At 65.9% G+C, this 54,041-nt stretch carries 58 protein-coding genes, 1 tRNA gene and 1 other RNA gene; 21 read left to right on the top strand and 39 right to left on the bottom strand.

The features are described 5' to 3' along the window. Window positions 1-518 precede the first annotated feature (518 nt). From ACMZPQ_RS20965 to ACMZPQ_RS20950, 4 genes are all read right to left on the bottom strand, one after another. Window positions 519-989: a lysozyme gene (locus ACMZPQ_RS20965; RefSeq protein WP_312646069.1), complete on the bottom strand. Its 471-nt coding sequence runs from the start codon at window positions 987-989 to the stop codon at window positions 519-521. After that, a complete protein-coding gene (locus tag ACMZPQ_RS20960) occupies window positions 982-1,236 on the bottom strand; it encodes a hypothetical protein (protein WP_312646071.1) in 255 nt (84 codons plus the stop codon). The genes ACMZPQ_RS20965 and ACMZPQ_RS20960 overlap by 8 nt, the downstream gene beginning before the upstream one ends. A gap of 132 nt (window positions 1,237-1,368) precedes the next feature. After that, a tRNA-Met gene (locus ACMZPQ_RS20955) sits at window positions 1,369-1,445 on the bottom strand. 216 nt (window positions 1,446-1,661) lie between these two features. Next, entirely contained in the window at window positions 1,662-2,174 is a 513-nt protein-coding gene (locus ACMZPQ_RS20950) for a hypothetical protein (RefSeq protein ID WP_197582537.1), read from the bottom strand. A 94-nt stretch (window positions 2,175-2,268) separates the two neighbouring features. On the opposite strand from ACMZPQ_RS20950, the gene ACMZPQ_RS20945 reads away from it, so the two are divergent. After that, window positions 2,269-2,757: a hypothetical protein gene (locus ACMZPQ_RS20945; RefSeq protein WP_197582536.1), complete on the top strand. Its 489-nt coding sequence runs from the start codon at window positions 2,269-2,271 to the stop codon at window positions 2,755-2,757. On the opposite strand, the gene ACMZPQ_RS20940 is transcribed toward ACMZPQ_RS20945, so the two are convergent. Beyond that, window positions 2,754-3,683 carry a hypothetical protein gene (locus ACMZPQ_RS20940; RefSeq protein WP_414486141.1) on the bottom strand — a complete coding sequence of 310 codons (930 nt, stop codon included), beginning with the start codon at window positions 3,681-3,683 and terminating at the stop codon, window positions 2,754-2,756. The genes ACMZPQ_RS20945 and ACMZPQ_RS20940 overlap by 4 nt on opposite strands. Continuing rightward, on the bottom strand, window positions 3,680-4,198 hold the full coding sequence (locus ACMZPQ_RS20935) for a hypothetical protein (RefSeq protein WP_312646073.1): 519 nt from the start codon (window positions 4,196-4,198) through the stop codon (window positions 3,680-3,682). The genes ACMZPQ_RS20940 and ACMZPQ_RS20935 overlap by 4 nt, the downstream gene beginning before the upstream one ends. Here ACMZPQ_RS20935 and ACMZPQ_RS20930 point away from each other — a divergent pair. Further along, complete coding sequence (locus ACMZPQ_RS20930; RefSeq protein WP_312646075.1) at window positions 4,197-4,433, top strand: site-specific integrase; 237 nt, start codon at window positions 4,197-4,199, stop codon at window positions 4,431-4,433. The genes ACMZPQ_RS20935 and ACMZPQ_RS20930 overlap by 2 nt on opposite strands. 126 nt (window positions 4,434-4,559) lie before the next feature. Here the strand turns inward: ACMZPQ_RS20930 and ACMZPQ_RS20925 are convergent, their stop codons facing one another. Together ACMZPQ_RS20925 and ACMZPQ_RS20920 are read right to left on the bottom strand one after the other, a co-directional pair. Beyond that, window positions 4,560-5,696, bottom strand: a complete 1,137-nt coding sequence (locus ACMZPQ_RS20925) for an ImmA/IrrE family metallo-endopeptidase (protein WP_197582534.1) — start codon at window positions 5,694-5,696, stop codon at window positions 4,560-4,562. Window positions 5,697-5,716: 20 nt separating this feature from the next. Next, entirely contained in the window at window positions 5,717-6,088 is a 372-nt protein-coding gene (locus ACMZPQ_RS20920) for a hypothetical protein (protein WP_197582532.1), read from the bottom strand. 27 nt (window positions 6,089-6,115) lie between these two features. Here ACMZPQ_RS20920 and ACMZPQ_RS20915 point away from each other — a divergent pair, with 27 nt between their 5' ends. The 9 genes from ACMZPQ_RS20915 (at window position 6,116) to ACMZPQ_RS20875 (ending at window position 14,124) form a co-directional block, all read left to right on the top strand. Next, window positions 6,116-6,397, top strand: coding sequence for a hypothetical protein (locus ACMZPQ_RS20915; RefSeq protein ID WP_197582531.1), 282 nt, complete (start codon window positions 6,116-6,118; stop codon window positions 6,395-6,397). A 212-nt stretch (window positions 6,398-6,609) separates the two neighbouring features. Next, window positions 6,610-7,002, top strand: a transfer-messenger RNA (tmRNA) gene (ssrA, locus tag ACMZPQ_RS20910). Between the two features lie 206 nt (window positions 7,003-7,208). Continuing rightward, complete coding sequence (locus ACMZPQ_RS20905; protein ID WP_197582530.1) at window positions 7,209-8,555, top strand: hypothetical protein; 1,347 nt, start codon at window positions 7,209-7,211, stop codon at window positions 8,553-8,555. A 311-nt stretch (window positions 8,556-8,866) separates the two neighbouring features. Further along, on the top strand, window positions 8,867-10,876 hold the full coding sequence (locus ACMZPQ_RS20900; protein WP_197582529.1) for a PGAP1-like alpha/beta domain-containing protein: 2,010 nt from the start codon (window positions 8,867-8,869) through the stop codon (window positions 10,874-10,876). Between the two features lie 83 nt (window positions 10,877-10,959). Then, window positions 10,960-11,832 (top strand): glyoxalase III HchA, encoded by an 873-nt coding sequence (gene hchA, locus ACMZPQ_RS20895; RefSeq protein ID WP_197582528.1) that lies wholly within the window; start codon window positions 10,960-10,962, stop codon window positions 11,830-11,832. A gap of 5 nt (window positions 11,833-11,837) precedes the next feature. Further along, complete coding sequence (locus tag ACMZPQ_RS20890; RefSeq protein ID WP_414486142.1) at window positions 11,838-12,542, top strand: PA1136 family autoinducer-binding transcriptional regulator; 705 nt, start codon at window positions 11,838-11,840, stop codon at window positions 12,540-12,542. A gap of 87 nt (window positions 12,543-12,629) precedes the next feature. Next, window positions 12,630-12,860 carry a hypothetical protein gene (locus ACMZPQ_RS20885; RefSeq protein WP_197582526.1) on the top strand — a complete coding sequence of 77 codons (231 nt, stop codon included), beginning with the start codon at window positions 12,630-12,632 and terminating at the stop codon, window positions 12,858-12,860. 25 nt (window positions 12,861-12,885) lie between these two features. Further along, entirely contained in the window at window positions 12,886-13,131 is a 246-nt protein-coding gene (locus ACMZPQ_RS20880; RefSeq protein ID WP_197582525.1) for a hypothetical protein, read from the top strand. Window positions 13,132-13,269: 138 nt separating this feature from the next. Then, complete coding sequence (locus tag ACMZPQ_RS20875) at window positions 13,270-14,124, top strand: endonuclease/exonuclease/phosphatase family protein (RefSeq protein ID WP_197582524.1); 855 nt, start codon at window positions 13,270-13,272, stop codon at window positions 14,122-14,124. An 18-nt stretch (window positions 14,125-14,142) separates the two neighbouring features. Here ACMZPQ_RS20875 and ACMZPQ_RS20870 read toward each other — a convergent pair whose 3' ends face one another. Next, window positions 14,143-14,406, bottom strand: coding sequence for a hypothetical protein (locus tag ACMZPQ_RS20870; RefSeq protein ID WP_197582523.1), 264 nt, complete (start codon window positions 14,404-14,406; stop codon window positions 14,143-14,145). A 140-nt stretch (window positions 14,407-14,546) separates the two neighbouring features. Here ACMZPQ_RS20870 and ACMZPQ_RS20865 point away from each other — a divergent pair, with 140 nt between their 5' ends. Further along, window positions 14,547-14,924, top strand: a complete 378-nt coding sequence (locus tag ACMZPQ_RS20865) for a VOC family protein (protein WP_197582522.1) — start codon at window positions 14,547-14,549, stop codon at window positions 14,922-14,924. A gap of 42 nt (window positions 14,925-14,966) precedes the next feature. On the opposite strand, the gene ACMZPQ_RS20860 is transcribed toward ACMZPQ_RS20865, so the two are convergent. The 6 genes from ACMZPQ_RS20860 to ACMZPQ_RS20835 form a co-directional block, all read right to left on the bottom strand. After that, entirely contained in the window at window positions 14,967-16,388 is a 1,422-nt protein-coding gene (locus tag ACMZPQ_RS20860; protein WP_197582520.1) for an efflux transporter outer membrane subunit, read from the bottom strand. After that, a complete protein-coding gene (locus ACMZPQ_RS20855) occupies window positions 16,382-17,119 on the bottom strand; it encodes an SDR family oxidoreductase (RefSeq protein ID WP_197582519.1) in 738 nt (245 codons plus the stop codon). The genes ACMZPQ_RS20860 and ACMZPQ_RS20855 overlap by 7 nt, the downstream gene beginning before the upstream one ends. A gap of 64 nt (window positions 17,120-17,183) precedes the next feature. Next, window positions 17,184-20,354, bottom strand: a complete 3,171-nt coding sequence (locus ACMZPQ_RS20850; RefSeq protein WP_197582518.1) for an efflux RND transporter permease subunit — start codon at window positions 20,352-20,354, stop codon at window positions 17,184-17,186. A gap of 127 nt (window positions 20,355-20,481) precedes the next feature. Beyond that, window positions 20,482-21,705: an efflux RND transporter periplasmic adaptor subunit gene (locus tag ACMZPQ_RS20845; protein WP_197582517.1), complete on the bottom strand. Its 1,224-nt coding sequence runs from the start codon at window positions 21,703-21,705 to the stop codon at window positions 20,482-20,484. Between the two features lie 91 nt (window positions 21,706-21,796). Further along, the gene (locus ACMZPQ_RS20840; protein WP_197582516.1) at window positions 21,797-22,567 is read right to left on the bottom strand and encodes an SDR family NAD(P)-dependent oxidoreductase; all 771 of its coding nucleotides are present in this window, start codon (window positions 22,565-22,567) and stop codon (window positions 21,797-21,799) included. Continuing rightward, window positions 22,564-22,791, bottom strand: a complete 228-nt coding sequence (locus tag ACMZPQ_RS20835; RefSeq protein ID WP_197582515.1) for a hypothetical protein — start codon at window positions 22,789-22,791, stop codon at window positions 22,564-22,566. The genes ACMZPQ_RS20840 and ACMZPQ_RS20835 overlap by 4 nt, the downstream gene beginning before the upstream one ends. Before the next feature lie 147 nt (window positions 22,792-22,938). On the opposite strand from ACMZPQ_RS20835, the gene ACMZPQ_RS20830 reads away from it, so the two are divergent. Further along, a complete protein-coding gene (locus ACMZPQ_RS20830; protein ID WP_005416157.1) occupies window positions 22,939-23,970 on the top strand; it encodes a LysR family transcriptional regulator in 1,032 nt (343 codons plus the stop codon). 87 nt (window positions 23,971-24,057) lie between these two features. Here ACMZPQ_RS20830 and ACMZPQ_RS20825 read toward each other — a convergent pair whose 3' ends face one another. Continuing rightward, entirely contained in the window at window positions 24,058-24,954 is an 897-nt protein-coding gene (locus ACMZPQ_RS20825) for a LysR substrate-binding domain-containing protein (protein WP_197582514.1), read from the bottom strand. Between the two features lie 118 nt (window positions 24,955-25,072). On the opposite strand from ACMZPQ_RS20825, the gene ACMZPQ_RS20820 reads away from it, so the two are divergent. Then, a complete protein-coding gene (locus tag ACMZPQ_RS20820; protein WP_197582513.1) occupies window positions 25,073-25,798 on the top strand; it encodes an SDR family oxidoreductase in 726 nt (241 codons plus the stop codon). A gap of 494 nt (window positions 25,799-26,292) precedes the next feature. Here the strand turns inward: ACMZPQ_RS20820 and ACMZPQ_RS20815 are convergent, their stop codons facing one another. From ACMZPQ_RS20815 to ACMZPQ_RS20790, 6 genes are all read right to left on the bottom strand, one after another. After that, the gene (locus tag ACMZPQ_RS20815; RefSeq protein WP_008267948.1) at window positions 26,293-26,988 is read right to left on the bottom strand and encodes a YiaD family glycine zipper/OmpA-like lipoprotein; all 696 of its coding nucleotides are present in this window, start codon (window positions 26,986-26,988) and stop codon (window positions 26,293-26,295) included. A gap of 140 nt (window positions 26,989-27,128) precedes the next feature. Continuing rightward, the gene (locus ACMZPQ_RS20810) at window positions 27,129-28,544 is read right to left on the bottom strand and encodes an FAD-binding domain-containing protein (protein WP_197582491.1); all 1,416 of its coding nucleotides are present in this window, start codon (window positions 28,542-28,544) and stop codon (window positions 27,129-27,131) included. A gap of 88 nt (window positions 28,545-28,632) precedes the next feature. Beyond that, entirely contained in the window at window positions 28,633-29,247 is a 615-nt protein-coding gene (locus ACMZPQ_RS20805) for an inorganic diphosphatase (RefSeq protein WP_197582489.1), read from the bottom strand. A gap of 10 nt (window positions 29,248-29,257) precedes the next feature. Further along, entirely contained in the window at window positions 29,258-30,607 is a 1,350-nt protein-coding gene (locus tag ACMZPQ_RS20800) for a purple acid phosphatase family protein (RefSeq protein ID WP_312646387.1), read from the bottom strand. A gap of 11 nt (window positions 30,608-30,618) precedes the next feature. Then, window positions 30,619-31,734, bottom strand: a complete 1,116-nt coding sequence (locus tag ACMZPQ_RS20795) for an NHL repeat-containing protein (RefSeq protein ID WP_197582487.1) — start codon at window positions 31,732-31,734, stop codon at window positions 30,619-30,621. After that, window positions 31,734-34,247: a TonB-dependent receptor gene (locus ACMZPQ_RS20790; RefSeq protein ID WP_414486139.1), complete on the bottom strand. Its 2,514-nt coding sequence runs from the start codon at window positions 34,245-34,247 to the stop codon at window positions 31,734-31,736. Before ACMZPQ_RS20790 ends, ACMZPQ_RS20795 begins: the two co-directional genes overlap by 1 nt. 204 nt (window positions 34,248-34,451) lie before the next feature. On the opposite strand from ACMZPQ_RS20790, the gene upp reads away from it, so the two are divergent. After that, window positions 34,452-35,084, top strand: a complete 633-nt coding sequence (upp, locus tag ACMZPQ_RS20785) for a uracil phosphoribosyltransferase (protein ID WP_197582490.1) — start codon at window positions 34,452-34,454, stop codon at window positions 35,082-35,084. Between the two features lie 214 nt (window positions 35,085-35,298). After that, a complete protein-coding gene (locus ACMZPQ_RS20780; protein WP_197582485.1) occupies window positions 35,299-35,586 on the top strand; it encodes a PsiF family protein in 288 nt (95 codons plus the stop codon). 83 nt (window positions 35,587-35,669) lie between these two features. Here ACMZPQ_RS20780 and ACMZPQ_RS20775 read toward each other — a convergent pair whose 3' ends face one another. The 6 genes from ACMZPQ_RS20775 to rsmD all read right to left on the bottom strand — a co-directional run bounded on the left by ACMZPQ_RS20775 (window position 35,670) and on the right by rsmD (window position 40,484). Beyond that, a complete protein-coding gene (locus ACMZPQ_RS20775) occupies window positions 35,670-36,557 on the bottom strand; it encodes an MBL fold metallo-hydrolase (protein ID WP_197582484.1) in 888 nt (295 codons plus the stop codon). A 120-nt stretch (window positions 36,558-36,677) separates the two neighbouring features. Further along, window positions 36,678-38,408, bottom strand: coding sequence for a gamma-glutamyltransferase (ggt, locus tag ACMZPQ_RS20770; protein ID WP_197582483.1), 1,731 nt, complete (start codon window positions 38,406-38,408; stop codon window positions 36,678-36,680). Continuing rightward, on the bottom strand, window positions 38,405-38,686 hold the full coding sequence (locus ACMZPQ_RS20765) for a YfhL family 4Fe-4S dicluster ferredoxin (RefSeq protein ID WP_004153175.1): 282 nt from the start codon (window positions 38,684-38,686) through the stop codon (window positions 38,405-38,407). Before ACMZPQ_RS20765 ends, ggt begins: the two co-directional genes overlap by 4 nt. 131 nt (window positions 38,687-38,817) lie before the next feature. Continuing rightward, window positions 38,818-39,309: a hypothetical protein gene (locus ACMZPQ_RS20760; protein ID WP_008267340.1), complete on the bottom strand. Its 492-nt coding sequence runs from the start codon at window positions 39,307-39,309 to the stop codon at window positions 38,818-38,820. Between the two features lie 60 nt (window positions 39,310-39,369). Then, window positions 39,370-39,879, bottom strand: a complete 510-nt coding sequence (gene coaD / locus ACMZPQ_RS20755; protein ID WP_006433094.1) for a pantetheine-phosphate adenylyltransferase — start codon at window positions 39,877-39,879, stop codon at window positions 39,370-39,372. A gap of 26 nt (window positions 39,880-39,905) precedes the next feature. After that, a complete protein-coding gene (gene rsmD, locus ACMZPQ_RS20750; protein ID WP_197582482.1) occupies window positions 39,906-40,484 on the bottom strand; it encodes a 16S rRNA (guanine(966)-N(2))-methyltransferase RsmD in 579 nt (192 codons plus the stop codon). Between the two features lie 353 nt (window positions 40,485-40,837). Here rsmD and htpG point away from each other — a divergent pair, with 353 nt between their 5' ends. Beyond that, entirely contained in the window at window positions 40,838-42,730 is a 1,893-nt protein-coding gene (gene htpG, locus ACMZPQ_RS20745) for a molecular chaperone HtpG (protein WP_197582481.1), read from the top strand. 89 nt (window positions 42,731-42,819) lie between these two features. Here htpG and ACMZPQ_RS20740 read toward each other — a convergent pair whose 3' ends face one another. After that, entirely contained in the window at window positions 42,820-43,116 is a 297-nt protein-coding gene (locus tag ACMZPQ_RS20740; RefSeq protein ID WP_197582480.1) for a flagellar basal body protein, read from the bottom strand. Between the two features lie 130 nt (window positions 43,117-43,246). Between ACMZPQ_RS20740 and ftsY the strand changes: the two genes are divergently transcribed. The 3 genes from ftsY (at window position 43,247) to ACMZPQ_RS20725 (ending at window position 46,046) form a co-directional block, all read left to right on the top strand. After that, entirely contained in the window at window positions 43,247-44,563 is a 1,317-nt protein-coding gene (gene ftsY / locus ACMZPQ_RS20735) for a signal recognition particle-docking protein FtsY (RefSeq protein ID WP_197582479.1), read from the top strand. An 83-nt stretch (window positions 44,564-44,646) separates the two neighbouring features. After that, window positions 44,647-45,771, top strand: coding sequence for an A/G-specific adenine glycosylase (gene mutY, locus ACMZPQ_RS20730; RefSeq protein WP_197582478.1), 1,125 nt, complete (start codon window positions 44,647-44,649; stop codon window positions 45,769-45,771). Between the two features lie 5 nt (window positions 45,772-45,776). Beyond that, a complete protein-coding gene (locus tag ACMZPQ_RS20725) occupies window positions 45,777-46,046 on the top strand; it encodes an oxidative damage protection protein (protein WP_197582477.1) in 270 nt (89 codons plus the stop codon). Window positions 46,047-46,118: 72 nt separating this feature from the next. Here ACMZPQ_RS20725 and ACMZPQ_RS20720 read toward each other — a convergent pair whose 3' ends face one another. The 10 genes from ACMZPQ_RS20720 to ACMZPQ_RS20675 form a co-directional block, all read right to left on the bottom strand. Continuing rightward, the gene (locus ACMZPQ_RS20720) at window positions 46,119-46,568 is read right to left on the bottom strand and encodes a DUF6491 family protein (RefSeq protein WP_197582476.1); all 450 of its coding nucleotides are present in this window, start codon (window positions 46,566-46,568) and stop codon (window positions 46,119-46,121) included. Window positions 46,569-46,675: 107 nt separating this feature from the next. Beyond that, window positions 46,676-47,389 (bottom strand): lipoprotein-releasing ABC transporter ATP-binding protein LolD, encoded by a 714-nt coding sequence (lolD, locus tag ACMZPQ_RS20715; RefSeq protein WP_197582475.1) that lies wholly within the window; start codon window positions 47,387-47,389, stop codon window positions 46,676-46,678. Continuing rightward, window positions 47,382-48,623, bottom strand: coding sequence for a lipoprotein-releasing ABC transporter permease subunit (locus ACMZPQ_RS20710; RefSeq protein WP_197582473.1), 1,242 nt, complete (start codon window positions 48,621-48,623; stop codon window positions 47,382-47,384). The genes lolD and ACMZPQ_RS20710 overlap by 8 nt, the downstream gene beginning before the upstream one ends. Window positions 48,624-48,646: 23 nt before the next feature. Continuing rightward, window positions 48,647-49,096: a hypothetical protein gene (locus tag ACMZPQ_RS20705; protein WP_197582472.1), complete on the bottom strand. Its 450-nt coding sequence runs from the start codon at window positions 49,094-49,096 to the stop codon at window positions 48,647-48,649. Then, window positions 49,047-49,295, bottom strand: coding sequence for an FAD assembly factor SdhE (locus tag ACMZPQ_RS20700; RefSeq protein WP_005409080.1), 249 nt, complete (start codon window positions 49,293-49,295; stop codon window positions 49,047-49,049). The genes ACMZPQ_RS20705 and ACMZPQ_RS20700 overlap by 50 nt, the downstream gene beginning before the upstream one ends. 73 nt (window positions 49,296-49,368) lie before the next feature. After that, window positions 49,369-50,154 carry a succinate dehydrogenase iron-sulfur subunit gene (locus ACMZPQ_RS20695; protein WP_005409079.1) on the bottom strand — a complete coding sequence of 262 codons (786 nt, stop codon included), beginning with the start codon at window positions 50,152-50,154 and terminating at the stop codon, window positions 49,369-49,371. A gap of 66 nt (window positions 50,155-50,220) precedes the next feature. Continuing rightward, window positions 50,221-52,011 carry a succinate dehydrogenase flavoprotein subunit gene (gene sdhA / locus ACMZPQ_RS20690; protein ID WP_197582470.1) on the bottom strand — a complete coding sequence of 597 codons (1,791 nt, stop codon included), beginning with the start codon at window positions 52,009-52,011 and terminating at the stop codon, window positions 50,221-50,223. 31 nt (window positions 52,012-52,042) lie between these two features. Beyond that, the gene (gene sdhD / locus ACMZPQ_RS20685; RefSeq protein ID WP_006432981.1) at window positions 52,043-52,429 is read right to left on the bottom strand and encodes a succinate dehydrogenase, hydrophobic membrane anchor protein; all 387 of its coding nucleotides are present in this window, start codon (window positions 52,427-52,429) and stop codon (window positions 52,043-52,045) included. After that, on the bottom strand, window positions 52,426-52,818 hold the full coding sequence (sdhC, locus tag ACMZPQ_RS20680) for a succinate dehydrogenase, cytochrome b556 subunit (RefSeq protein WP_005409076.1): 393 nt from the start codon (window positions 52,816-52,818) through the stop codon (window positions 52,426-52,428). The genes sdhD and sdhC overlap by 4 nt, the downstream gene beginning before the upstream one ends. A gap of 56 nt (window positions 52,819-52,874) precedes the next feature. Then, window positions 52,875-53,045 (bottom strand): DUF1674 domain-containing protein, encoded by a 171-nt coding sequence (locus ACMZPQ_RS20675; RefSeq protein WP_197582469.1) that lies wholly within the window; start codon window positions 53,043-53,045, stop codon window positions 52,875-52,877. Between the two features lie 39 nt (window positions 53,046-53,084). Here ACMZPQ_RS20675 and ygfZ point away from each other — a divergent pair, with 39 nt between their 5' ends. Next, entirely contained in the window at window positions 53,085-53,960 is an 876-nt protein-coding gene (gene ygfZ / locus ACMZPQ_RS20670; RefSeq protein ID WP_197582468.1) for a CAF17-like 4Fe-4S cluster assembly/insertion protein YgfZ, read from the top strand. Window positions 53,961-54,041 lie beyond the last annotated feature (81 nt).

Raw genomic sequence — 54,041 nt, 5'->3', positions numbered from 1 at the left:
CGCGCTATCTTGCCTGAACGATGTGCTGAATTGATCAAATCGCCAATTTGAGCAAACCGGCCCTGCAGCGGCCGCACAGACTCCTCGCCTTCCATCCCTGGAAAAGGCGGCTTCAGGTGATTCTTGGCCAGCCGATTGCCTCGGATCGCTTCGCGCCACACTACGATCTTTGCCACTTCGTCTCGAAGTCTCGCCTCATGCCTCGCCACCCAGAGCTCGGCACCTGCTCGTCCCTGCTCGTAGCTGGTGCACTCCCGACATGGTCCGCCACCAGGCCCATGCCGATGGCGATCGAGGTGAGCCACCCAGACATCGTCGTCGACACGCTGGGTCATGGAGATCCCCGTACTGCCTGACGTTGAGCCAGAGCGACACGGCCAGCAGGCTGGCCAGGATGGCCACCCACTTCCAGGCTGCCCACCAGGCATTGATCGCCGACCTGGTGATCACTGCAGGCGGCCTTGGCAGGTCGCCATTTCCCACTGCCGGCGATCAATGATGCCGCCGCACTTCGAACGCTACTGCGGCAGCGCGCAGTCAAGCTTCGCGCCGCCGATGGTGACGTACCGCCACTTCCACATTTCGCCGCATGCGGCCTGGCGCTCGCCGGCGTTGAGCCGCTTCGCCGCGGTGCTGGCGCAGAACGCCGGGGTACCGATGTTGTAGGCGAAGTGACCCCAGGCCTTGATCTCGTGGAAATCGAACTCGCCGCGAACGCACTGCCCCATGTGGCCGAGCATGGTGCGCACGTAGGCCGCCTCCAGCCTGGTGCACTCGTCGTCGGTGTAGCGCTTGCCCTTCACCACTGCCGAGCCCGTGATGCCGGCGCAGACAGTCAGGATGCCGGCAGAGTCGTAGTACGGCGTATAGCAACGACCTTCGTGCGCCGAGTCGTTCGTGCCCAGGGCAGCGACAAGCGCTCCGATCAGCGCCAGCGGCGCGGCGGCGAAGCCGACGCGTTGCTTGGTGCTGAGCTTGGTGTCAGCCACGGCGGCGGATCCACGCCCAGAATCGCTTGGCGTTGCCCATGCGTGCAGTCCACCAGGCAGACCCTTCGCCCCAGTTCTTCACCATGACGGTGAACGTCTGGACCGTGGTGAAGATGATCGTGCCGATCAGGGCCCAGTCACTCAGGGTGTAGCCCGGCGAGTCCGTCGCGGCGGTGACGCTCACAACCGCTCCGATCTTCGAACCTGCGACCGCCAGGTCCGTTGTGATCTGCTCTTTGATGCTCACCGCGGTTCCCCCAATGAAAGGAGGCCGGCATGGCCCACCACTACCGCGGCTGCAAGGTCGCGCGGACACCAGCGGCGCGTCTCACGACGGCCTATGTGCTGGCTTGAGTGGTGGCCATGACTACCGGCCGTTTGGTAGCGGGAGGTGGATTCGAACCACCGACCTCGTGGTTATGAGCCACGCGAGCTGCCGGACTGCTCTACCCCGCAAACAAGAAGGCCGCTGATCGACCAGCGGACTCCCACGTCCTGGTCAATCAACGGCCTTTGAATTGAGGCGCCCATAAGAACGCCCACTGTAGGAATACAAACCTACTTTCGGTTCCCGAGGCAACTGCGGTTCCTCATGAGGAAGAAATCTTCCTCATGAGGAAACAAGTGAGGTCAGCAACGTGAACAGCCCGGCGCCTTCAACATTGACTCTGTTCAGAGCGACGCGTGGAGGTCCCTCACCGCGGTGTTTAGGATCTCGTCGGGTGACACATTCTTTTCGCGGAATCCCCCTAGCTCCCTCACAACCCGCTGGTTCTTGCTCAACATCGTATCCAAGCTAGCCTGCGAACCAGCTGGCGCAGATCCATTGGCAACTTCGTCTTCCAGACGATCCGCCTCACGAGAGGCCCGGCCAAGCAGGGATACGCGCGAATGCAAATCTTGCACCGAATTTAGGATATGTAGCAGAGACTCTTTGGCTTGCGCACCGAATTCCTTTTCAACCGGCGGAAGCAGCGCATTCAACTCATCGTAATCACCCTTGACCGCATCTAGGGCGGCCAGAGACGACTCGACCACACTGGTTACTCTCCCCATCGCCACCCTAATGGTGTCGGCAGAAAGCTCGTCGTCAAGCGCTGCAAAGTCCAAACGAGCACGCCCGGCTGCCTGCGCCAGCCGCACTGCACCTTCCACAATCTTCGCCTTCAGCTCGTCCTTCGTCATTGCTTTGCTCCTTAGGGTGCTCTGTAGCGGGAAACCCGCCCTAACAAACCTTAACAAATGCGACAATCCCGGCCAATACAGGGAGGGTGTCGCAATGGTTGAGACCGTACTGGGCATGACCGAGCTTCAGATCAAGCTCTTCACTGCGATCGGGCAGATTCTCGTCGCTGCTGCAGTAGGTTTGATCGCATGGCGCCAATGGCGCACTGCACACCAGCAGGCGGAGACCGCACGGAACAAACTCCGGCTCGACCTCTTCGAGCGAAGGATTGAGGCCTACAACAAACTTAGGGGCATCGTTAACAGGCTTATAGACGGCGCTGGCCCCGAACCTGCCTTCTACGAACTTGTCGCCCTGATTGACGATATGAGGTGGCTCTTCGGCATGGACGTCATGAAGCGCGTGCGCGAAGATGTTCTTGGTGTCATGTCCGATTTCAAGGAGGCGCGCCTTGCATTGGAAGGTCCGCAATTTCCAAGTAGCTCACTCGTGGATTTGTACAACGAGTGCGTGGGTGAAGCCCGAGTCGCCCGCGACGAGCTACCAGAGATCTTTCAGGACGCCCTGACGCTTCTGGACTAAGCCCGCCACAGCGCCTTGCGAAACCCCTTCCGGCTACCGTGAAGCGCTTCCTGCAGAACAGCGCTGGCGCACTTGTGAGTCTTGATGTAGTTGCCCTTGCGCATCTTGGCGGACTTGGCCAGGCCGGCGAAGGGCTGGCGCCGCTCCGGCCACACCAGTTCGTGGGCTGCGTCGTAGATCACCAAGCGAAGACGCCAGCGATCGGCGGGCTTGCCGAGATCCAGAGGCCGCGGCCGCATTGCGCGCACCTCCTTGGCCACCTGGCGGTAGGCAGCGAGGGAGAGCCTTGCGATCGCAGCGGGTCCCATCCGCGTCGCTACAGCCAGCGCGGTGTGCTTCTCCAGCGGGTTGCGCATGTAGCCGACCGCGCCAGCGATGTCGCTGCTGCCCAGCGGCGCCAAGGTACTGCGCCCCTCCACTGGCATGCGGTAGCCCCCGCCAACCAGCAGGCGCGACAGCAGCTCCAGGACATCGCCCTTGCCCTTGCCCTCGTCATCGAATCCATCCGGGGCTGCGCCGCGGCGCCGCGGGCCTGCGCTGTCGTCCGCCGCCGGCGGAAGAACCGGTGCACGGTGGCACCAGGCATCCAGCGCCGCCGCCAGGGCACCGGCAGGATCCTGGCCAACGAACACGGCTGAGGATGCACCGCAGCTGCAGCACTGAATCTGTGCACCGCGCGGGAACAGGCCGGTCGGGGCGGCACCACAGCGGCCGCACTGAACTGATGCGCTGCTGTCGAAGATGGCTCGGCGCGGCCCACAGTGCCGGCATTGGAGCTGCACGAGCTGCGACTCGCGACCAGGCCAGCACACCTTCGCCTTGCCGTTGCAGTTGGCGCAGGACGGGATCTTCTTACCCTTGAGAAACGCCACTTCGAGCTCGCGCGAGGCAGAGAGCGCGTTGGTACCGACTGCAGCTTCGTTCATGGCGTCTTTTCCTGGGTCTTCTTTGCATCCTCTGCGGCGCGCGCCTGGGCCAGCACCTGGGCATAGGCCTCGGGGTGCTGGTCCTCGAAAGCAGCGAGGGTTCCGCGGGCCCATTTCCCGCCGCCCAGTTGCTTCAGCCATCCGTCAGTCGCACAGAAGCGGCGCGGATCCACGCCATGGGCCCGAACATCCTTCGCGGTCGTGAAGCCATCGAGCTCAAGATCGGCCAGCACCTTCAGCGCGCCGACCTTCCAGGGCGTCAATTGCAGCGGCGCCGGTACACCAGCGGCCACTTTCGGCACAAACTCAGGCAGCTCACAGCGCTTGGTGGGGTTCCAGTCGGACCATGCCGTGGGCCCCAATTCGCGGAGATCGCCGGATGCGCGGTCCCATGGGGCGGCCTGGTGCAGGCCATGCCGATGCACCTCGGGCTGGATCTGCTGCCCGGGCTCCGTCTTCCACCGGCCGATGCAGCTGTCCGGCACCAGGATCTGCACACCCAGCGCATCGAGCATGCGTGCAATCCCGTACCCGTATCAGATGCGCCACACCTTTGCCTTCCAGGCGCTCAGCGCGGGCGAGAACGTGATGTGGGTGGCGCGCCAGATGGGGCACCGCGACTGGACGATCACCGCCAAGAAGTACGGCCGGTGGATCCCGTCGATGGTCCCCGATGCCGGCTCAAAAGCTGCGGACGTTTGGGCGAGCGCTGCAGCAGTAAATACTGCAACGGCGACACCGCAAAGCTAAAGCAGCGACGCACAGTAGTTCAGCCCCCACCTCAAACCAGCGGTCTCAGCAGGCGCTTTCGGCCACCAGCTGCAGGAAAATCGCTTAGCGGCAGGCCTGGATACATTTACCCAGGCCTGCCATTGCTTAAAGACCTTTGGCCAAGCGCCTAACGTTGAGAGACACAACGTTGTTGGGCAGCCTTGCGACGTCGTTCGTATGCGCCTGACTGGATTCCTCCTCAGGTATGAACTCATCGACGACTTCCGGACCCACGCCAAACATGCCGCAGAAACTTTCATACGACAGCAACGACTCGCGAAAACTCAGGCGCACAGCGTGCGCAAAAAGCTCAGGCACCTCGCTCGCTATCAAGGCATCTTCCCGTTCACCGCGAGCCTCACCGCCTCGGCTCAGCCTTATCACACCGGTCTTATATTGATCCTCAGTGATAACACCCAATTGCTTCGCGCGATAGAGAATTGCCGACTTGCTGACTTTCCACCGCAGCTTCATCTCCACCAATCCCTGCCAGTTCAAATGTCTGCCACGCAATGGTGGAAATTCCCTGACAAACGTCGACCTCGGCAGCAAGAACGCGCCGGCAAACCGATTAGCCTCGCCCTCAGTCTTCCGATCGCCGGTGACCAAGCCACAGTGCATCACAAGGTGTCCCAGCTCGTGCGCCACATCAAAACGTCCTCGACACGAGGACGCCTCTGCATCGTTGACCACAATCACTGGCCTAGCCGTACCAATGGAACAGGCATCAACCTCTCGAGCAACGCCTTTGAACCTGGTCACCAAAACCCCGGCGTTCTCTACAACCCGGATCATGTTTTGAATTGGCCCCAGACCAAGCCCCCAATGTCGGCGACAAGCCTCGGCTGCCTGCTCGATATCCACCACTGAACCGGCTTCAATCTGCGGAATGTTCAACTGTGGGAGAAGTACTTTGGATTCCAGTGTCGCCACGATCCTACGAAACATTTCACCTTTGGCGAGCGCGACTTGCTTAATCGCGGCCTTGGCAGTGAACCTCTTGCGGAAATGAAAAAGATCTTCACCGACCTCAGCACTTGCCTGACGAATAAAGAATGAGGGTCGCACACTGAGCATTTCCGAGATGTAGTCAACCACTTCGTCCGGCGGCGTCAGCTGCTCCGTCTCGATCTTATGAACATACTGTCGGGTCTTGCCGATTCGCGTCGCAACGTCCTCCTGGCTAAACCCGTTGAATAGGCGCGCAAGCCGGACATTGGCACCCAAGATTCGAGATTGCATAAAGTATTCCTGCCACGCTCTTACTGGTTCTTCCCTTCAGCGTCGTCCTTCTTGGACTCGGCTTCCAGGCGCGATCGCGCCTCTGCTGCGGAAAGATCGACAGACTCGGGCCGAGAATCGTCTACGCTGACAATGACGGGGGTACTGGTCGAGTACTTCCAGCGGAAGACCTCAACCTGATTGGAGTCAAATCCGACGAAGTGAACGTCGGGTTCCTCCTCCGCGACTTGGGGCTTGGCCACAATGAAGCGGAACATCACTGGCGCGTCGTTCTGACCAGGGAAAAGCTGATCGGATTCGTTGCGCTTGTAGAAGCCAGGCTTCTTTGGGCTTGACGGATCGTCGGCAAAGAATCGACACGGGACGCCCTCGATCTCGAACGTGACATCCATCGCAGAATTGGTGAGCTGAAGCCACCCATGCTGCCCAGACTGGCAAAGTGCAATCAAGGAGTTACGCTGCCGCCCGAAGGTAGCAGTGCCTCTGGTGTATCCGTCATCAAGCGGGGAATCGAGCAAGCGCTCCGTTTCGAAGAGAACGTCAAGCAATGCCTCGGATACGACACGGAGGCGATGCTCGGAGAGCTGGGGGAAATGCGGAGAAGGTCCTTGAGCCACGGCGCCACCTTTATGCATATCGGGGAAGTTGTCACCGCCAACTCTATGCATTTTCGGCCCACTGTCAACCAGAATCGCATGTGATGTCCGGAAGCTAGCTCCTTGGGCGCCGACTCCCCATTCAGGTTAACCTTCGGCCCGCCCACTCCACGGGCCGTTCATGCTGGGCACCCCTCCACGAAACTCGCCACGTGACTATTCATGAAGACTGCCGTACCATTCGCGTCGTTAGGCGGGTTCTTGGTCAACATTTGGTCAACCAAGGACCTGAAAGCCTTGCAAGACTTGAAGAAACCGGGGGTGCATTGGTTTCGACGGGGGTTGTGAAGTCGCCTGGCGCATGCCGAGGGGGTAGCTTTCCTCGTAAATCCAGCTGCAAAACTCTAGTTGCCAACGACGACAACTACGCTCCGGTCGCTCTCGCAGCCTAAAAACTGCGGTGCGTGACCTTCTGCCGACTTAGGCGGAGCCTCGAAACTGCTTGTGTCCATGCTCGCAGCGTAGAGTCATTATCATGGAATCGCGCTGGGCGGCTGCCTGTCAGTCCGGCACTAGAACACAACAGGCTGGTTCCCGGATGCGCTTTGCACGCCGTGCTGTTCGGGGATGAGATCTAACGGCGAGCTAAGCATGTAGTGCTGGGGATGGAGTGCCTTCGGACGGCGGTTCAATTCCGCCCACCTCCACCATCTGTATGGCCTCTCGGGGCCACGAAAAGCCGGACAGCCCGTCGATTGGGGTCCGGCTTTTTTGTTTTCCGACGATGCCCTCGCCTGCCTTGCCCCGATGTCCCTGCCAATGCCATGCGCATGGCAGACAGTCACAGATTCTGAGACCCATATGCAATAGAGTCCTTTCGTCACACGACGTGACCCGACACCTGAAAGGACATCAGATGAAGCGCATCACCCTCTATGTAGGCCTGGCCGCAGCGTTGGCACTGGGGCAGGCTTCCGCTGCCACGCCAGGCTCGCGTTATCTGCAGCTTGCCGCCGATCAACGGGTACAGCCCGGCACCACCACCCTGCTTTCAAGCGAGGTCGAATTGAGTGCGCCTGGCTGGGTATATGTACAGTCGGACGGGCGTTACTTCCCGGGTGGGAGGTCTGCCGCCAACGCCTACATCACCATCAACGGCGAGATCGTCTCCAACGACAGCTATATCGACTGGCGGCAGTCGACGTCCGCCCAGCAGCACTCGTTCAATGCCATCGGTGCCAAGTACCTGCCGGCCGGACGACATACGGTCACGCTGGCCGGGCAGGCCATCGGTTCGGCGGTCAACTTCGGATCCGCCAGCAACCTCTCCGTACTCATCACCTCTGCGGGCTCGGTTACCAACAGCCGTCTCCCAAGCGACACCGCGCAGCTTGACTTCAATACCGTCGGCAGCCCGGAGGGAATGGCCTTGCAGGCCAAGGACCGCAAGCTGCTGATGACCGCCCAGGCAGGCAACCCCGGCGGCCCCATCGTGGCCATGGCATCGGGCCGCGCATTCGCCTGGGGAAACTACGGCGACGGCATGCTGGGTATTTTCCTGAACGAACAGGAGCCCGGCATCGAGTCGATGACCTGGTCGATCAATGACATCTTCAGCGGTGCAGAAACGCAGGCGCCCTTTTACTCGCAGGGCCTGTTCGTCAACCCGCCGGCTTACAGCAGCGTCAGCTTCGTCGCGTCCGAATCGCCGTATTACCAGCCGCAGGACGCCAACACCAACAACGTGAAGTACAAGTTCGGCGCCAATTCGCGTCTGGTCACCCTGTCCAACGGCTTTGGCGTGGTCGGCAAGGGTCTGAACCCAGGATTCAACTACGCCGCGGGAGGCCCTTACCGCCGCTTCGCCTATGTCTGCGTCGGGACCAATGGATTCGCGCCGGGGTGTCCGTCGATAGGCTCTCAGGTGGTGATCGGCGAGGGCCAGGTCTGCATCCCGCAAGGGCACAACGGTGTGGTGCTGTTCTCGACGAAGTCCCGCGTCCAGGGTGATCAGAACGACGGTGGCGGCAGCGTGTTCCTTTTCCTGAAAATCGATGGCCAGCAGGTCGGCAGCCTTGGCACCCAGCAGTTGGGCTCCAGGCCGGACGCCGTGAGCACGCGGACCATTTCCGCCAGCTACCTGAGTGCGGGCTCGTCCGCGCTGGGAACGGGCTGCCACACCGTGCAGGCGGTCGCGCAGGTACTGGGAGATTTCCGCCACATGTCGCTGAACGCTGACATGCCTTTGGTCTGGTTCGACTGACACCTCATGTAGGTGGGGCCGGTGGCCGGGTTCGCCCGGTCGCCCGCCCTCTACGGTTGCACCCTCATGCCCACTGCCACGCGGCTGGCCAGGTAGCCGATGCCGCCACACAGCAGCATCACCAGCGGTGGTGGAATCCGCGTCTCAAGCCAGCGCATCGCAGCCCCCGCATCCGTCCATTCATCCCAGTGTCACACGGGAATGCCTGAATCGCCTGCACGGCAGGGATTGCGAGACTCAAACCGACCGCCCGGTATCTTCCGCTTTGACAGGCCGGCCGCTAGAGTGGCGCCACCGCGCAGGAGGATCGTATGGCTACCACGGGCTTGGGCTTCATCGGCCGCACGACCCTCATCATCACCGTGCTGCTCACGCTGGGCGGCTGTGCAACGTTGCGCCAGTTCGGGCCATCGGTGCAGGTCGCCTCGGTCACCCCGGCCCAGTACATCGCGCTCAAGCGCGGCGACATCCTGACCTCCGGCAAGCTCAGCGCTGCGACCACGGAGACCCTGCGCGTGGCCGGCCTCGATGAAGGTGTCTGTGCCAAGCCCGGCCTGCCCTGCATCGAGGCGATGGAAGCCAGCATCGTAGTGCGCGAGGAGGACAAGCGTTCCAGCCTGGCCGAGCTGTGGCTGCAGTACGCGATGACGCTGCCCGCACCCAAGCGCGAGTACTCCGCGTCGGGCCGCGCCAAGACCGCGATCACCGAACTGGATGCCGACTTCCAGCCGCGCCTGGATGCATGGATGCAGGTTGCGCGGCAGGCCTACGCCTATCTGTTCTTCACCGAGCGCACCGCCAACCAGCGGGGCTTCGAAGACCGCCAGACGCAGGTGCGCGACTACTACAACCTGGCCGTGCAGGAAGCCTCCGTGCAGCTGTACAACGCCTATGCCACCGGTCGTGTGCAGGGCGAGGCCAGTCACTTCCAGCTGGGCCGCTGGACCTTCGTGCTGGCGCCTTCAGGCGAAGCGTCGCCGCTGGACACGCGTACCCCCAGCGAGCTGGTACCGGCGGCCTCGCTGTCGTTCACCGGCACGCTGCGCAGCGTGCACCGCCGCGACGGCTTTGGTGCCGAGCTGGTTGCGGTAATGAACGACCCGGCCAGCACAACAGCGGCCACCACGCCGGCCACGCGCACCACCGCCTCGACCACGCAGAGCTGGAGCGAGATGCCCTCGCCGTCGATGACGGTGCTGCTGCGCTTCTCGGGAAAGAACCTGTGGGAAGTGCTGCACGACGACGAGCCGGAACTGGAGATCCACGATCCCTACCAGGTCACCGAAGTCACCCTGCATGGCCAGCAGGTGCCGCTGGCGGCGAACTTCACCGCCGGTTATGCGCTGTGGCTGGCCCGATCCAACTTCAGCCACCAGTCGCTGCGCTCGCTGTTCGGCGGCAAGGGCGGCATCGACACGCCGCATCTGTACATGATGCAGCCTTATGATCCCAATCGCCGCGTGCTGTTGATGATCCATGGCCTGGCCAGCAGCCCGGAAGCCTGGGTCAACGTCGCCAACGAACTGATGCGCGACGACGAGATCCGCGAGGATTTCCAGATCTGGCAGTTCTACTACCCGACCAACATGCCCATCGCGATGAGCCACGATGCGATGCGCCACACGCTGGCCGAGGTGTTCAGGCACTTTGACCCCAGTGGCAAGGCGCAGGCGTCGCACGACATGGTGCTGGTCGGCCACAGCATGGGCGGGGTGATCGCGCGGCTGATGGTCTCTTCGTCCGGTGACCATCTGGTCGACACGCTGCTGGCCACTGCACAGATGACACCGGCACAGCGCGAACTGCTGCGCACCAAGGGCGCGCCGGTACTGACCTTCCTGCCGGAGCCGGAAGTATCCCGGGTGGTGTTCATCGCCACGCCGCATCGTGGCACCGACGTGGCCGGCACCCGGGTCGGGCGCTGGATCGGACGCCTGGTGCGGCTGCCGCTGACCGTGCTGGAAGACGTCGCCACCATCGCCAACGACGGCCAGATCGATCGCAACGACGGCAAGCACGGCTACCAGATGAACAGCATCCAGAACCTGGACAAGGATGATCCCTTTGTCCGTGCCGTGGCCGACCTGCCGATGTCACCGAACGTGCATTACCACTCGATCATCGCCCGCGCGAAGGCAGACGGCCCGCTGGACAAGACCGATGATGGGCTGGTGCCGTACTGGAGTTCGCACCTGCCGCACGCCGATTCGGAGAAGGTGATCGTGTCCGGCCACAGCGTGCAGGAAGCCACGCCGGCCATCGTCGAGCTGCGGCGGATCCTGCACGAAGACATGCAGCAGCATGATGCGGCGATGAAGTAGCCGCGGGCGACTGAGGGAAATCCCTCATCGCGCGTGCGCACACGCCCTCCTATGCTGGCCACACATCCCCGCAGGAGGTCCGCATGAACACGCCAGAACCCAGCCGCCAGCCCAGCCCCGACCCGGCCGAGCGCGACGCCTTCTTCCCGTCGCCGTATTCGCTGTCGCAGTTCACGTCGCCGAAGAGTGACCTGTCCGGTGCCGACTATCCGGATGCACGCCGCGATGGCCGCTGGAAGGTGCTGATGATCGCCGCCGATGAGCGCTACCTGCCCACCGCCAACGGCCACCTGTTCTCCACCGGCAACCATCCGGTGGAGACCCTGCTGCCGATGTACCACCTGGACAAGGCGGGCTTCGACATTGACATCGCCACGCTGTCGGGCAACGCCGCCAAGTTCGAGTGGTGGGCCTTCCCGCGCGAGGACAAGGAGATCGGCGGCCTGTACGAACGTTATGAAGAACGTTTTCGCAAGCCGCTGCGGCTGGACGATGTGGTGGCCGCATTGGATGCCGGTTCGGACTATGCGGCGGTGTTCATCCCCGGTGGCCACGGCGCGCTGATCGGCCTGCCCGAAAGCCCTGCGGTGAAGGCCGCGTTGCACTGGGCGATGGCCGAGCAACGCCACATCATCACCCTCTGCCACGGCCCTGCGGCATTGCTGGCCGCAGGCGTCGACGAAGCCGATGGTGGCTCGCTGTTCCGCGGCTACCGCATCTGCGCCTTCCCCGATGCGATGGACCGGCAGACCCCCGATATCGGCTACATGCCCGGGCAGCTGCAATGGTTCTTCGGTGAGCGGCTGACGCAGCAGGGCGTGCAGATCGTCAACGAGGGCATCGACGGCAGCGTGCTGCAGGATCGCCTGCTGCTGACCGGCGACAGCCCGCTGGCCGGCAACGCGCTCGGCAAGCTGGCCGCACGCACCCTGCTCGACGCACTGGCTGGGCGCTGATCCGGATGACCGCGCTGGTGCAGGCGTTGCTGGAGCTGGAACGCGCCCGCTCGCTGCATGCGGTGGGCGCGGTACTGCGCAGCATCGCCGCACCGCTCGGCTACGACCGCGTGCTGGTGTTCGCTACCGGCACCGGCCTGGAACGCGGCGCGCAACGCGTGTACTGGATCGAGGGGGATTGGCTCGGCGATGGCCCCGCCACCGACCTCGCCCGCTACCTGCATGCCTGCCCGGTCAATCGCCATGTGCTGGACAGCGACACGCCGTTCTTCTGGAGCAAACGCCAAGGGCTGCGCGGTGAGCGCTACCAGGTGGTGAAGCAACCGCGTGGCAAAGGCCTGCATGGGCTGCAGGTGCCGGTGTTCGGCATCACTGGCCTGGAAGGCGCGGTCAGCTTCGCCGGCACGTCGATTGATGCCTCCGCCAGCACGCGGCTGTTGCTGGAGGCTGCTGCAACCGCAGCATTCCGCGCCGCGCGCCGCCTGGCTGAAGTTCCTGCAGCGCTTTCCGGAAGCCTGCTGAGCACGCGCGAGCGCGAGGTGCTGCGCTGGGTCGCCGCCGGGCGTCGACAGGCGGAGATCGCCGCCACGCTCGGGCTTTCCGCGCGCACAGTGGAAAACCACCTGCGCCATGCACGCCAGCGCCTGGGTGTGGCAACCACGGCACAGGCGATCCGCGCGGCCAGCCGTCGCGGCGAGATCGAAGACTGATCGCAGCCAGGCACTTCCGGTGGTCGGGTTCGCGTGATACACACCCCGTGCGCATGTGCGCGATTGCAGAAAGCAGGGATGATGCTTATGAAACTGCAACTGGCCGCAATGGCCGCCTTGGTGGTAGCAACCGCAACGCTGGCTCCGGTGGCCGATGCCAATGCCGGCGTACCGGGATCGAGCATTTCGTGCGTACCGGTGAATGTGGACCGCAACCGCGTCCACCAGCACTGCACGAAAACCTATGTCGACGAACAAGGCAACGTGCACGAGGCCGAGTACTGGATCGACGAGTACGGCAATCCCTATCTGAAGTAAGTCCCCATCAACAAGGATCGTGAGGATGAGACTGCAAAAAGGTTTGTCGGCCGGTGCGTTTGCCGCCGTGCTGGCCATGGCCATGCTGGCCCCTGTCGCCACCGCGACAGCCGCCGAAGTCGTCGAGGTGCAGGAAGAGTGCGTGCCGTTCCGCATTGCTGGCAACGTGTTCCACCAGCGCTGCACGTCGTACGTGGTCTACGACAATGGCACCCGCGAAGCCACCGGGCATTACAACCGTGACGAATACGGGATGATCTACGACCCCTGATCGCCACTGCACGATCCGCCGGGCGGGCCCTTCTGCGCTCGCCCGGCATTCCCCAGCCGCCCGTCCCGGCATACCGCTGCCCTCGCCTTCCATGGCATGCTCCGTGAAACCGTTTTCATGGAATGGAGGGATTCCACGATGTTGTCGCATTTCCGTCGCCCCGCGCTGTGTGCGCTGTTGGCGCTTGCTCTGCCCGCTGTTGCCTGGGCCGCCACACCGGCGCCACTGAAAGTGATGTCGTTCAACGTCCGCACCCCGGCCGATACCGAACCGGGCAAGCGCTGGCCCGACCGCCGCGATGCGATGGTCAAGGTCATTCTCGATGCACATCCGGCAGTGATCGGCACCCAGGAACTGGTGAAGGAACAGGCCGATTACCTGTCCGAGCACCTGCCCGGCTATCGCTGGTTCGGCGAAGGCCGCCGAGGTGGCAGCGGCGACGAGCACATGGGCGTGTTCTACGACACCCGGGTGCTGGCCATTGAGCAGTCCGGCAACTTCTGGCTGTCCGATACGCCGGACGTGCCGGGCAGCATCAGCTGGGGCAACCTGTATCCGCGCATGGTTACCTGGGCGCTGTTCCGGCGTCTCGATGATGGCCGCCGCTTCTATTTCATGGACACCCACCTGCCCTACCGCGACGAGGACGAACCGCGCCGGGTGAAGGGCGCCGCGCTGATCGGCAAGCGCCTGGCGGCACTGCCGGCCGACCTGCCAGTGGTACTGACCGGCGATTTCAACAGCGAGCCCGGCGGTGACACGTACAAGGCATTCACCGGCCTGCTGCACGACACCCGCACCCAGGTGGGCGCCCCGCAGGGCCCACGCCTGACCTTCCACGATTTCACCGGCAAGGCCACCGCACAGCTGGATTGGGTGCTGGTGCGTGGTTTCCGCGCGCGCAGCTTCCTGACCGACGACCGCCGCATCAATGGCGTGCTGCCGTCGGACCACTTCCCGCTGGTGGTCGAGCTGGACTGGCCGACGCACTGACCTGCACGGCAGCCGCAGCTATGGCGGCGGCTGCCGTGACAACAGGCGGTACAGCGCCTGGTGCTGGTCACGGGCCTGGCAGATGCGGGCGCCGACCGCCAGGAACACGGCGATACCGATCAGGCCCAGCCCCACCATCGGATCGGGCAGGCGCACGAAACCGATCGCAGCGGCCATCGTCGCCAATACCAGCAGCACCACGACCGCCACTGACAGCCCGGCCCCGGGTGGCCCCGGATCACCGAACAACATGCGCCGGGTATCCCGTTTCTCATTGCTCATCGCCTGTCCTCCCAAGGGCCCGCTCCACTAGTTACACGGCGGACGGCGCTTCCGGCAGAGTCAGAAACGTCACGACTGTGACGACGTCCACAGCATGCGCTGCGCTAGGCTGTCGCTATCCCCGATTTGTGGAGGACGCCATGGCCCACCAGAGTCGTCTGGCCGGATTCATCATCGACTGCCAGGACACCCCCGCCGCCGAGGGCGCGCGCTTCTGGGCGGCGGCACTTGGCCTGCAGGCACAACCCCCGCATGCCGAAGACGGCGCCGAATACGCTGAACTGGGTGGCGCGCCGGCCGGGCTGCAGGTGGAGGTGCAGCAGGTCACGCACCCCTCGCGGGTGCACCTGGACATCGAGAGCGACGATATCGATGCCGAGGCCGACCGTCTGGAGAAGCTCGGCGCGCGCCGGATCGGATTCGTCAAGCGCTGGTGGGTGATGGAAGCGCCAACCGGCCATCGCTTCTGCATCGTGCGCATGCGCGAACGCGCCGTCCAGGCCAATCACTGGCCTTGAAGGAAGCAGGGGACGGAAGCCTGCGCGTCCGTCCCCTGTTGGTTACTGCACCTGCGCCACACTCGGTGACTGCGGCGACTGCCCCCAGCCGCCCAGTGCCTTGTACACGCCCACCACGCTGACGTTCACTTCTGCCTCGGCCGCAGCCAATGCATCGTCGGCGGCCAGTTGCGTGCGCTGCGCATCGAGCAGGGTCAGGAAGTCCTCCGAGCCCTCGCGATAGCGGATCTGCGCCAGCGATTCGGCACGCCGCGCCGCCTGCGCCTGTTCGACCACGATGCCCAACCGCGCCTGCTGCTTGGAATAGCGGGTCAGCGCGTTCTCGGTGTCTTCCAGTGCCAGCAGCACCGCCTGCTCGTACTGCGCGGCCACGCCCTCGGCCTCGGCCTTGCTGGCACGCAGGCGAGCACGCACGGTGCCGAAATCAAAGGCCGCCCAGCTCAGCGACGGGGTCAACGACCAGGCCTTGTTGTTGCCGTTGACCAGGCCGCTGGCATCGCCACCAAGGAAGCCGACGAAGCCGGACAGCGACAGCCGCGGGAACAGGTCGGCGGTGGCCACGCCCACGCGTGCGGTCGCGGCCGCCAGTCGACGTTCGGCCACGCGCACGTCGGCACGCTGGCGCAGCAGTTCGCGGGTATCGCCGAGCGGCAATGCCTTGGCGAACGCCGGCACCTCGTGCGGTGCGAGCATCGCGGTGAGCACTTCCGGGCGCTGGCCCAGCAGCACCGCCAAGCGGTTGCGCGACTGTGTCTCGGCCACTTCCAGCAGCGGGATGTCAGCCTCGATCGCCTTCAGGCGGGCACGGCTGCTCTGCACGTCCAGTTCGCTGCCGGCACCGAGCTCCCAGCGCGCCTCGGTCAGCTTCTGCGTGTCGCGCAGATTGACCAGGGTGTGCTGGGCCACGGCGATGCGCTTCTGCGTGCCACGCAGCTCGAAGTAGTTGCGTGCCACTTCGGCGGCGACCAGCACCTGCGCATCGGCCAGGTTGGCCTGCTCGGCGTCCAGGTCGGCACGCGCGGCTTCTGCAGCACGGCGCTTGCGGCCGAACAGATCCAGCTCCCAGCCGGCGTCGAAGCCGAGCTGGTAGCTTTCACTGAACACCCGCTGCCCACCCAGCTGCGGATCGGGTTGCTTGCGGCGGTCGTAGCTGCCGCCAGCGGTAATGTGCGGGGCCTGGTCGAAACGGCTTTCGACGAACACCGCGCGGGCCTGGCTGACGCGGGCCACGGCCACGCGCAGGTCAAGGTTGTCCGACAGTGCACCGTGCACCAGTTCTTCCAGCACCGGATCATCGAACTGCGCCCACCAGCTGGCCACCGGCGAGGTGGTACTGAACACCGGCTGCTGCGCACCGTGCAGCACCACCGGCTCCTGCACCGGCGCCTTGTAGTTCGGGCCGACGCTGACACAGCCCACCAGCACCAGGCTGGAGACGGCCATCGCCAACGTGCGGATCACCATGGCAGCACCTCGCCCCGGTAGGTGAAGCTGCCGCTGGCACCGGATTCGCCGATCAGCGCCATTTCCACGCTGGAACGTGCGCCTTCGCTGATTTCGATCTCGCCATTGCCACCGTTCATATCGGTCTTCACGTAACCCGGATGCACGGTGTTGACCTTGATCGGGGTGTTGCGCAGTTCGTAGGCCAGGCTCAGGGTCCAGCTGTTCACTGCCGCCTTGGAGGCGTTGTAGGCCGGAATCTTGAAATCGTAGATGCCCGACGCCGGGTCGGCGTGCAACGTCTGCGAGCCGAGCATGCTGGAAACATTGACGATGCGACCGGACTTGGCCTGCTTGACCAGCGGCAGGAACGCCTGGGTGACTGCCACCAACGCATACACATTGGTATCGAAGGTGCGCTTCCAGGTATCGAGCGACTGTTCCGACGGCGCCTGCGCCGGGTTCTCGATCATGATGCCGGCGTTGTTGACCAGGATATCGAGCCGGCCGTGGCGCTGGCGCACCTGCTCGACCGCCTCGGCGATGCTCGCTGCATCGGTCACGTCCAGCTGGATGGCTTCCACCGGCAGGCCCTCGGCCTGCAGCTTCAGCGCCTGCTCCACGGCGGTCTCGCGCTTGCGGCCGGCCAGCAGCGTGTGCACGCCGGCCTGGGCCAGCTGGCGCACGGTCTCGGCACCGATACCACGGGTGGCGCCGGTAACCAGCGCGATCTTGTTCTGATGGGTATTCATGGATTCATGCCTTGTGAGGGGAAAGCCGCCGCCGGCCAGTGACCGGCGGCGACGGGGTTCCATGTCAGTGATGGATGGTCGGCTCGCCGTGCTGCACCAGCTGGCCACCGCCGTTACGGGTGACGAACTTGCGCAGGGCGACGTAGAACACCGGGGTGAGGAACAGGCCGAACAGGGTCACGCCCAGCATGCCGGCGAACACGGTGATACCGGTCACCGAGCGCACCTCGGCGCCTGCACCGTGGGACAGCACCAGCGGCACGGTGCCGGCGATGAACGCGATGGAGGTCATCACGATCGGGCGCAGGCGCAGGCGGCAGGCTTCCAGCGCGGCTTCAACGATGCCCTTGCCGCCCATTTCCAGCTCTCTGGCGAATTCGACGATCAGGATCGCGTTCTTGCACGCCAGGCCCATCAGCACCACCAGGCCGACCTGCACGAACACGTTGTTGTCACCGCCGGTCAACCACACGCCGAACAGCGCCGACAGCAGGGTCATCGGCACGATCAGGATCACCGCCAGCGGCAGCGACCAACTTTCGTACAGCGCGGCCAGCACCAGGAAGGCCAGCATGATCGCCACCGGGAACACAATGAAGGCCGCCTTGCCCTGGGTCGCCTGCTGGTAGCTCAGGTCGGTCCATTCGGTGGTCATGCCCACCGGCAGCACCTTGCCGGCAATCTCGGTCAGCTTGTTCATCGCCTCGGCCGACGACAGCAGGCGCGGGTCGGCTTCACCGGCCAGGTCCGCTGCCGGATAGCCATTGAAGCGCAGCACCGGGTCCGGGCCGAAGGTCTGCTTGATGGTGACCATCGAACCGATCGGCACCATCTCGCCACGGTCGTTGCGGGTACGCAGCTTGCCGATGTCCTCGACCGTCTCGCGGAACGGACCGTCGGCCTGCGCGATCACCTGCCAGGTCCGGCCGAACTGGTTGAAGTCGTTGACATAGGCCGAACCCAGGTAGGTCTGCAGGGTGTCGAACAGCTCGGTGAGCTGCACGCCCTGCGCCTTGGCCTTGACGCGGTCCACTTCCGCATCCAGCTGCGGCACGTTGGCCTGGTAGCTGGAAATCGGGAAGGCCATGCCCGGGGTCTGCGCAACGGTGCCCTGCATCGCCTGCACGGCATTCTGCAGTGCGCCGTAACCCAGGTTGCCGCGGTCCTCGATGAACATCTGGTAGCCGTTGCCGTTGCCCAGGCCGAGGATCGGCGGCGGCATCATCGCGAACGCGAAGCCCTCCTGCAGCCCGGCGATCTTCTGGTTGATCTCGGCATTGATCTGCGCGGCAGTACGGCCATGACGCTCGGCGAACGGCTTGAGCGGAATGAACGCCACACCGGTGTTCGGCGTGTTGGTGAACTGCAGCGCGTTCAGGCCCGGGAACGAAATGGTGTGGGCCACGCCGTCGGTTTCCTGGGCGATCTTGGCGACCTTGCGCAGCATTTCATCGGTGCGCGCGATCGACGAGCCTTCCGGCAGCTTCACACCGGCGATCAGGTACAGCTTGTCCTGGGTCGGAATGAAGCCTGGCGGCACCAGCTTGAAGATCACGCCGGTACCGACCAGCAGGATCGCGTAGACCACGAACACCGCACCACGACGGCCGAGGATGCGGGCCACGCCACGCTCGTACTTCTCCGAACTGGACTTGAAGAAGCGGTTGAACGGACGGAACACCCAGCCGAACAGGCGGTCGATCAGGCGGCTCGGGCCATCCTTCGGCGCGCCGTGGGCCTTCAGCAGGCGCGCGGCCAGGGCCGGCGACAAGGTCAGCGAGTTGATGGCCGAAATCACCGTGGAGATGGCGATGGTGACCGCGAACTGCTTGTAGAACTGGCCGGTGACACCGGACAGGAAGGCCATCGGCACGAACACGGCACACAGCACCAGCGCGATCGCCACGATCGGGCCGGACACTTCACGCATGGCCTGGTGGGCCGCTGCGGTGGGCGACAGGCCTTCTTCGATATTGCGCTCGACGTTCTCCACCACCACGATCGCGTCGTCGACCACGATGCCGATCGCCAGCACCAGGCCGAACAGGCTCAGCGTGTTGATCGAGAAGCCCAGCAGGTACAGCGCGGCGAAGGTACCGACCACCGACACCGGCACCGCGATCAGCGGAATGATCGAGGCACGCCAGGTCTGCAGGAACAGGATCACCACCAGCACCACCAGCGCGATGGCTTCCAGCAGCGTGGAAACCACGGCCTTGATCGAGTCGCGCACGAAGATGGTGGTGTCATACACCGCTTCGTACTTCACGTCGGCCGGCATGGTCTTCTGCATCTCGTCCATCGTCGAGATGACCTGGTCGCGGATCTCCAGCGCGTTCGCACCCGGCGACTGGAAGATGCCGATACCGACCGCGTTCTTGCCATCCAGCTGCGAGCGCAGGGTGTAGTCACCGGCGCCCAGTTCCAGACGGGCCACGTCGGCCAGGCGCACGATCTCGCCATCGGTGCCACTCTTGAGCACGATGTCGCCGAATTCCTTTTCGGTCTTCAACCGGCCCTGGGCATTGATCAGGGTCAGGAACTTGCTGTCCGGCAGCGGTTCGGCGCCGAGCTGGCCAGCCGAAACCTGCACGTTCTGCTCGCGCATGGCGCGCACCACGTCGCTGGCGGTCAGGCCGCGCGAGGCCACCTTGTCCGGGTCCAGCCAGGCGCGCATGGCGTAGTCGCCGCCACCGAAGATCTGCGCGTCACCCACGCCCGGGATACGCGCCAGCGCATCCTTGACGTGCAGGCGGGCGTAGTTGCGCAGGTACAGGGTGTCGTACTTGCCTTGCGGCGAGGTCAGGTGCACCACCATCAGGAAGGTCGGCGACTGCTTCTGCGTGGTCACGCCCTGCCGGCGCACGTCCTCGGGCAGGCGTGCCTGCGCCTGCGCCACGCGGTTCTGCACCTTCACCGCCGCCGCGTCCGGGTCGGTGCCCGGGCGGAAGGTGACGGTCATCTGCAGCACGCCATCGGAGCCGGCCACCGACTTCAGGTACATCATGCCTTCGACGCCGTTGATCGCTTCTTCAAGCGGCGTGGCAACAGTCTCGGCAATGACCTTGGGGTTGGCGCCCGGATACACCGTGCGTACCACCACCGACGGCGGCACCACTTCGGGGTACTCGCTGATCGGCAGGATGGGAATCGTGATCAGGCCTGCGGCGAAGATCACGATCGACAGCACCGCCGCGAAGATCGGCCTGTCGATGAAGAAACGGGAAAAGTCCATGGAGGAATTCCTGGGAAATGCCGTCGGCGGGCAACAGCCACCCTGCCCCTCGCCGAGATGACGAAGGCAGGGAAGGCTGCCGCTGGCGCCGGCAGCTAAGCGGAAACGCGGATCAGGAGACGGCGGATCAGTGGGTCAGTGCGGCGGTGGCGTCGCGGCCCGGTGCCGGCGCGGCCTGTGGCTGCATCGCCACCGCCTTGGCCTGCACCGGCATGCCCGGCATGAAGACCTTCTGCACGCCGTCGATGATCACCTTGTCGCCGGCAGCCAGCCCGTGCTCGACGATGCGCAGGCCTTCGGCGGTACGGCCGAGCTGGATGTCGCGGCGCTGGGCCTTGCCATCCTTGTCGACCACGTAGACGTACTTGCGGTCCTGGTCGGTCAGCACGGCCTTGTCATCGATCAGCATGGCCTGGAACTGGCCGCTGCCGAGCAGCTGCACGCGGGCGAACAGGCCCGGCGTGAACTGGCGGTCGGCATTGTCCAGCAGCGCGCGGACGCGGATGGTGCCAGTGCTGCGGGCCACCTGGTTGTCGAGGAAGTCGACCTTGCCCGAGTGCGGGTAGCCTTCTTCACCGGACAGGCCGACCTTCACCGGCAGTTCGCTGTCGCGCTCGCTCGGGCGCTCGCCCTTGCGTGCCATCTGTGCGTAGCGCAGGAAGGTGCTTTCGTCGGCGTCGAAGTAGACGAACACGGTATCCAGCGAGACCAGCGTGGTCAGTACGCTGGCGCTGTCGCCGGCGGTAACCAGGTTGCCGGCGGTCACCATCGCGCGGCCGGCGCGGCCGTCGATCGGGGCACGCACCTTGGTGAACTCCAGGTTGAGGCGGGCAGCGTCCAGCGCGGCCTGCGCCGCCTGCACGGCGGCACCGGACTGGTCGGCGGCGGCGCGACGCTGCTCGGCGGTCTCGGTGGAGATCGCCTGCTGCTCGGACAGCCGCTTGGCACGCTCGGACTCGCTGCGGGCCAGGGTGGCCTGGGTGCGGGCACGGGCCAGTTCGGCGGCGGCACGATCGTACTCGGCCTGGTAGCTGCGTGCGTCGATGGTGAAGAGCACTTCGCCCTTCTTCACTTCCTGGCCTTCGACATAGTTGACCTTGTCGATGTAGCCGGACACGCGCGGACGCAGTTCAACGCTCTGCACCGCTTCGACGCGGCCGCTGAACTCGTCCCACTGGCTGACCTGCTTGACCAGCACCGGCGCGGCGCTGACCTGCGGCGGCGGCGGCGCACCGGCTTCTTCGGCATGGCCGCCGCTGCAGGCTGCAAGCACGGCCGCGGCGAGGATCGACACGCCGACCATCGCGATGCGATGGCCGAAACGATGTGGGGTGGTATTGGGGGAAGTCATGGCATGCATCCGTACGGAGGGGTGGTACAGCTATATGAGAAGGTGTTGCGAAAATCGGCGGCGCATACTGCGACCTCAACCTTGGTCGAGGTCAAGCGACGCCTGCGGTATCGCGCCAAAGCGGGGGAACTTCCAGGTGCAGCAGGCCGCGCGGCAGCTCGGCATCGCTGCTGTCGCAACGGACGATGGCGCGGTTGTCGCGGCACCCGTCGAGCAGCGAGACCACGCGACGGCCGACCAGCAGCGAACTCGGCCACTCGATGCAGGCGTTAGCTGCGTTGGCCGGGGTACAGACCGGGCTGCAGACTTCCAGCATCTGCGCACGCACGCCCAGCGCCTGCGCTTCCTGATGCACCACCTGCGCATACATGCGCAGCGCGGCGGTGGTGATCGAGGTCTCGCCGTAGCCCGCCCACGGCTTGGCATTGGCCGGGCTGCCGATCATCACGTAGCGGCGCGCGTGCACGTTGTCCTGCAGCAGCGGCAGCAGGTGGCGCACCGCGTGCACGTGCGGCATCAGGTCGGCCTGCATCGCGCCCATCAGCTCGTCACCGTTGCGATCGGTCACGCGGCCACGGCGGTAGGGGCCGCCCATCGCAGCGATGATCGCTGCCAACGGACGCGGCCGCTGCGCGATGCGTTCGGCCAGCGTGCGCGCCGAGCCGTCATCACTGAGCGAGCCCAGCAGCGTCTCCAGGCCCGGCTCATCGGCGAACTGCTCATGCAGCGCGGCCAGCCGGCCCGGATCGCGACCGACCACCAGCACCGGGCTGCCGGCTTCCAGCAGCGCGCCGACCACACCCTGGCCCACGGCACCGGTGCCGCCGAGGACCAGGACTTCGGGCGTCAGAATCCCATTCACGGGACATTTCCTCCCAAATCCGGGATAGTCCCAATTCGACGCAGGCGGTCACCCTTATGCGGGGCCAGGCGGATGACGCCGCCACGCTGCTGACGCATGGGCGCGGTAAACTCGCGGAAATCCTTGTGCACCAAGGAACTCGGGCGGGCTTCAACGGTCATCGCCAGGTCCAGGGTGGTCTGGCCGGCATTCCGGAGACGGGCAAGAATGTTGCGCAGGCTCATGGCGGACGGGCTCCAAATAACGAATGGCGCCACGATAGACCTCAAACCTTTACTTGATTAGTCCTGATTAAGGGGAATAATCATCCCGTTCCCGGTCCAATCGTTCTGTCACGATTGTCCCATCCCCGACGTCCAGGACCCCCGACCATGTCCCACGATCTCAACGAGACGCTGATCTTCGTCAAGGTGGTCGAGCAAGGCAGCTTCATTGCCGCTGCCAAATCGCTCGGCCTGCCCAAGACCACGGTCAGCCGCAAAGTGCAGGAACTGGAAACGCGCCTGGGCGCGCGCCTGCTGCACCGGACCACGCGCCGCCTCGGGCTGACCGAAGCCGGTTCGATCTACCACGAACATTGCCAGCGCATCGCGCGCGAGCTTGAAGAAGCCGAGAGCGCGGTGAGCCAGCTGCAGTCCGGCCCGCGCGGCTGGCTGCGCTTCACCGTGCCCTATTCGATCGGCATCACCTGGATCGCCCCGCTGCTGGGCCAGTTCCATGCGCAGTATCCGGAGATCCGGCTGGACATGCACATGGGCAACGAGAAGCTGGACCTGATTGCCGGCGAAGCGGATCTTGCACTGCGCGTGGGCGCCCTGCCCGACTCCAACCTGGTCGCGCGCAAGCTCGGCAGCCTGCGCACGCAGGTGTTCGCCAGCCCGGCCTACATCGAACGCTATGGCGAGCCGCTGCATCCGGAAGAGCTGCAGTTCCACCGCATCCTGGCGATGCGCAAGCCGTACCACACCGGCAACTCGCCGCGCTTCACCTGGCAGCTGGGCGAGAACGGCGGCGAGCTGCGTGACTTCCCGGTCACGCCGCTGATGACCGCCAACGACATGTCTGCATTGAACGGCGCACTGGTGTGCGGCGAAGGCCTGCTGCTGACCGGCGATGTGATGGCCAAGCCGTTCGTCGAATCGGGCATGGTACGCCGTGTGCTGGCCGGCTGGACCGGCCCGGAAGTGGACTTCAACGCCGTGTTCGCCGGTGGCCGCCTGGTCTCGCCGAAGGTGCGTGCGTTCGTCGACTTCCTGGTCGAGAAGCTCAACTTCGACGCCAACTACATGCTGGCGCAGTGCCCGGGCGCGAAGCTGGCGCAGCAGCAGAAGGCGCAGGAGGATGCGGCGCTGGAGAGCAGCGGCAAGCGGATCCTGGAGAAGGTCGCCGCGTCGGCGGCATGACCGTGGCCATCCACGCATGGCGTGGATCTACCGGCATTACGTAGAGTCGAGCTTGCTCGACTCAGCGCATCCACGCATGGCGTGGATCTACCCCGGTCGCTGTGCCAGCACGTGCTCGACCAGCGCGCGTAGTTTCGGCTCGGCCTGCCGACGGCTGGGGTAGTACAGAAAGAATCCGGCAAACCGCGGGCAATACGCGTCCAGCATGGACACCAGCTCGCCGCGTTGCAGCCAGGGCCGCCAGGTCTCTTCCATGCCGATGGCGAGGCCTGCGCCGGCCAACGCCAGCCTGACCATCACCCCCATGTCGTTGCTGGTGATTTCCGGCTGCACATCGACACTGAACTCACGGCCCCGCTCTTCGAACTCCCAGCGATAGGGTGCCCTGCCCGGCGCACTGCGCCAGCCGATGCAGCGATGGCTGGCCAGTTCCCGTGGGTGCGTCGGCAACACATGCGCGTCACGATAGCCGGGCGAGCACACCACACGTTGGCGCTGACGCGCCGATACCGGCACCGCGACCATGTCCTGGGCAATGACTTCGCCCAGGCGTACACCTGCATCGAAACCCGCGCCGACGATGTCGAACGCCTCGTCGGTCACCGTGATGTCCAGCTGCAATGCCGGATAGCGTGCAGCGAACGTTGCCAGCAACGGGCCGGCCAGGAACGCCTCGGCGATGGAGGACACGGCCAGGCGTAGTTGCCCGGACACGGTTGCCTGGCGGCGCACGCTGGCCTCCAGCGCATCGCCCAGTTCCGCCAGCGCTGGGCTGACCGAGGCCAGCAGCGCCTGCCCGGCATCGGTGAGGCTGACGCTGCGGGTCGTGCGCAGCACCAGGGCGATGCCCAGCGACTGCTCCAGCCTGGCGATGGTCTGGCTGACCGCCGAACGGGTTACGCCGAGTTGCTCGGCCGCGGCGGTGAAGCTGCGGCAGTCGGCCACCCGCTGGAACACCCCCAGAGCGTTGAGATCGATGACCATTGGTTAGCAACTCTGAACAAGGTGATCAGCAGTCGCCATCTTATCGCGACAAGGTGCGGCGTCTACCGTGGCAACACCGGGCACGCCCCGGCACTCCCTACCCTTCAGAGACACCGCCATGAGCCTTTCCCGAACCATCCTCATCACCGGCGCCTCCAGCGGCATCGGCGCTGGCATCGCCCGCTCCCTCGCACAACCGGGGGCACGCCTGGTATTGGGTGCCCGCCGCGTGGATCGTCTGCAGGTGCTGGCCGACGAGCTGCGCCAGCAGGGGGCCGAGGTGCTCGTGCATGCCCTGGACGTGACCCGGCGCGCGCAGGTGGAGGCGTTCGCCGAAGCGGCCCGGCAGCGCTTCGGCGCAATCGACGTGATCGTCAACAATGCCGGTGTGATGCCACTGTCCCTGATGGGCTCGCTGAAAGTGGAGGAATGGGACAGGATGATCGACGTGAACATCCGCGGCGTGCTGTACGGCATTGCCGCCGTGCTGCCCGGCATGATCGCCCAGCGCAGCGGCCAGATCATCAACATCGCCTCGGTCGGCGCACTGTCGGTGGTGCCGACCGCAGCGGTCTACTGCGCGACCAAGTATGCGGTGCGCGCGATTTCCGACGGTCTGCGGCAGGAGCACCGCGAACTGCGGGTGACCTGCATCCATCCGGGCGTGGTGGAAAGCGAGCTGGCCGACAGCATCACCGATCCGGCCGCGGCCGAGATGATGGTCGGCTACCGCGCGATCGCGCTGCAGCCGGATGCGATCGGGCGTGCGGTGCGGTTTGCGATCGAGCAGCCTGCGGATGTGGACGTGAATGAGATCGTGGTGCGGCCGACCGCCACGATGTGACGTGGGCAAGGCCATGTAGCGTCGAGCTTGCTCGACTGCTCCTGGGAGTCGAGCAAGCCCGACTCTACAGCGGCTATCGGCATGCCGACCTTGGTCGGCGCCGTTGGGAGAAGCCGCGAACGGGAACGTTATCGGTGTGCCGAGCAAGCTCGGCACCTACTGAAAATGCCGCCTGCAAGGGCGGCATTTTCGTTCCGGCGGGCAGACTTCCGGTGGATGCCGACCTTGGTCGGCACTGCACGCAAACGCAGCGACCGGGAACGTTATCGGCGTGCCGAGCAAGCTCGGCACCTACGGAAAATGCCGCCTGAAAGGGCGGCATTTTCGTTCCGGCGGGCAGACATCCGGTAGATGCCGACCTTGGTCGGCAATGCACGCAAATACAGCGACCGGGAACGCTGTAGGTGTGCCGAGCAAGCTCGGCACCTACTGAAAATGCCGCCTGCAAGGGCGGCATTTTCGTCCCGGCTACGCCGGAACCGTAACGCTACGCGTTACTGCTTGAGCGGAATCACACGAATTTCGACGCGGCGGTTCTTGGCGCGGCCGGCGTCGGTGCTGTTGTCGGCAATCGGGTACGACTTGCCGGCGCCCAGCGTTTCAATGCGCACGCTCTGCACGCCCTGGCCGATCAGGTACTGCGCGACCGAGTCGGCGCGTTCCTTCGACAGGCGGTTGTTCACTGCGTCACTGCCGATGCTGTCGGTATGGCCGACCACTTCGATCATGGTCTGGTTGTAGTCGCGCAGGGTACCGGCAACGCCGTTGAGCGAGCCGTAGAACTGTGGCTTCAGCGTCGCCTTGCCGAAGTCGAAGGTGATGCCGTCCGGCAGGTTCAGCATGATGTTGTCGCCCTGGCGCTGCACATCGATGCCGGTGTTGGCGGTGCGCTCGCGCAGTGCGCGTTCCTGGCGATCCTGGTACTGGCCGACGGCGGCGCCGCTGAGTGCGCCGATACCGGCACCAATCAGCGCATGCTGGCGGCGCTCGGTCGCGCTGTCGCCGGTCAACAGGCCCGCGGCCACGCCGATGGCGGTACCGATCAGCGCGTTGCGGCCGGTGCGGTTCTGCTGCTCGGTCGGGTTGCCGTACTGGTCACTCTGCACATAGGAGCCGCCGGTGGCGCAGGCCGACAGGACGGCCGCACTCATCAGGGCCAGTGCGACGTTGCGGGTGGTGTTGCGGATCATGGGATTCTCCTTGGTTTCCGGTCGGGCCGGCGGCTTGCGGGCGCAAAGAGAATAAACAGGCAAATGCGATGTCGGGATGATGATGCGGCCCGCCGACAGGGCCGCGTTCAGCTATCTGACCGGATCGCTCAGCTCGCGCTTTACGCTGCGCCGGACTGGCGGTAGGCCTGCAGCGCGGCGTCCCGGCCCACCGCCAGGTCCACCAGCGGCGTGCGCGGATAGCCCGGCGCATGCGCGGCCAGCAACTGTGGATGCTGCCACGGTGCGAAGCGGGCCTTCACCGGCAGTGCCGCCAGTTCGGGAACCCAGCGGCTGATGTAACGGGCCTGCGGATCGAACTTCTCGGCCTGGGTGACCGGGTTGAACACCCGGAAATACGGCGCGGCATCGGCACCGGTGCCGGCTACCCACTGCCAGCCCATCGTGTTGTTGGCCAGGTCGGCATCGACCAGGGTGTCCCAGAACCAGCGCGCGCCGTGCAACCAGTGTGCGCGCAGATGCTTGCACAGGTAGCTGGCGACGATCATGCGCACCCGGTTGTGCATGTAACCGGTGTGCCACAGCTCGCGCAGGCCGGCATCGACGATCGGCACGCCGGTGTGGCCGCGCTGCCAGTCACGCAGTTGCGCCTCACTCGGCGTTGCCCACGGGAAACGGTCAAAGCGCGGGTTGAGGTTGTCGGTGGGCGTCTTCGGGAAGTGGTGCAGCAGGTGGTAGGCGAAGTCGCGCCAGCCCAGCTGGCGCAGGTAGCCGTCGATATCCGCGTCGGTACCGGCACTGCGCAGGGCCTCCAGCGCATGCGCGATGCGCCACGGCGCGATCTCACCGAAATGCAGGTGCGGCGACATCCGCGAGGTGCCCACGCGATCCGGCAGGTCGCGCTGCTCGCGATAGCCGCGCAACGCCCCGTCCTCGAACACGGACAGCGCCTCCAGCGCACCGGCCTCGCCCGGCTGCCAGTGCTGCCAGAAGCCGCTATCCCAGTCGAGCGTGGGCGCAAGCCGCAGCTCGTCCAGCGCAAGGCTGTCGACCGTGTGCGCGGCCAGTGCCTTCGGTGCGGCCGTCAGCGCTGGCAGGCGCCAATGGCTGAGTACGTTGCGCCAGTACGGGGTGAATACCTTGTACGGCTGGCCCTGCTGGGTCGCGATGTCCCAGGGCTCGAACAGCAGGCTGCCATTGCAGCTCTGCGCATCGATGCCCTGCTCGCGCAGCGTGCGCTTGATGGTGGCGTCACGCGGCTGGGTGGCTGGCTCGTACTTGCGGTTCCAGTACACCGCCTCGGCGCCGGTCTGTTCGACCAGCGCCTGCAGCGTCGGCAGGCTGTCGCCGCTGCGCAGTACCAGCGAAGAACCGCGCGAACGCAGGTCGGCATCCAGCGCCGCCAGCGAGTGCTGGCGCCACGCATCGGAGGCCGCGCCCGGCACCCACTCACCTTCCTCATGCGGTGCGTGGATGTAGACCGGCACCACCTCGTGGTCCGCGTCTCGTGCGGCCTGCAGGGCCGGATTGTCCTGCAGGCGAAGATCACGACGGAACCATAGCAACGCTACCGACACACGCACCGCCTTCGTTGTGGAAGGCGCACATGATAGCCAGCGACGGTGAAGGTGATGCGTGGGCGGGGCATCCACGCATCGCGTGGGTCTACTTCCCGAAGCGCTGCATCGCCTCGCTGATCAATGCCCGTGCTTCTGCAGCATTGCCCCAGCCGTTGAGCTGGACCGGATTCCGCCCCGCCGGCAGGTCCTTGTAGACCCGGAAGAACGCCTCGATGCGCTGCCGTTCGATCTCCGGCAGATCGGCCAGGTCGCGGATGTTGGCGTAGGTCGGATCGACCTTGTCGGTGGGCACGCCGATGATCTTCTCGTCGTGCTCGCCGCCATCGACCATCTTCAGGTAGCCGATTGGCCGGAAACGCACGATCACGCCCGGATGCAGCGGCTCGCGGGTGAGCACCAGTGCATCCAGCGGGTCGTTGTCACCGGCCAACGTGCGCGGCATCGAGCCGTAGTTGGCCGGATAGGCGACCGGCATCGACTGGAAGCGGTCCACATGCACCAGCCCATCTTCCTTGATTTCGTACTTGGTGAAGCTGCCGGCCGGGATCTCCACCGCCAGGTTCACTTCCTGCGGGGCCTGCTTCGGCTGCGCCACCAGGAACGGATGCAGCACGGCATCGGCGGCGGTCACCGCACTGGCCAGCAACAGCAGTGCGCTACCGATGGCAACGAGGGGAAGGATGCGAGAGGACAGGTTCATCGGTGCCTCCTCATTCCCAGCAACGGTCGGCGCGACCCTTGGCGGTCTGCGAACGGGGGCAGTCGCGCGGCGTGATGCGGCCGTCGGTCAGTTCCGTTCGCTTCTTGCTGCCCTTGGCATCACGCTGCAGTTCGAAGGCATCGTAGAGACGTCCGGTCACCGTGCGTGCCTCATAGCGCAGGCGCTGCGGGTCGATGTTCAGGACCTGGAACAACTGGGTGTCCTCGGCCACCGGATCCATCGTCCTGCGTGCTTCGTCGGAGAGGCGGTACTGCTTCGGCCCCGCCACGGTCACCACGTACTGCGGCGTCGCGGCCTGCCCTTCGCCACGGCGGCCGTAGGTGTGATCGTGGCCCTGCAACACCAGATCGACGTTGTGGCGGCGTACCACCGGCAGCAGCACGTCACGCAGCGCGGCGTTCTCGCGGCCCTCGCGCGGCGAGTAGAACGGTTGGTGCAGCAGCACGATGGTCCACGGCTGCGGATTGCCGGTCAGCACCGTGTCCAGCCACTGCGCCTGCGCCTGGGCGGTGCCCAGGTCGAGCGCAGAGGTGCCATCCACCACGGCCACGCGCACGCCCTGCGCATCGAACCAGTAGCTGGTCTGCTGAGCGGCGGCAGCGCCGTTACCCGGCAGCGCGAAGGTCACCGGCCAGTGCTTGCCCAGCACACGGCGCTCCTGCGGGGTATCCTCGAACTCCTCGAAGTACTCGTGGTTGCCGATTGCCGGCGCCACCAGTGTCTCCTGCGCCAGCCAGCTGGTGGCCGCAAACCATTCGCCCCACTCGCTGTCGTCCATGTTGTCGCCGCCGCTGACCAGATCGCCGGCAAACAGGCTCATGCGCGCCTGCGGCGCCGCCTTCTGCGCAGCACGCACGACCCGGCTGACATGGCTGACGTTCTTGTTCTGGGCGTCACCGAAGTACAGCAGGGTCAACGGTTGGTCGGCAGCCGCCAGCGTGCGCAGCTGGTTCCACGCGCTCCAGCTGCCATTGCCCTGCACGCGGTAGACGTACTGGGTATCCGGCTTCAGGCCGCCGATGTCGGCACGATGGTGATGCGACAGCCCGTTCTCGGTCTGCAGTGCGCGGGTCGTTGCGCGTACCTGGCGAATGCCCTCGATGGCCGGTGAATCACCGGCCACGGCGATTTCCAGCAGCGGCGCCTGCACACTGCCATCGGTGCGCCAGGCCACCGCAAAACCATGGCTGGGATCGACTGCGGGCGAGGCGACGATGCGGTCCGGCACCGTCGTCGCTGCGTAGTGGTGGCTGCCTGCCGGCACCTGGGTGTTCGGCTCAGCGGCGGCAAAGCCCAGCGCGGGGACGGCCAGGAGCAGGCCCAATGCCAGTGCGCTCATGCAACGACGGCTCATGCGCCACACTCCAGCGGCAGCGCCAGCTGTTTGGCGATGCTCTCCCAGTCGAACGCAACCACGCCTTGGTCGTCATGCACCGCATACAGCGCACCGTGCGGGAAGCGCGCGCTCGGCTGCTGCATCATCCAGATGCCGTCGGTGTTGGCCACGGTATTGCCCTGGAACGCGCCCACCGGCTTCAGCGTGTGGCGGTCGAACAGGTGGAACACGCTGCGCTGCTTGCCCTGCTCGGTGGTGATCCACCAGCCGTCCTTGCCACAGGTGCGCAGGGTCACGCCTTCGGCCTGCGCCTTGAACATGTCGCGGCCGAAGGTGGTGCCGGTGAAGCGGCCGGCCAGGGTGTAGACCTTGAACTCGCTGGCGTAGCTTTCGTCCTCTTCGGCAATCAGCAGGCGATCGTTCTCGGGGTCGCCCCAGATCGACTCGACCACGCGCAGCGCACCGGCCTCGGTGGTATCACCGATGCTGGCCACCAGCGTCGCTTCGACCTTCGCACCGTTGCGGGTCACGTGGTACTGGCGCACGCGCTTGTCCAGTTCAGCCAGCGGCGGCAGGATGTCACGCCCCTGCGCATCCTCGCCGTTGTCCCAGGAGTCGGTGACGTAGACGCTGTAGCCATCGGCCCGGCGGTCGACCCACAGGCCGTACGGCTTGCGCAGGTCGTCCGCAGCGAACGTCGCCAGCGGGGTGAAGTCCGGCAGGCTCAACACCTGCACGCGGTGATTGTCGCGCTCCACGATCCACAGCAGATCGTCGGTCACCGCGATGCCGTTTGGGCGATCAAACTGCCCCGGCGCGGTACCACTGCTGCCAACGTCACGCAGATGCTGGCCGGTGCTGCCGTCGTAGACCACCAGCTTGTCGGTGGCCTTGGCAGTGGCGATCAGCCACAGCGTGCCGTCCGGCGCACGCCAGGCGGCCGGCGAATCGATGTTGTCGGCTGGCGTCATCGGCGAAAGGAAGGCCTCGGCGATGGTGGCCACCGCACGCTCGCGGGTGGCCTTCTCTGCCGTCACGGCTGGCGCCGGATCATTGCCCGTGGCCGGCGTGCAGCCGGCCGCCAGGCTGGCCACCAGTGCGGCAGCCAGGACGGTGATGCCACGCCCCATCACAGTGCCACCTTCAGGCCCAGCGCATAGGTGCGGCCATACTCTTCCATCTGCAGGGTGCGCGAGCGCGTGCCCTGGTACAGCTCAAGCGGCTTGTCCAGCAGGTTCTGCGCTTCGAAGTACATGCTCACGCGCGGGGTGAACTTGTAGTCCAGCGAGAAATCGAGCTGGGTGTTGGGCGCCACATAGATGTCGAAGGCGCGGCCCTTGCCGATGCTGTCCAGGTATTCACTGCGGTACACCGCTGCCAGCCGCGTGCTCAGGCCGTACTTTTCATAGCCAATGTGTGCGCTGTAGACGTGCTTGGAGGCACGCGGCAGGGTGAACTCTTCGCCCGCGCGATCCTTGATGCCGGCATCGAACGTGGTATCGAGCCAGGTGCCGCTGGCACCGACCAGCAGCCCGTCCAGGCCGGCGGGCAGGAACGCCAGCTGCTGCTGCCAGTTGAACTCCGCACCACGCACGGTGGCCTTGCGGCCATTGATCGGCTGGGTCACGTCGAAGCCGCCGTAGGCCGGGTCATTGGTGCGCACGGTTTCCACGATGTAACCGTCGATGGACTTGTGGAACAGGCCCAGCGACACGATGCCGGTGCTGCCGATGTACTTCTCCACCGACAGGTCGATGTTCTTCGATTCGTACGGATCCAGTTCCGGATTGCCCAGCCGCACTTCTTCGTCACCGCGGCTGTAGCCCACGCGCGGCGAAATGTCACCGAACGACGGGCGCGAGACGGTCTTGTTGGCCGAAGCACGCAGCACCCAGTCGTCCGCGGCGTCGTAGCGCAGGTGCAGGCCCGGCAGCACGTTGGTGTAGCTGCTGTTGGCCACGCGCGGGGTGACGGTGAAGCTGCGGCCATTGGCCGCCACGTCCACCTGGTTGCCGGTGGCCTTGAACTGGGTGTTTTCCACGCGCACGCCGCCGATGATGCGCAGTGCGCCGATGTCCCAGGTGCCCATCGCGTAGCTGGCGAAGATGTCCTCGCTGGCCACGTAGTCTTCTTCCAGCGAGGTCATTGCATTGCCGCCAACATCCTGCGGCCGCGCACTGTACTGGCTGCCATTGGCCGCCCAGAACGCACGCATCGCGGCCGAGTCCATGCCATCCCCCATGTTGCCGTGACGGTACTCAGGCGAAGAGGTGGTCCAGCTCGACAGCGCCACCTTCGGGCCGACGCGCAGCTCGCTCTCGTCGACATTCACGTCACGGTCGCGCCAGCGGCCCAGCAGGCCGATCTTGATGCTGCCGCTGTCGCCGTCGAAGCGCACGTTGACCTGCGCGCTGTGCTCCTTGTCATTGACCTGCTTGGGCGAGAGCACGAAGCGGTCGAAGGCGTAGTTGCCGTTGTCCAGCCACTGCGGATTGTCGAAGCTGTAGCTGGGCAGGCGGCTGCGCTGATCCAGCGTGCCGTTGAACGGCGCGCCGTTGAGCTTGAAGCGGGCCTCCATCTCGTCGTTCACCCGCTCTTCGGTGCGGGTGTAGCCCACCTTGTAATCGACCACGGCATGGGTCAGCTTGTTCTCGCCGCCCAGGCTTGCCGCAAAGGTGTTTTCCTTCTTGGTGCGGTAGCGCATGCGCTTGTCGATCGAATCCTTCGGCATGCCATCCAGGCGGTACTGGTCGGTGCCGGTCTTGACCATCTTCGCGTCATCGAAGTTGAAGATCACGCGCTGGCGGGTTTCGGCATCGTCGAACTGGCTGTACAGCGTGCGCAGGTAGTACTTGCTGTCTTCGTTCGGGCGCCAGTCGAGGTTGAGGTTGGCGCCGATGCGCTTGCGCTCGATCTCGTACTTGCGGTGCTGCAGGTTGATCGCGGTGACGTCGCCAGGCGCAGCATCGTCCTCGCCGTCGTACTCCACTTCGGTGTTGTCCGACTCGAACCTGCGCTTCTGGTAGTTCACGCCCAGTGCCACGCCGAAGGTGTCGTTGAACACTTCGCTGTAGTTGAACGCGGCCTTGGGGCTGGTCTCGCCGGACAGCTGCTGGTGGCTGCCCTCGATCTTGCCACGCAGGCTGCGACCATCGCGGTCGAAGGCCGAAGCCGACTCCACCAGCACCGCGCCACCAATGGCATCGCCCGGCATGTCCGGGGTTGGCGACTTGACCACGCGCAGGCGCTCGGTGGAATCGGAGGGAATCACGTCCAGCGGTGCGGCGCGGCTGGAGTCCTCCGGCGTGCCGATGGCGATGCCATCCACGCTGACACTGTTGAGGTTGGCATCCAGGCCGCGGATGACCACGAAGCGGCCCTCGCCCTGGTCACGCGTCACGCTGACGCCCGGCAGGCGCTGCAGCGATTCGGCCACGTTCTTGTCCGGGTACTGGCCCAGCGCATCGGAGGACACGGCGTCCTCGATGGCATCGCTGCTGCGCTTGAGGTCGACCGCGCGGATCTGCGATTCGAGCTGCGCACGCACTTCGATGCGGTCGAGGTCGACCGCGTCGGCGGCCACCGCGCCGGTGGCAGCGACCGCCTGCTGCCCGGCGGCCTGCAGCGGTGCTGCGGCCCCCATCGCCAGGGTCAGGGTGATGGCAACGGCCAACGGAGTCTTGATATGCACTGGGAATCCCCATTCCTGTTAAGAATGGGTCTGCACGGTATGTCCGCAAGGTTGCATGGCCATGACATGGATCTGCACATTTGGCGAAGCGCGGGTTTGGGTTCGGCCCACCGATCCGGCAAAATGGCGTCCTCTCTCCTTTTCCCCTTCCCGACCATGAAGATCGTCGAAGTGCGCCATCCGCTGGTGCAGCACAAGATCGGCCTGATGCGCAACGCTGCGCTCAGCACCAAGGATTTCCGCGAACTGGCCAACGAGCTGGGCACGCTGCTGGCCTACGAGGCCACCGCCGACCTGGAGACCGAGCCGCACACCCTGCCCGGCTGGGCCGGCCCGGTCACCGTGCAGCGCATCGCCGGCGCCAAGATCACCGTGGTGCCGATCCTGCGTGCCGGCCTGGGCATGCTCAGCGGCGTGCTGTCACTGATCCCGGCCGCCCGCGTCAGCGTGGTCGGCCTGCAGCGCGATGAGGAAACCCTGCAGCCCGTGCCCTACTTCGAGCGCCTGACCGGTCGCCTGGAAGAGCGCGATGCGCTGATCCTGGACCCGATGCTGGCCACCGGCGGCACCCTGATCGCCACCATCGACATGCTCAAGCGCGCTGGCGCCCGCCGCATCAAGGGCATCTTCCTGGTGGCCGCGCCGGAGGGCATCGACGCGGTCAAGGCCGTGCACCCGGACGTGGAGATCTACACCGCGGCCATCGATGCCCAGCTCAACGACAAGGGTTACATCCTGCCGGGCCTGGGCGATGCCGGCGACCGCATCTTCGGTACCCGCGTCGGTTGATTCGCTGAACCGGGGTCAGAGCCCTTTCGCTGCGAAAGGGATCTGACCCCAGGCACGGCATTGCAGGCCGGCCGCGAATGCTCCCCGTGGCCGATGACGCTGTTCCAGCCGTCGAACCCGTGTCTACGGCCGTCGCGCGTGGGGTATTTCTTCACGTGGCCTTGCCGCCCACAAGCCAATGCTCCGCGCACCCGCCACCGCTTGGAGCACCCCGATGAAAGCCTCTTTCCTGCTGGCCGCCGTCCTGCTGGTCGGCCTGCCACTGGCCGCCAACGCCACCACCCCGCAGCAGCAGCGCATGGCCGATTGCTCGGCCAAGAACAAAGGATTGAAGGGCGACGCCTACAAGACCGCGCAGAGCACGTGCCTCAGTGGCCATGACGCCAAGCCGGCCAATGCGCAGCAGGAACGCATGCGCAAGTGCAACGCCGACGCGGGCGCCAAGAAGCTGGCCGGTGATGCGCGCAAGACCTTCATGAGCAGCTGCCTGAAGGCGTCGTAACGGTCACGTCCGGATGAACCGGCATCCACGCCTGGCGTGGATCCACCGATCGGTGAAAGGCCGGGCAGTGCCCGGCCTTTTCATTACCCCAACGCGCGCGCCTTCAGTTCACCCTGCTCGTGCAGGGTGACGAAGCGGCCCTTGTCATCACGCCCCAGCTGCGCGAGCGCCACCTGCGGATCGTGGGTGAAGAACAGATGCACGTTGCGCGCCAGCTTGTCTTCAAGGAACTGCCGCTTCTCGTCGATCAGCAGCTCGGCGTTGCGGTCGTAACCCATGGTGATCGGCACGTGCACCCATGAGCGGCCGGGTATCAGGTCGGCGCAGAACACCACGCCGCCGTGCGCGCCCTCGCCGGCATGCGCATGGCCGACAATCTCGGCCAGCATCAGCCCCGGCGTGTGACCATCGCTGAAGCTGAAACGCACGCTGCGCCCCAGCGCCCTGGAGTACTCGCCGTCCACCACTTCCAGGCGGCCGCTGGCCTGCAGCAGGCCCGGCAGTTCCGGAATGAAGCTGGCCCGATCCCGCGGGTGCGGCTGCACGGCGCGCTGCCAATGCTGTGCGCCCACCACATAGGTCGCATTGGGGAACAGCAGCTCGGGCTCGCGCCCTTCGCTCCATGCCGCCAGCAGGCCACCGGCATGATCGAAGTGCAGGTGGCTGAGCACCACCACATCGATGTCCTCGTGCTCGAATCCGGCTTCACGCAGCGAATCGATCAGCACGTGCTGGCTTTCCTGCACGCCGTAGCGTTCGCGCATGCGTGGATCGAAGAACGCACCGATGCCGGTTTCAAACAGTACCGTCTTGCCTTCCAGCGGGCTGGCAAGCAGCGCGCGGCAGGCCAGCTCGATGCGATTGAGCTCATCCGGCGCCGCCCATTTTTCCCATAACGCGCGCGGCGCGTTGCCAAACATCGCGCCGCCATCGAGGCGCTGCGAGTTTCCACGAATAGACCAGAGTTTCATGTGTCGATTATCGGCGCCGGCTCGTTAAATAATCGCTAGAAAGGAAATGGAAAACCCCGCCGTTGCGGGCGGGGTTTCGATGATCCAGCGGATTGCCGGCCCGCGGCCGGCACGACCGGATCAGCGCGCCGGCACAACCTGGGCGCTGCCCACCGGGTTGCGCGGGTCACTGCCTCCAAACAGCGTGTTGGCCTTGCGGTCCCATTCCACGGTCTGCAGGTTGCCCCAGACGTGACTGGAGCCGCGGCCACCGGCGGCGACATCGCCCGGCAGGTCGATCCTGTGGCCCATCGCCTGCAGCTGCTTTACGGTATCGGCGTCGAACGCATCGTCCTCGGCTTCGATCAGGTCCGGCAGCCACTGGTGGTGATAGCGCGGCAACGCAGCCACCTGCTGCGCATCCAGGCCGGCGTCGTAGCCGAGGATGCCCAGCAGCACCATGGTGATGATGCGGCTGCCACCCGGGGTGCCCAGCACCACCACCTTGTCGGCGTTCTCCATGAAGGTCGGCGTCATCGAGCTGAGCATGCGCTTGCCCGGCTTCGGCGCGTTGGCCTCGTAGCCCATCACGCCGAACGCGTTGGGCGTGCCCGGCTTCAGCGCGAAGTCGTCCATCTCGTTGTTCAGCAGCACGCCGGTGCCCTTCGGGATAAGCCCCGAGCCGTACAGCAGGTTGACGGTCTGGGTGGCGCCGACGCGGTTGCCGTCGCGGTCGATGATCGAGAAATGGGTGGTCTCGTCATCTTCCAGCGGCGTCGGATTGCCCGACAGCAGGTCGCTGGGCGTGGCTTTCTCCGGATGGATGGTGGCCCGCAGGCCCTGCGCGTAATCCTTGCTGGTCAGCACCTTCTGCGGGATCTGCACGAAGTCCGGATCGCCGAGGAAGAAGGTGCGGTCACGGTAGGCGCGGCGCATCGACTCCACCACCAGGTGGGTGCGGTGGGCCGGGTCCATCTTCTTGATGTCCCAGCCTTCCAGGATCTGCAGCATGCTGGCCAGCGCGATGCCACCCGACGACGGAGGCGGCGCGGTGGTGATCTTCCAGCCGTTGTAGTTGAAGACGATCGGTTCGCGCTGCTTCACGCGGTATCCGGCCAGTTCCTCGGCGGTCCATTTGCCGCCCGCCTGCTTCACGCCTTCCAGCAGCAGTTTGCCGGTCTGGCCCTTGTAGAAGCCGTCGAAGCCACCGGCGGCCAGGCGTTCCAGCGTCTGTGCCAGTTCCGGCTGCTTGAACAGGTCGCCGGTGGCAATCGGCTTGCCGTTGCGCAGGTAGACCTCGCGGGTGCCGGGGAAGCGCTCCATCACTTCACGGCGCGAGGCATAGCCCTTGGCCATGCGGTCGTACACCGGGAAGCCTTCGCGCGCGATGCGGATGGCCGGCTGCAGCGACGCCGACAGCGGCAGCTTGCCATGCTTGGCCGACAGTTCGACCAGCGCCGCAGGCAGGCCCGGAATACCGGCCGACCAGGCGCCGTTGACCGAGCGGTCACGGTCGAGGTTGCCCTGCTTGTCAAGGAACGCCTGGGGCGTTGCCGCAGCCGGTGCAGTCTCGCGCGCGTCCAGCATCACATCCTTGCCGGTGGACGCGTCGTGCAGCAGGAAGAAGCCACCGCCGCCCAGCCCCGAACTGATCGGTTCGACCACCGCCAGCGTGGACGACACCGCCACCGCGGCGTCGAAGGCATTGCCGCCCTGCGCCAGGATGTCGATGCCGGCCTGGGTGGCCAGCGCATGGCCACTGGCAATGGCGGCACCCTCGGGGCGCTCGGCACGGGCCGGGCTGTCGGCCCAGGCCATCGGGCTCAGCAGCAGGCCGAGCAGCAGCAGGGGGCGGACAATCAGCGTCTTCATTCGGATGGGGGCTCCGCATAGAGTTCGGGGTGATCGTGCTGCAGCTGGCGCAGCTTGGCCAGCAGCTGGTCTTCGGTTTCCACGATCTCCGGATCCGGGTCGATGCATTCGACCGGGCAGACGACCACGCATTGTGGTTCGTCGAAATGACCCACGCATTCGGTGCAGCGCGCAGGGTCGATCACGTAGATGGTTTCACCCATCGCAATGGCCTGGTTCGGGCAGGCCGGCTCGCATACGTCGCAGTTGACGCAGAGCTCGTTGATTTTCAGCGACATGGCGATACTCCTCGCCCGCGCCTTGGGACAAGGACCGGCCAGCGCGTGCGCGCGGGCCGGTCAGGTCATCAGCGGCGCCCTTGCGGAGCGCCGCCCGGGCCATGCCGGAGCATGGCCGCCATGGCTCGGTCTTACTTGGCTTCGACGAAAATGTACTCGGCACCGGTCGGCTGGATCGCAGCCTGCACGCGGGCGTTGTCGGCCGACTGGCCGATGAAGACGACGCGCACGCCCTTCATCGAATCCGGCCCCACGTCCTTGAACACGGCCTGGATCATGTCAGCCATCTTGCCCGAGGCCGACGAACCGAAGGCCAGCATGTTGCCCGGCTGCACGCCACGGGCCACGGCCTGGGTCGCGCTCTCGGTCTGGCGCTCGTACTTGGCCTGGAAGTCCGGGTCCGATTCCGGCGAGAGGTAGTACAGGAACGGGCTGTTGGTGATGTTGCCCATGTTCTGGATGGCCACTTCCTGCAGGTACTTCTTCCAGCCTGCATCGTCATCCTTGGCCGGCGCGACCAGCGCCTGCTTGGCTTCGTCGACCGGAGCGGCCTCTTCCTTCTTGCAGGCGGTGAAGGCCAGGGCCAACGAGGCGATCAGCATCGCGCGCATGGTGGTGTTCATGGGTTTCCTCCCGGAATGGTGCGTGGTGGTGTACGTAATGGGGTGCGGGTACAGCGGGGCTTACGACTGTGCCGACTTCGCTTCGCGGACCTTGCGCAGGGCTTCGAGCACCGCGGCCGGCACGAAACCGGACACGTCACCGCCCAGACGCGCGATCTCGCGGACCAGCGAGGACGAAATGAAGCTGTGCTGCTCGGCCGGGGTCAGGAACAGGGTCTCGACCTCGGGAATCAGGTGGCGGTTCATGCTGGCCATCTGGAACTCGTATTCGAAATCGGACACTGCGCGCAGGCCGCGCAGCAGCACCCCACCCTGGACCGAACGGACGAAATGGGCCAGCAGCGTATCGAAGCCGATGACCTCGACATTGCCGTGGTGGCCCAATGCGCCGCGGGCCAGCTGCACGCGCTGTTCCAGCGGCAGCGCCGGGCCCTTGGACGGGCTCTGCGCCACGCCCACCACGACCTTTTCGAACAACGGCGCGGCCCGGCTCACCAGGTCGATATGACCATTGGTGATCGGATCGAACGTGCCGGGATAGACGGCAATGCGGCGGTTGGCCACGGTCATGGGCGGATGCAGATGTTCAGATGAAGTCAAAGTGTAGCAGTGGCGCGGCGGTACAGGGCAAAGCGCACCTCACGGGTGCCGCCCTCGCGGTGCAGCAGCCATTCCGCCGGCAGCGCCGGGATGTGGCCTGCCGGCGATTCCAGGTATAGCCAGGCATCGGCGGCCAGGTGCCGTGGCAGCTGGGCCAGCACGTCCTGCCACAGGCCATCGGCGAACGGCGGGTCGATGAACACCAGGTCGGCCTGCAGCGCCGGGGCGCTCTGCAGCCAACGCAGGGCATCGGCCTGGACCACGGTGACCTGGTCGGCGGCCTGCAGCTTGGCGACAGCGGCGGACAGGTTGCGCCCGAGCTGGGCATCGCGCTCGACCAGGGTGGCGTGGGCGGCGCCGCGCGAGACGGCCTCCAGGCCCAGCGCGCCGCTGCCGGCGAACAGGTCGAGCACCCGCGCCCCGCCCAACCGGGGCATCAGCCAGTTGAACAGCGTTTCGCGCACGCGGTCGCTGCTCGGCCGCAGGCCCGGCAGGGTCGGCACCGGCAGGCGGGTATTGCGCCAGCGTCCACCGATGATGCGGACCTGGCCGTCATTGCCACCACGGCCGCTCACCGGCGCCCCCGGCGGGGGTTGTTCGAGAAATTCAGCATGAAGGGGATTGTAGTTCGGCCGGGCTGCCCCGGCACCCGGTAGCGTCGAGCCTGCTCGACTGAAGGCAACGTCAGTAGATCCACGCCATACGTGGATGGATGTCATGCGATATCTGACCCTGGTTGGGATTTCGAGATCTGAGGGATCTCATCCACGCATGGCGTGGATCTACTGGTTGCCGGGCACCCACGGCACTACCGCCGTGGGTGCAGGGCGCAGCCCTGCCGACCAACCCCCTTGATTTCGGGACAATCAGCCATACCCCTTGGCGAGGCCGCACGCGCTGGCGCGGCATTGCACATGGAGCCTTATCGATGACCGAGACCCCCCAGACCGAAACCCTTGGCTTCCAGACCGAGGTCAAGCAGCTGCTGCAGCTGATGATCCACTCGCTGTACTCCAACAAGGAAATCTTCCTCCGCGAGCTGGTCTCCAACGCCGCCGACGCCGCCGACAAGCTGCGCTTCGAGGCCCTGACCCAGCCGGCCCTGCTGGAAGGCGACGGCGAACTGCGCGTGCGCGTCAGCTTCGACCCCGCCGCCCACACCATCACCATCGAAGACAACGGCATCGGCATGAGCCGCGCCGAAGCCATCGCCCACCTCGGCACCATCGCCAAGTCCGGCACCGGTGACTTCCTGCGCCAGCTGTCCGGCGACCAGAAGAAGGATTCGCAGCTGATCGGCCAGTTCGGCGTCGGCTTCTACAGCGCCTTCATCGTCGCCGATGAAGTGGAAGTCACCTCGCGCCGCGCCGGCCTGGCTGCCGGCGAAGGCGTGCGCTGGAGCTCGCGCGGCGAGGGTGACTTCGACGTCGCTACCGTCGACAAGGCCGAGCGCGGCACCCGCATCGTGCTGCACCTGAAGGACGGCGAGCACGACTTCGCCGACGGCTGGCGCCTGCGCAGCATCCTCAAGAAGTACTCGGACCACATCGGCCTGCCGATCCAGATGCCGAAGGAAGGGGGCGACGAAGGTGCTGTAGTCGAATGGGAAACCGTCAACCGCGCCAGCGCGCTGTGGACCCGCCCGCGCACCGAAGTCAGCGATGCCGAGTACACCGAGTTCTACAAGCACGTGGCGCACGACCACAGCGATCCGCTGGCGTGGAGCCATAACAAGGTCGAAGGCAAGCTGGAGTACACCTCGCTGCTGTACGTGCCCGGCCGCGCGCCGTTCGACCTGTACCACCGCGATGCGCCCAAGGGCCTGAAGCTGTACGTGCAGCGCGTGTTCGTGATGGACCAGGCCGAGCAGTTCCTGCCGCTGTACCTGCGCTTCATCAAGGGCGTGGTCGATTCCAACGACCTGTCGCTGAACGTCTCGCGCGAGATCCTGCAGTCCGGCCCGGTCATCGATTCGATGAAGGCCGCGCTGACCAAGCGCTCGCTGGACATGCTGGAAAAGCTGGCCGCCGACAAGCCCGAGCAGTACGCCACGTTCTGGAAGGAATTCGGCCAGGTGCTGAAGGAAGGCCCGGCCGAGGACTACAACAACCGCGAGAAGGTGGCCGGCCTGCTGCGCTTCGCCTCCACCCGTGGCGACGGCGACGCGCAGAGCGTGTCGCTGGCCGACTACCTCGGCCGCATGACCGAAGGCCAGGACAAGATCTACTACCTGACCGGCGAGAGCTACAGCCAGGTCCGCAACAGCCCGCACCTGGAAGTGTTCCGCAAGAAGGGCGTGGAAGTGCTGCTGCTGACCGACCGCATCGACGAGTGGCTGATGGGCTACCTGACCGATTTCGACGGCAAGGGCTTCGTCGATATCGCCCGTGGCGACCTCGACCTGGGCGCGCTGGAAACCGAAGCGGACAAGCAGGAGCAGGAAGCGGCGGCCAAGGACAAGCAGGGCCTGGTGGAGCGCCTGAAGACGGTGCTGGGCGATGATGTGGCCGAAGTGCGCGTGTCGCATCGCCTGACCGATTCGCCGGCGGTGCTGGCCATCGGCGAACAGGACCTGGGCCTGCAGATGCGCCAGATCCTGGAAGCCAGCGGGCAGAAGGTGCCGGACAGCAAGCCGGTGCTGGAGATCAACCCGGGCCACCCGCTGATCGCCAAGCTGGATGCCGAAGCCGATGGCGCGCGCTTCGACGACCTCGGTCGCGTGCTGTTCGACCAGGCCGCACTGGCCGCCGGTGACAGCCTTAAGGACCCCGGTGCCTATGTGGCGCGCCTGAACAAGCTGCTGCTGGAGCTGTCGGCCTGACCGACAGAAAAGCGTGCCAACCAAGGTTGGCACCTACCGGGGCGAGTCGAGCGTGCCAACCAAGGTTGGCAACCACCGGGAGGGGCGGCTCAGGCGTCGCGGTCCAGCAGCGAGCCCAGCATCTGGTCCTGGCGGCGGATCACCGTGGCGTTGGCCGCGAAGGCCACCACCTCGGCCTTCGCCGCCAGCAGGTCGCCCAGCGGCACGCCGGAATCGATGCCGGTCGTGGTCACTGCGGTCTGCACCCCGCCCTGCTCCGCCGCACCGCGCTGCAGCTGCAGGCGCTGGGCCTCCGGGGTGGCGAGGTTGGCCACATTATGTGCGGCGACCTGCACACCCTGCTGGGCCGCACGCATGCCGGACAGCGCAGTCTCCATCACGTTCATCGGCGGTCTCCGGGCCACCCTGCGCAGCCCTCCGGACCGGTTATCGGCCGGCAGGCCGCGTCCTTGAGTCCACATCGGCCCGACAGGCCCGAGTGGTAGCATATCCCTCTGATTTCAGCGCCTTTTGCCAATGCTCAGTTTTTTCCGCCGCAAGAAGCCCCAGGATGCCCCCGCAACGGAGGCACCCAAGACCCAGCACTACTCGGCTGAAGAGCTGGCGGCGGCATTCCCGTCCGCTGCCCCGCTCGAAGAGGCCGCAGCTGCTCCGCTAGCCGCGCCGGACACGCCCGAGGCTGCCACGCACGCGCCGACGCCTGCACCTGCGCCCGTCGCAGTGCCCGCAGCGCCGGACGCCGCCGCACCGGCTCCGCCGGCTGCGGAACGTGTCATTGCCGCGGAGGACTTCGAAGCCGAAGCCCTGGCCGCTGCGGCCGTGCTCGCACCGCTGGCGCCGGTCACCCCGGCCGAAGCACCGGCTGCGCCCGCCGCTGATCTGCCGGTGCTGGTCGACGCCGCCCCGGCTGCGGCCGGCAAGCCCGGCTGGCGCGAACGCCTGCGCAACAGCGTCATCGCACGCAGCTTTGGTGGCCTGTTCTCGCGCAACCCCAAGCTTGATGACGACCTGCTGGACGAGCTGGAAACCGCACTGATCACCGCCGATGTCGGCGTGGGTGCCACCACCGACCTGGTCGAAGGCCTGCGCAAGCGCATGAAGTCGCGCGAGTTCGCCGACGCCAATGCGCTGCTGGCCGCGCTGCGCAGCGAACTGATCGCGATCCTGCAGCCGGTGGCCAAACCGCTGGTGATCGATCGCACTGCCAAGCCCTTCGTGGTGCTCACCGTCGGCGTCAACGGCGTCGGCAAGACCACCACCATCGGCAAGCTGGCCAAGCGCTTCAAGGACGACGGCCACAGCCTGATGCTGGCCGCCGGCGATACCTTCCGCGCCGCCGCCGTGGCCCAGCTGCAGGCCTGGGGCGAGCGCAACGGCGTGGCCGTGGTCGCGCAGGGCCAGAACGCCGATGCCGCCTCGGTGGCATTCGATGCACTGCAGGCCGGCAAGGCCCGCGGCACCTCGGTGCTGATCGCCGACACCGCTGGCCGCCTGCACACCCAGTCGGGGCTGATGAACGAACTGGGCAAGATCCGCCGCGTGCTCGGCAAGATCGACCCCACCGCCCCGCACGAAGTACTGATGGTGATCGATGGCACCACCGGCCAGAACGCGCTGTCGCAGCTGCGGCAGTTCAATGCCGCAGTGAACGTGACCGGCCTGGTGGTGACCAAGCTGGACGGCACCGCCAAGGGCGGCGTTGTGTTCGCACTGGCCCGCGAGTTCGGTATTCCGATCCGCTTCGCCGGCATCGGCGAGCGCCCGGAAGACCTGCGCGTGTTCGATCCGGAAGCCTTCGTCGACGCCCTGCTGCCTGAAGCGCTGGGCGCCTGATACACCGTGCAGCCACGCATGGCGTGGCTCTACTGAAACCGGTAGAGCCACCCCGCGGGTGGCTGCCCACCTCCGGAACACCGATGCCCCGCCAGCCGCACGCCAGCGCCGACACTGCCCAGGAAGACGGCTTCGTTGCCCGCCTGCTGCACTGGTTCGACGACCACGGCCGCCACGACCTGCCCTGGCAGCACCCGCGCAGCCCGTACCGGGTCTGGCTGTCGGAGATCATGCTGCAGCAGACCCAGGTGGCCACGGTCATCCCGTATTTCCTGCGGTTCCTGCAGCACTTCCCCACCCTTCCCGTCCTCGCCGCGGCCAGCAACGACGCGGTGATGGCACAGTGGGCCGGGCTCGGCTACTACGCCCGCGCACGCAACCTGCACGCCGCCGCCAAGCGCTGCGTGGAAGTGCACGACGGCGACCTGCCGCGCGATTTCGATGCACTGCACGCCCTGCCCGGCATCGGCCGCAGCACCGCTGGCGCGATCCTCAGCCAGGCCTGGAACGACCCGTTCGCGATCCTCGACGGCAACGTCAAGCGCGTGCTCAGCCGCTACCACGGCATCGACGGCTTTCCCGGCCTGCCGGCCATCGAGAGGCAGCTGTGGGTGATCGCCGAGGCGCATGTGGCGCAGGTGCCGGCCGGACGCATGGCCGACTACACCCAGGCGCAGATGGACCTGGGCGCGACCGTCTGCAGCCGCGCGAAACCGGCCTGCGTGATCTGCCCGCTGCAGGACGACTGCGTGGCACGCCGCGAAGGCCGCACCAGCGAACTGCCCACGCCCAAGCCGAGCAAGACGCTGCCCGAGCGCGAAGCGGTGGCCCTGCTGCTGCGCGATGCCCAGCAGCGCGTGCTGCTGCAGAAGCGGCCGGACACCGGCATCTGGGCGCAGCTGTGGACCCTGCCGCAGGCCGAGGCCGGCAGCGACCTGCAGGACTGGTTCGACGCACACGTCGACGGTTCGCTGGAAGACGCCGAGGAACTGCCGCTGCTGCAGCACACTTTCAGCCACTACCGGCTGCATCTGCAGGTATTGTCGCGGCAGGTTAGCGGCCTGCGCGTGGAGGAACCCACGTTGCGCTGGGTCGCCGCCGACGAACTGCCCGCGCTGGGCCTGCCCGCGCCGATCCGCAAACTGCTCGATGGCGCCACGATCAAGGCGCCGAAACGAAAACAACCGAAACCCCGCAACCACGAGTGAGTGCCATGCCCCGAACCGTCTTCTGCCAGTACGAACAACGCGATGCCGAGGGTCTGGACTTCGTGCCCTACCCGGGCGAGCTGGGCCAGCGCATCTTCAACCACATCGGCAAGCAGGCCTGGACCGCGTGGCTGGCCCACCAGACCATGCTGATCAACGAGAACCGGCTGTCGCCGCGCACGCCCGAGCATCGCGCGTTCCTGGAAGGCGAACTGGTCAAGTTCCTGTTCGAGAAGGACGCGGAAAAGCCGGCCGGCTTCACGCCGGAAGCCTGATACCCAGGCAGTGCCGGCCGCTGGCCGGCAGCATCTGCTGCGGGATGTCGGCCAGCGACCGGCACTCCCCCGCTATTTCGTGCCTTCCTCGCGTTCCTGCACCTGCGCCTGGCGAAGTTCCTGTTCGGAGGTGCGTAGCGCCTTCACGTCCAGCTTGCGGATGCTGTCGATGAAGCACGGCATGCGCGGGCCGCCGGTGGGATCACGCACCAGCACCTTGTCGAACCGTGACGACACACGGCCCATCTGGCTGGTCAGGCCGATGGCGGTGGCGTACGGCAAGTCCTGGCACGGGCCTCTCAACTCCAGCAGGTAGGCCTCGCTGGGCCGGGTCCACACCGCCAGCGCGCTGTCACCCAGTTCGGTCCAGCCATTGAGGCTGCCGAAGAACTGCATGTCGTTCTGCGGCGCACCGGCATGGGCGCGGTACAAGTCCAGTTTTTCGGTGCTGCTGAGCCGGCCGGTGGTGGCACAGGCGGCCAGGGCCAGACAGAGGCCGGCCAGCAGAAGCGGGGTCTTCATGGCGATCTCCTCGGGGAACCGGCAGTGATCATGCGCCCGCCAACGTGTGGCGGGCGCGATGAACGGCGCCCCTGTTCAGGCGCCAGGAGGCAGCCGTTGCCGGCCGCTCAGACGTCGGCGTGGGCGAGTGCGTGCAGGCGCCCTTCGCGCAGCTCCAGCACCCGGTCCAGGCGACGGGCCAGGCTGCGGTCGTGGGTGACCAGCACCAGGCTGGTGTGGCGGGCGCGGTTGAGTTCCAGCATCAACTCGAACACGGTGGCGGCGGTGCGGTCATCCAGGTTGCCGGTCGGTTCATCGCCGAGCACGCAGGCCGGATGGTTGACCAGGGCACGTGCCACGGCGGCACGTTGGCGCTCGCCACCAGACAGCTCGCCCGGCTTGTGGTCCAGGCGGTGGCCCAGGCCCACCGCTTCCAGCAGCACGGTGGCCCGGCTGCTCGCCTCGGCCACGGCGGTGCCGGCCAGCAACACCGGCATCATCACGTTTTCCAGCGCGGTGAATTCCGGCAGCAGGTGATGGAACTGGTAGACGAAGCCCAGCGCCTGGTTGCGCAGCAGGCCGCGCGCGGTGTCCGACAGTGCGGACATGCGCTGGCCGGTCACATAGACCTCGCCCGCGGAAGGCGTATCCAGACCACCGAGCAGGTGCAGCAGCGTGCTCTTGCCGGCGCCAGAGGCGCCAATGATCGCCACCGTCTCGCCAGCGGTCACGGTCAGGCCCAGGCCATCGAACACCGGGGTCTGCATGCGTCCCTCGGCGTAGATCTTGCCGAGGTGTTCGGCACGGATCACTTCATCGCCACGGTTGAAGACCTTATTCATAGCGCAGGGCCTCCGCCGGCTGGGTGCGTGCTGCCCGCCAGGCGGGATACAGGGTGGCCACGAAGCTCATCAGCAGCGCAACCACGGTGATCGCCACCACATCGCCGGTCTGCATGTCGGTCGGCAGGCCGGTGATGTAGTACACGTCCTCCGGCATCAGCTTGACGTTGAATACCGCCTCGATGGCACCGAGGATGCGTTCCAGGTTGAGGGTGAGGGTAATGCCACCGATCAGGCCGGCCAGCGTGCCGAAGATGCCGATCAGCGAGCCCTGCACCATGAAGACCTGCATCACCCCGCCCGGGGTCAGGCCCAGCGTGCGCAGGATCGCGATATCGGCCTGCTTGTCGGTCACCAGCATCACCTGCGAGGAGACCAGGTTGAACGCACCCATGGCGATGATCAGCGACAGCAGGATGCCCATCACCACCTTCTCCATGCGCAGCGAGTGGTAAAGGTTGGCGTTCTGCTGGGTCCAGTCACTCACGCGGTAGGCACCGCCGAGGTTCTGCGCCAGGTCCACGCCCACCTCCAGCGAGCGGTCCATGTCGTGCAGCTTCAGCCGTACGCCGGTGGCGCCGTCGCTGCGCAGCACGCGTTCGAGGTCCTGCATGTTGGCGAAGCCGACGCCACGGTCGACCTCGTTGTAGCCGGCCTCGAAGATGCCGCTGACGGTGAAGCGTTTCATCCGCGGCACGGCGCCGGCAGGCGTGCCCTGCACTTCGGCGAAGGTCACCAGCACCTGGTCGCCGACGTCCACGCCCAGCCAGATCGCCAGCTCCTTGCCCAGCAGCAGGTTGAAGCTGCCCGGCTTGAGGCTGTCGTAGCTGCCCTTGGTGACCTTCTTGTCGATCACCGATACCTTCGGCTCCAGCGCCGGATCGATGCCCTGGATGATCGCACCCTGTACGCGCGGGCCGCTGATCATCGACTGGATCTCGATGTACGGCGCGGCACCGGCCACGCGCGGGTCCTTGCTGGCGATGTCGACCACACGCATCCAGTCCGCCATCGGCTCGCCATCGCGGCTGATGGTGGTATGCGCGGTCATCTGCAGCAGGCGGCTGCGGATTTCCTTCTGGAAACCGCTCATGACCGCCAGGGTGGTGATCAGCACCGTGACACCGAGCGCGATGCCCAGGATCGATGCCATCGAGATGAAGGAGATGAAGCCGTTGCGGCGCTTGGCGCGCAGATAGCGCAGGCCGATCGCCACGGGGATGGGTTTGAACATGCAGGCACGCCAGTCAATTCAGCTTATGGTGCCATCGTACGCGGCCGACGGGAAACGGCACGTGCGGCCACGGCCAGTCGCAGTTCACGTCGCTGCCCGGAATCGAGCACATCCGGCCAGAACAACAGGTGCCGGCGGCGTCGGCCCTCACACCAGGACAACAACAGCCAGGCACCACGCACCACCAGCCGTGGCCCCTCGATGTCCTGCCCGGCCACCTGCAGCGGCTCGGGAAGCAGCGGCAGCCGCACCCGCAGGCGCGGCCTGCGCAGCCGCCAGGCCAGCTCGGCCAGGCCAACGCCCCAGGCCAGCAGCACGGCGGGCATCAGCAGGCGTGGCGGCAGCTCCGAGGCGCGCAGCAGCCAGGGCGCGGCCAGCAGCACCGCCAGCTGGGCGGCGGCCTGCAGCCGCGAGGGACGCCACTCAAGGCTTGAGGGCGAGGATCTTCTGCATGAGAGGGATCGCGTGCGCATGCGGGCAGGCCTCATAGCCCATGAACCAGCGCCACAACTTATCGTCCTCGCAATCGAGCAGGAACAGGAAAACCTCGCGCTCTTCGGTCGGCGCAGTGCTCCATTCGTGGTCCAGGTAACGGCCGAACAACTGGTCCAGTTCGCGCATGCCGCGGCGGCAACGCCAGCGCAGCTTCTTCAGCAGAACATCTTCTTCCATCGTGCTTCTCCAGATACAGCAAAGCCACGCATGGCGTGGCTCTGCTGGGGTCATGCAACCACCCGGCACCGTATCAGGCGCGGCGTTCCATCATCAGCTTCTTGATCTCAGCGATCGCCAGCGCCGGGTTCAGGCCCTTCGGGCAGGTCCGGGCGCAGTTCATGATGGTGTGGCAGCGGTACAGCTTGAACGGATCTTCCAGATCGTCCAGGCGCGCGCCGGTGTCCTCATCGCGCGAGTCGATGATCCAGCGGTAGGCCTGCAGCAGGATCGCCGGGCCCAGGTAACGCTCGCCGTTCCACCAGTAGCTCGGGCAGCTGGTCGAGCAGCAGGCGCACAGGATGCACTCGTACAGGCCGTCCAGCTTCTTGCGGTCTTCCGGCGACTGCAGGCGCTCGCGGTCCGGCGGTGCCGGCGTCTGGGTGCGGATCCACGGCTTGATCGAGGCGTACTGCGCATAGAAGTGGGTCAGGTCCGGAACCAGATCCTTGACCACGTTCATGTGCGGCAGCGGGTAGATCGGCACTTCCTTCTTGCCGCAGTCCGAGATGGCTCGGGTGCAGGCCAGGGTGTTGGTGCCGTCGATGTTCATCGCGCACGAACCACAGATACCTTCGCGGCAGGAGCGGCGGAAGGTCAGGGTCGGGTCGATCTCGTTCTTGATCTTGATCAGGGCGTCCAGGACCATCGGGCCACAGGCGTCCAGATCGACTTCATAGGTGTCGGTGCGCGGGTTGCTGTCGTCGTCCGGACTCCAGCGGTAGATCTTGAAGGTGCGCACGTTCTTGCCGCCGTTCTTGACGGGGAAGTGCTTGCCCTTCGTGATCTTGGAATTCTTGGGGAGTGAAAACTCGGCCATGGCTGCTCTCGTTGGCTCAGGCGGCCCGCGCCCGTGGGCGCGGATTGCATGGTAGGCGGGGTCGGATCAGTACACGCGCGGCTTCGGCGGCACCACGGACACGTCATCGGTCAACGTGTACATGTGCACCGGACGGTAGTCGAAGCTGCACTTGCCCTTCTCGTCGACGCTGACCAGGGTGTGCTTCTGCCAGTTGACGTCGTCGCGGTCCGGGAAGTCCTCGTGCGCATGCGCGCCGCGGCTTTCCTTGCGCTGTTCGGCCGAGTTGATCGTCGCCACCGCGTTGAGCAGCAGGTTGTTCAGCTCGTAGGTTTCGATCAGGTCCGAGTTCCACACCAGCGAACGGTCGGAGACCTTCACGTCCTGGAACGAGTCGAAGATCTTGTCCATCTTCTCGCAGCCTTCCTTCAGCGTCTGGCTGGTGCGGAAGACCGCCGCGTCGGCCTGCATGGTGCGCTGCATGCGATCGCGGATGACCGAGGTCGGGGTATCGCCGTTGGCGTGGCGCAGCTTGTCCAGCAGGCCCAGCGCCTTGTCGCAGGCATCAGCGGCCAGCGGCTTGTGCGATGCGCCCGGCTTGATGGTCTCGGCGCAGCGGTTGGCCACCGCACGGCCGAACACCACCAGGTCCAGCAGCGAGTTCGAGCCCAGGCGGTTGGCGCCGTGCACGGACACGCAGGCCGCTTCGCCGATGGCGTACAGGCCCGGCACCACCGCATCGGGGTTGTCGCCGACCTTGCGCACGACTTCGCCGTGGTAATTGGTCGGGATGCCACCCATGTTGTAGTGCACGGTCGGGATGACCGGGATCGGCTGCTTGTGCACGTCGACGCCGGCGAAGATGCGGGCGCTCTCGGCGATACCCGGCAGCTTGTCGTCGATCACGCCCGGGCCGAGGTGGGTCAGGTCGAGCAGGATGTGGTCCTTGTGCTCGCCGACGCCGCGGCCTTCGCGGATCTCGATGGTCATCGAACGGCTGACCACGTCGCGCGAGGCCAGGTCCTTGTAGTGCGGTGCATAGCGCTCCATGAAGCGCTCGCCGCTGCTGTTGCGCAGGATGCCGCCTTCACCGCGGACACCCTCGGTGATCAGGCAGCCGGCGCCATAGATGCCGGTCGGGTGGAACTGCACGAACTCCATGTCCTGCATGGCGATGCCGGCACGCATGGCCAGGCCGCCACCGTCGCCGGTGCAGGTGTGCGCCGAGGTGGCGCTGAAGTAGGCGCGGCCGTAACCGCCGGTGGCCAGCACCACGCCCTGGGCGCGGAACAGGTGCAGGGTGCCGTCGGACATGTCCAAGGCCAGCACACCGCGGCAGGCGCCTTCGTCATCGAAGATCAGGTCGAGCGCGAAGTACTCGATCATGAAGCGCGCGTCGTGCTTCAGCGACTGCTGGTACAGCGTGTGCAGCATCGCGTGGCCGGTACGGTCGGCCGCCGCGCAGGTACGCTGCGCCGCCGGGCCTTCGCCGTACTTGGTGGTCATGCCACCGAACGGACGCTGGTAGATCTTGCCTTCGGCGGTGCGCGAGAACGGCACGCCGTAGTGTTCGAGCTCGATGATGGCCGGGATGGCCTCACGGCACATGTATTCGATGGCGTCCTGGTCGCCCAGCCAGTCCGAACCCTTGATGGTGTCGAAGAAGTGGTAGCGCCAGTCGTCCTCGCCCATGTTGGCGAGTGCGGCCGAGATACCGCCCTGGGCGGCAACGGTGTGCGAACGGGTCGGGAAGACCTTGGTCAGGCACACGGTCTGCAGGCCCTTGGCGGCCAGGCCGAACGTGGCGCGCAGGCCGGCGCCGCCGGCGCCGACCACGACCATGTCGTACTTGTGTTCGGTGATCTTGTAAGCGGACATCTAATCTGGATTCCTGTGTTGGTGCCTGGGCTCAGGCAACGCCGAGGGCGATGCGGCCCACCGCAAACACACTGACGATCATGCCGAGCACGGCGACGAACTTCACCGCGGTCTGCAGCACCAGGGCCAGCAGCGATTCGTGGATGTAGTCTTCCAGCACGACCTGCATGCCGAGCTGCGCGTGCCAGAACATGGCGATCAGCAGGCCGATCAGCGGCACGGCATTCCACGGCTTGGCCACGGCGGCGGCGGCGGTCGCGTAGTCCGAACCCAGCAGGCTCAGCACGAAGACCAGGAACCAGATGCCCAGCACCACCAGGGCGGCGGCGGTCAGGCGCTGGTGCACGAAGTGTTCGGTGCCGGTCTTGGCCGAGCCAAGGCCGCGCACGCTCTTCAACGGGGTACGGAACCTGCTCACGCGGCACCTCCGAACATCACATAGGCCCACACCAGCAGGGTGATCACCAGGCTGCCGGTGACCGACAGCCAGCTGCTGCGGATGAAAGCGGGGATGCTGAAGCCGATGGCGAAGTCCTGCACCACATGGCGGATGCCATTGCACAGGTGATAGGCGAACGACCATGTCCACGCGAACAGGAACACGCGGCCATACCAGGCCCCGGCATGGCCGGTGAAGCAGTTCCAGGACTCGGGCCCCATCATCAGGGCCAGCAGGCCGGCGGCGATGATGAGGGCACCAACAGACAGAAAGACGCCAGTGGCTCGATGCAGGATCGAGGTGGCCATCTGAATCTGCCAGCGATACACCTGAAGGTGCGGGGAAAGTGGGCGTTGTCTGGTCGCCATTCGCTGGGCTCGTTGTCTCGGCTGGGCGGCACACGGCCGCGTTGGCTCAATGCTGATCAGAAATCGATGCAGCGTCCGTTTTTCTCCCAATCGCCATACCGCACCGGATCAAGTCCGCCGCGGCCGCCGAATTCCTCTGCTTTTTCCGGTTCCACGGGCACGGGTGCCGCGGGGACCAGCGGGGCTTCAGATTCGTCGTCGGGAGTGGGGGTTGTTTGGCCTATCATGTTCGGTCTCGCAACGCACAAATTTTAGACCTCGTTCACGTGCCTGACAACCTGCCCCCTGCTTTCGTCGGATATCCGCGCCTTCCCGGCCACCAGCTGCTGAGCCTGCAGGGTGTCGATGCGGCCGTTTTCGCCCACGCCCAGTTCAGCAGCGATGTCACTGCCCTGCCCCTGCTGCACTGGCAGTGGAGCGCCTGGCTGAGTGCCAAGGGCCGCACCCTGGCGGTGTTCCAGCTGCTTCGGCTGGCCGAAGACCATGTGATGCTGGTGCTGGCCGATGGCGATGCCGATGCGATTGCGTCGCAACTGCAGCGTTTCGTGTTCCGCCGCAAGGTGAAGGTGCTGGTGCGCAGCGATCTGGCGGTGGCCGGCGCCTTCACCGCGCCCGAGGCCGCCAGTGGCGCCGCCATTGCGCACGCCGCAGGTGACGGCTGGGAACTGGACCTGGGCAGCGATGCCCTGCCGCGTACCCTGCGCATCGGCGCTGCCGACGCCTTCGCCGCCGGCAGCGAGGCCGATGAGGCGGCGTTCGCCCTGGCCTGGCGCCAGGCCGATCTGCGCTACGGCCTGCCCCGGCTTGAGGAAAGCCAGCGCGAGGTATGGACTCCGCAGCAACTGGGGCTGGACCGCCTGAACGGCTACAGCGTGAAGAAGGGTTGCTACCCGGGCCAGGAAATCGTCGCCCGCACCCACTTCCTCGGCAAGGCCAAGCGCGCGGTGCAGCTGCTGCATACCGCAGCGCCGGCGCAGGCCGGCGATGGCGTGCAGCAGGACGGCGCGGCGCTGGGCACGATCGCCAGCGTGGCCGGCGACCTGGCGCTGGCGGTGTTGCCGTTGGAGGCCAGTGACGCCGATCTGCAGGTCGGCGATGCCGTCGCGCAGCGCATGCCCTTGCTGGACGGATTGGCGCGCTGAATCCGGCGGGCTCTCATCCACGCATGGCGTGGATCTACTGAACACAGAGCCTGGTGGGGGGGGCCCCGTGGTGCCCCCCAC

The organism is Stenotrophomonas maltophilia (assembly GCF_047497515.2).
GTDB lineage: Bacteria > Pseudomonadota > Gammaproteobacteria > Xanthomonadales > Xanthomonadaceae > Stenotrophomonas.
The sequence above is the reverse complement of the archived record's forward strand: the minus strand, read 5'-3'. Positions and strand labels throughout refer to the sequence as shown.

What these genes read in the sequence shown, in the direction of transcription:
- ACMZPQ_RS20950 (WP_197582537.1), bottom strand. Translation starts at nt 2,174, where the DNA reads ATGACGAAGGACGAGCTGAAGGCGAAGATTGTGGAAGGTGCAGTGCGG.
- ACMZPQ_RS20945 (WP_197582536.1), top strand. Translation starts at nt 2,269, where the DNA reads ATGGTTGAGACCGTACTGGGCATGACCGAGCTTCAGATCAAGCTCTTC.
- ACMZPQ_RS20940 (WP_414486141.1), bottom strand. Translation starts at nt 3,683, where the DNA reads ATGAACGAAGCTGCAGTCGGTACCAACGCGCTCTCTGCCTCGCGCGAG.
- ACMZPQ_RS20930 (WP_312646075.1), top strand. Translation starts at nt 4,197, where the DNA reads ATGCGTGCAATCCCGTACCCGTATCAGATGCGCCACACCTTTGCCTTC.
- ACMZPQ_RS20935 (WP_312646073.1), bottom strand. Translation starts at nt 4,198, where the DNA reads ATGCTCGATGCGCTGGGTGTGCAGATCCTGGTGCCGGACAGCTGCATC.
- ACMZPQ_RS20925 (WP_197582534.1), bottom strand. Translation starts at nt 5,696, where the DNA reads ATGCAATCTCGAATCTTGGGTGCCAATGTCCGGCTTGCGCGCCTATTC.
- ACMZPQ_RS20920 (WP_197582532.1), bottom strand. Translation starts at nt 6,088, where the DNA reads ATGGATGTCACGTTCGAGATCGAGGGCGTCCCGTGTCGATTCTTTGCC.
- ACMZPQ_RS20915 (WP_197582531.1), top strand. Translation starts at nt 6,116, where the DNA reads ATGCTGCCCAGACTGGCAAAGTGCAATCAAGGAGTTACGCTGCCGCCC.
- ACMZPQ_RS20905 (WP_197582530.1), top strand. Translation starts at nt 7,209, where the DNA reads ATGAAGCGCATCACCCTCTATGTAGGCCTGGCCGCAGCGTTGGCACTG.
- ACMZPQ_RS20900 (WP_197582529.1), top strand. Translation starts at nt 8,867, where the DNA reads ATGGCTACCACGGGCTTGGGCTTCATCGGCCGCACGACCCTCATCATC.
- hchA (WP_197582528.1), top strand. Translation starts at nt 10,960, where the DNA reads ATGAACACGCCAGAACCCAGCCGCCAGCCCAGCCCCGACCCGGCCGAG.
- ACMZPQ_RS20890 (WP_414486142.1), top strand. Translation starts at nt 11,838, where the DNA reads ATGACCGCGCTGGTGCAGGCGTTGCTGGAGCTGGAACGCGCCCGCTCG.
- ACMZPQ_RS20885 (WP_197582526.1), top strand. Translation starts at nt 12,630, where the DNA reads ATGAAACTGCAACTGGCCGCAATGGCCGCCTTGGTGGTAGCAACCGCA.
- ACMZPQ_RS20880 (WP_197582525.1), top strand. Translation starts at nt 12,886, where the DNA reads ATGAGACTGCAAAAAGGTTTGTCGGCCGGTGCGTTTGCCGCCGTGCTG.
- ACMZPQ_RS20875 (WP_197582524.1), top strand. Translation starts at nt 13,270, where the DNA reads ATGTTGTCGCATTTCCGTCGCCCCGCGCTGTGTGCGCTGTTGGCGCTT.
- ACMZPQ_RS20870 (WP_197582523.1), bottom strand. Translation starts at nt 14,406, where the DNA reads ATGAGCAATGAGAAACGGGATACCCGGCGCATGTTGTTCGGTGATCCG.
- ACMZPQ_RS20865 (WP_197582522.1), top strand. Translation starts at nt 14,547, where the DNA reads ATGGCCCACCAGAGTCGTCTGGCCGGATTCATCATCGACTGCCAGGAC.
- ACMZPQ_RS20860 (WP_197582520.1), bottom strand. Translation starts at nt 16,388, where the DNA reads ATGGTGATCCGCACGTTGGCGATGGCCGTCTCCAGCCTGGTGCTGGTG.
- ACMZPQ_RS20855 (WP_197582519.1), bottom strand. Translation starts at nt 17,119, where the DNA reads ATGAATACCCATCAGAACAAGATCGCGCTGGTTACCGGCGCCACCCGT.
- ACMZPQ_RS20850 (WP_197582518.1), bottom strand. Translation starts at nt 20,354, where the DNA reads ATGGACTTTTCCCGTTTCTTCATCGACAGGCCGATCTTCGCGGCGGTG.
- ACMZPQ_RS20845 (WP_197582517.1), bottom strand. Translation starts at nt 21,705, where the DNA reads ATGACTTCCCCCAATACCACCCCACATCGTTTCGGCCATCGCATCGCG.
- ACMZPQ_RS20835 (WP_197582515.1), bottom strand. Translation starts at nt 22,791, where the DNA reads ATGAGCCTGCGCAACATTCTTGCCCGTCTCCGGAATGCCGGCCAGACC.
- ACMZPQ_RS20830 (WP_005416157.1), top strand. Translation starts at nt 22,939, where the DNA reads ATGTCCCACGATCTCAACGAGACGCTGATCTTCGTCAAGGTGGTCGAG.
- ACMZPQ_RS20825 (WP_197582514.1), bottom strand. Translation starts at nt 24,954, where the DNA reads ATGGTCATCGATCTCAACGCTCTGGGGGTGTTCCAGCGGGTGGCCGAC.
- ACMZPQ_RS20820 (WP_197582513.1), top strand. Translation starts at nt 25,073, where the DNA reads ATGAGCCTTTCCCGAACCATCCTCATCACCGGCGCCTCCAGCGGCATC.
- ACMZPQ_RS20815 (WP_008267948.1), bottom strand. Translation starts at nt 26,988, where the DNA reads ATGATCCGCAACACCACCCGCAACGTCGCACTGGCCCTGATGAGTGCG.
- ACMZPQ_RS20805 (WP_197582489.1), bottom strand. Translation starts at nt 29,247, where the DNA reads ATGAACCTGTCCTCTCGCATCCTTCCCCTCGTTGCCATCGGTAGCGCA.
- ACMZPQ_RS20800 (WP_312646387.1), bottom strand. Translation starts at nt 30,607, where the DNA reads ATGAGCGCACTGGCATTGGGCCTGCTCCTGGCCGTCCCCGCGCTGGGC.
- ACMZPQ_RS20795 (WP_197582487.1), bottom strand. Translation starts at nt 31,734, where the DNA reads ATGGGGCGTGGCATCACCGTCCTGGCTGCCGCACTGGTGGCCAGCCTG.
- ACMZPQ_RS20790 (WP_414486139.1), bottom strand. Translation starts at nt 34,247, where the DNA reads ATGGGGGCCGCAGCACCGCTGCAGGCCGCCGGGCAGCAGGCGGTCGCT.
- upp (WP_197582490.1), top strand. Translation starts at nt 34,452, where the DNA reads ATGAAGATCGTCGAAGTGCGCCATCCGCTGGTGCAGCACAAGATCGGC.
- ACMZPQ_RS20780 (WP_197582485.1), top strand. Translation starts at nt 35,299, where the DNA reads ATGAAAGCCTCTTTCCTGCTGGCCGCCGTCCTGCTGGTCGGCCTGCCA.
- ACMZPQ_RS20775 (WP_197582484.1), bottom strand. Translation starts at nt 36,557, where the DNA reads ATGAAACTCTGGTCTATTCGTGGAAACTCGCAGCGCCTCGATGGCGGC.
- ggt (WP_197582483.1), bottom strand. Translation starts at nt 38,408, where the DNA reads ATGAAGACGCTGATTGTCCGCCCCCTGCTGCTGCTCGGCCTGCTGCTG.
- ACMZPQ_RS20765 (WP_004153175.1), bottom strand. Translation starts at nt 38,686, where the DNA reads ATGTCGCTGAAAATCAACGAGCTCTGCGTCAACTGCGACGTATGCGAG.
- ACMZPQ_RS20760 (WP_008267340.1), bottom strand. Translation starts at nt 39,309, where the DNA reads ATGAACACCACCATGCGCGCGATGCTGATCGCCTCGTTGGCCCTGGCC.
- coaD (WP_006433094.1), bottom strand. Translation starts at nt 39,879, where the DNA reads ATGACCGTGGCCAACCGCCGCATTGCCGTCTATCCCGGCACGTTCGAT.
- htpG (WP_197582481.1), top strand. Translation starts at nt 40,838, where the DNA reads ATGACCGAGACCCCCCAGACCGAAACCCTTGGCTTCCAGACCGAGGTC.
- ACMZPQ_RS20740 (WP_197582480.1), bottom strand. Translation starts at nt 43,116, where the DNA reads ATGAACGTGATGGAGACTGCGCTGTCCGGCATGCGTGCGGCCCAGCAG.
- ftsY (WP_197582479.1), top strand. Translation starts at nt 43,247, where the DNA reads ATGCTCAGTTTTTTCCGCCGCAAGAAGCCCCAGGATGCCCCCGCAACG.
- mutY (WP_197582478.1), top strand. Translation starts at nt 44,647, where the DNA reads ATGCCCCGCCAGCCGCACGCCAGCGCCGACACTGCCCAGGAAGACGGC.
- ACMZPQ_RS20725 (WP_197582477.1), top strand. Translation starts at nt 45,777, where the DNA reads ATGCCCCGAACCGTCTTCTGCCAGTACGAACAACGCGATGCCGAGGGT.
- ACMZPQ_RS20720 (WP_197582476.1), bottom strand. Translation starts at nt 46,568, where the DNA reads ATGAAGACCCCGCTTCTGCTGGCCGGCCTCTGTCTGGCCCTGGCCGCC.
- lolD (WP_197582475.1), bottom strand. Translation starts at nt 47,389, where the DNA reads ATGAATAAGGTCTTCAACCGTGGCGATGAAGTGATCCGTGCCGAACAC.
- ACMZPQ_RS20710 (WP_197582473.1), bottom strand. Translation starts at nt 48,623, where the DNA reads ATGTTCAAACCCATCCCCGTGGCGATCGGCCTGCGCTATCTGCGCGCC.
- ACMZPQ_RS20705 (WP_197582472.1), bottom strand. Translation starts at nt 49,096, where the DNA reads ATGCGCACGCGATCCCTCTCATGCAGAAGATCCTCGCCCTCAAGCCTT.
- ACMZPQ_RS20700 (WP_005409080.1), bottom strand. Translation starts at nt 49,295, where the DNA reads ATGGAAGAAGATGTTCTGCTGAAGAAGCTGCGCTGGCGTTGCCGCCGC.
- ACMZPQ_RS20695 (WP_005409079.1), bottom strand. Translation starts at nt 50,154, where the DNA reads ATGGCCGAGTTTTCACTCCCCAAGAATTCCAAGATCACGAAGGGCAAG.
- sdhA (WP_197582470.1), bottom strand. Translation starts at nt 52,011, where the DNA reads ATGTCCGCTTACAAGATCACCGAACACAAGTACGACATGGTCGTGGTC.
- sdhC (WP_005409076.1), bottom strand. Translation starts at nt 52,818, where the DNA reads ATGGCGACCAGACAACGCCCACTTTCCCCGCACCTTCAGGTGTATCGC.
- ACMZPQ_RS20675 (WP_197582469.1), bottom strand. Translation starts at nt 53,045, where the DNA reads ATGATAGGCCAAACAACCCCCACTCCCGACGACGAATCTGAAGCCCCG.